This is a genomic window from Blastomonas sp. RAC04 (assembly GCF_001713435.1).
GTDB lineage: Bacteria > Pseudomonadota > Alphaproteobacteria > Sphingomonadales > Sphingomonadaceae > Blastomonas > Blastomonas fulva.
This window is the reverse complement of record NZ_CP016460.1, coordinates 952,097-1,009,257: the sequence shown is the minus strand read 5'-3', so window position 1 is coordinate 1,009,257 and position 57,161 is coordinate 952,097. Positions and strand designations below refer to the sequence as shown.

Genomic DNA, 57,161 nt, shown 5'->3' with positions numbered 1-57,161 from the left:
GGTCGCCTCGGCATAGGCAAAGAGCAGTTTCGCACCATGCTTGATGATGCCGCTGTGCTCCTGCGCCACGCCGGGCAGGAAGCCGGGGACATCGACGAAGGTGATGATCGGGATCTCGAAGCAGTCGCAGAAGCGCACGAACCGCGCGGCCTTCTTGGACGAGTTGATGTCGAGACAGCCTGCCAGCACCATCGGCTGGTTGGCGACGACACCCACGGTGCGGCCCTCGATGCGGCCGAAGCCGGTGATGATGTTGCCCGCATGCGTCGGCTGGATCTCGAAGAATTCGCCCTCGTCGAGCGTCTTCCGGATCAGCTCGTGCATGTCATAGGGCATGTTCGGGTTGGCCGGGATCAGCGTGTCGAGGCTGTTCTCGATCCGGTCGAACGGGTCGGCGGTCGGGCGCTCGGGCAGGTCCTCGCGGTTCGACAGCGGCAGGTAATCGATCAGGTCGCGCGCAGCCAGCAGCGCCTCAATATCATTATCGAACGCCACATCGGCGACGCCCGACTTGGCGGTATGCGTCACCGCGCCGCCAAGCTCTTCCTGCGTCACCACCTCGTTGGTCACGGTCTTGACCACATCGGGGCCGGTGACGAACATGTAGCTCGAATCCTTCACCATGAAGATGAAGTCGGTCATCGCGGGCGAGTAGACCGCGCCGCCTGCGCACGGGCCCATGATGAGCGAAAGCTGCGGCACGACGCCGCTGGCGAGTACATTGCGCTGGAACACTTCCGCATAGCCGCCCAAGCTTGCCACGCCTTCCTGGATGCGCGCGCCGCCGGAATCGTTGAGGCCGATCACCGGCGCGCCGACCTTCAGCGCCATATCCATGATCTTGCAGATCTTCTGCGCATGCCGTTCGGACAGCGAACCGCCGAACACGGTGAAATCCTGGCTGAACACGAAGACGAGGCGACCGTTGACCGTCCCCGATCCGGTGACCACGCCATCGCCGGGGATGATCTGGTCCTGCATGCCAAAATCGACGCAGTTGTGCTCGACATACATGTCGAGCTCCTCGAAACTGCCCGGATCGAGCAGCACGTCGATGCGTTCGCGCGCGGTCAGCTTGCCCTTGCTGTGCTGCGCCTCGATCCGCTTGGTGCCGCCGCCCAGATGCGCCTTCTCACGCCGCTCGGCGAGTTCTTCCAATATGGCCTGCATCGCATCCCTCTTGTCTGGAAATCGGTACGCTTCCTTTCCAGCCTTTGGGCATGGGCGCAAATGTTAAATTGCAAACTTGCAAAGCGCATGTTTGCAAACTAACCCTAGGGCATGTCCACCCGCAAGCGCCTCTATGCCGGATCGCGTGTCCGCGCCGCCCGCCGCCGCAGCGGATTGAACCAGGCGGCCATGGCCGAGGCGCTGGGGATTTCGGCGAGTTATCTCAGCCAGATCGAGAATGACGAGCGCCCGGTGACGACAGCGGTGCTGACTGCGCTGTCGCGTCGCTTCGCGTTCGAGACCGAGGGGGACGATGGCGCCGACGCTGCCCCCGCGGTGCAATTGCAGGCGGTGCTCGACGATCCGCTGTTTGCAGGCGCGGACATCGATCCGGCCCGGCTCGCGCGCTGGCAGGAGGTGCAGCCAGATTTCGCTGCGATGCTCAGCACGCTGTATCAGGGATACCGCCAGGCGCAGGAGCGCGCAGCGATGCTCGACGACAGCCTCGCCGGCACCGGCCAGCACACCGCGCGGCTGCCCTGGGAAGAGGTGCGCGACTGGTTTCACGAAGCCGGGAACTATATCGACCTGCTCGACCGCGAGGCCGAGCGGATCGCGGGCGAATTGGCCGATGCGCTGACCATGGATGGCCTGGTGGCGCGGCTTCAGGCGCGCCATGGCATCGCGGTCGTCGGCTGGCAGGGCAATGCTGCCGATAGTGCGCTCAGCCGGTTCGACCGGGCGACGAGGACATTGTCGCTCGACCGCAGCATGGCGCCGGAATCACGCTATTTCCAGCTCGCGCACCGGCTGGTGGCGGAGGAAATGCGCGATGCCATCGCTGCGCTCGCCGCCAGCGCGGACCTTCGCAGCGAACAGGCGCGGCGGTTGGTCGCGGTGGGGCTGGCGAACTACGCCGCCGGCGCGCTGGTCATGCCCTACGCCGCGTTCCGCAACGCCGCCATGGCGTGCCGTCATGATATCGAGCAGTTGAGCCAGCGCTTCGCCGTGAGCTTCGAGCAGGCCTGCCACCGCCTGTCGACGCTGCAGCGCCCCGGCGCGCGCGGGCTGCCAGTGTTCTTCTGCCGGGTCGATATGGCGGGCAACATCACCAAGCGGCACAGCGCCACCCGGCTGCAGTTCGCGCGCTTCGGCGGGGCGTGTCCCTTGTGGGTGGTGCATGAGGCCGCAGCGATCCCCGACCGTATTCTGGTCCAGCTCGCCGAGACCCCCGACGGGGTGCGCTATGTCTCGATGGCCAAGGGGCTGGTCAAACCCTCGGGCAGCTATGGCCGCAAGCCACGCCGCTATGCGGTGGCCCTGGGCTGCGAGGTCGAGCACGCGCGGCATTTCATCTATGCCGACGGGCTCGATACCACCGCGGTCGGTGCGGTCACCCCGATCGGGATCGGCTGCCGCACCTGCCCGCGCGACAATTGCGACCAGCGCGCGTTCCCGCCCACCGATCGCCCGTTGCTGATCGACCCCGACCGGCGCGGCATGGTGCCGTACCGGATCGGGTAACGATCAAGCACGCACCGGCGCTTACTTCATCAGCACCAGCTCTTCGGCCATGCTGGGGTGCAGCGCGACGGTGTCGTCGAACGCCTGTTTTGTCAGCCCCGCCTTCACCGCGATTGCGGCTGCCTGCAGGATTTCGGGCGAATCCGGGCCGATCATGTGCAGCCCGAGGATCTTGCCCGAAGGCTCCTCGGTGATCATCTTGTACAAGCCGCGCTCGGCGCGGTGCGCGAAGACGTTACGCATCGGGCGGAAATCGGACGAATACACGCGGATATTTCCATACCGGTTGCGCGCCTCTCCCTCGGTGAGCCCGACAGACGCGATCGGCGGCTGCGAGAACACGGCCGTCGGGATGCAATTGTAATCCACCGTGCTGGGCTTGCCGCCGAACACGGTATCGGCAAACGCCTGCCCCTCGCGGATCGCTACCGGGGTCAGCTGCACCCGGTTGGTGACGTCGCCCACCGCATAGATGCTGTCGCAGCTGGTCTTGCTGTACTCGTCGACCGGGATCGCACCCAGTTCGTCGGTCTCGATCCCGGCATGTTCCAGACCCAGACCCTCGACATTGGGAACGCGCCCGGTGGCGAACATCACGATGTCGGTGTGGATCGGGTCCTGGCCCTTGAGGAACACGTCGAGCGTGCCGTCGTCGCGCTTCTCGATCTTCTCGAACGGCGCGTTGAACTTGAACTCGATGCCCTTGGTCATCGAGATCTGCAGCAGCCGGTCGCGCAGCGATTCATCATAGCCGCGCAGGATGCTGTCGCCGCGGTTGACGATGGTCACCCGGGTGCCGAGGCCATTGAGGATGCCGGCGAACTCGTTGGCGATATAGCCGCCGCCCGCGATCACCGCGCGTTTGGGCAATTCGGCCAGGTGGAACATCTCGTTCGAGGTCAGGATGTGCTCGGCACCCGGGAAATCGGGCACGAACGGGCGTGCGCCGACCGCGATCAGGATGTACTTGGCGCTGATCTCCTTGCCGCTCGCCAGCTTGACCCGGTGGGGCGCGATGATCGTCGCGCGCTCCTCGATGATGGTGACGTTGTGGTTGTTGAGTGTCGACGTATACGCCGCGTTCAGCCGGTCGACATCGCCCAGCACGCGGTCGCGCAGCACGCTCCAGTCGAACTTCGCGCCCTCGATGGTCCAGCCGTAATTCTGCGCATCTTCCAAGTCTTCAGCAAAGTGCGATCCATAGACCAGCAGCTTCTTGGGGACGCAGCCGCGGATGACGCAGGTGCCGCCGACGCGGTATTCCTCTGCCACCGCGACCTTGGCGCCATAAGACGAGGCGATGCGCGACGCGCGCACCCCGCCCGATCCTGCTCCGATGACGAACAGGTCGAAATCATACTCACTCATGCACTGAAACTCCCGGGAAACGCTTGGACGGCCCTCACAGACCCGCAGCCTCGATCAGCGCGGCGGTGGAAGGGTCGAAATCGCCGGACTGGCGGTTGCCCATGGATTTGGCGATTTCCTTGCCCAATTCAACACCGAACTGGTCAAAAGGATTGATCCCCAGCAGCATCGCATTGGCAAAGGTGCGGTGCTCGTAGAACGCCAGCAGCGCGCCCAGGCTGGCAGGATCGACGCTGTCGAGCAGGATCGTCGCCGATGGCCGGTTGCCCGGATAGCTGCGCTGCGGGTCGTCGCTGGACTTGCCCTGCATCAGCGCGGCACCCTGCGCAAAGCAGTTGGTGAGCAGCGCACGGTGGTGGGCCTCGTCGAACTCGTGCACCGACAGCCGCGCCGCGATGAACTCGACCGGGATCAGGTGCGTGCCCTGGTGGAGCAGCTGGAACACCGCGTGTTGGGCATCGGTGCCCACCCCGCCCCAGGTGATCGGCGCGCTGGGCCGGGTGAGCGCGGAACCATCGCGCTTCACGCGCTTGCCGTTGCTCTCCATCTCGAGCTGCTGGAGGTAATCGGGCAGCAGCCGCAGCCGCTCGTCATAAGCGAACGCCGCGCGCGTCTGGCAGCCTCGGGTCTGGGTGTAATAGAGGTCGGCAAACGCCGCGAGCACCGGCATGTTGCGCTCCCACGGCGCGGTCGCGAAATGCTGGTCCATGGCCAGCGCGCCCGCCCGGAAGGCGGCAAAGCCTTCGTTGCCGAGCGCGAGCGCCACAGGAAAGCCGATGCTCGACCAAACCGAATAGCGTCCGCCAACAGTCTCCGAAAACGGCAGGATGCGCGTCTCGTCGATGCCCCATTCGGCCGCCTTGTCGGGGGCTGCGGTGAGCGCGACCAGTTGGCCATAAGGGTCTTCCACTCCGCCCTCGCGCAGCCATTCTATCGCGCTGGTGGCGTTCATCAGCGTTTCGGTGGTGGTGAAGGTCTTAGAAGCGATCGCGACCAGGGTCTTGGCGGGATCGAAGTTCGCCACCGCCTCGGACAGCGCCTCGCCATCGACATTGGCGACGACCGCAACGTCATAGCGATCGCTGTCGCGGCACAGCGCGTCGATCACCAGTTTGGGCCCCAGCGCCGATCCGCCGATGCCGATGTGCAGGATGTGCCGGATCTCGCCGAACACGCCTTCGTCCACGGCCTCGACCAATGCGGCCATGCGCGCATGGAACATCGCCGCCTGATCGACGGAATCTGCGGCACCCATGCCGCGCTCGGCAGGGTGTTCGGACGCGCGATCCTCGCTGGTGTTGATCTTGGCGCCCGAGAGAAACTGGTCGCGCATCCCGGCCAGATGCATCGCTTCGGCGAGCTGTCCGAACATTCCGATCAGCCCGGCGTCGAGATGCGTCTTGGCGAAATCGAACAGCATGTCGGTGCCACCGATAGCGATCCGGTGCGAGAGCATGTCCAGGCGTCCCGCATCGCCTGCAAACAGATCGGCCAGCGTGGCACGGGGGTGGTCTGCAATCGATTGCCAGATGGCATCGGCGCTGTGCGGCATGGGAGCTCTCTTTCCTGAGGTTCGTCGGTTCGGCGGGTTTAGCGGGGCAATCCGGGCTTGGCGAGAGGCTTCACCCGGGTCATCGCTCGTCGAGAGGGGCTTGACGGGACATGGGGGCGTCCGCAAAGGGAGAAAATGACCGAAACCGTCGCAAACGCCCCGAAAGCCAAGTCCGAAACGGCGGACTTCCTGCAGTTTCTGGTCAAGCTGGCGATTTTCTTCTTCATTCTGCGCAGCTTCATCATTTCGCCGTTCAATATTCCGTCGGAATCGATGCAGCCAAGGCTGGTTGTCGGCGACTATCTGTTGGTGTCGAAATGGTCCTATGGCTATTCGCGATACTCGCTGCCGTTCAACCTGCCGCTGATCCCCGGACGTATCCTCGCAGGCCAGCCCGAGCGCGGCGATGTCGTGGTGTTCAAGGCACCGCCGACCGCCAGTGCGGACTATATCAAGCGCGTCATCGGCCTGCCCGGCGACACCATCGAGATGCGCGACGGCACGGTATGGCTCAATGGCAAGCCGGTGCAAAAGCAGCGCGTTGCCGATTTCCGCATCCCAGTCTCGCCCAACACCCGCTGCTATGACCGCAGCTTCGAGGTGCCGCTGAGCGATGGCACCGCGGTGTGCAGCTATCCGCGCTTCCGCGAGACGCTGCCCAATGGCAAATCCTATTATGTGCTCGACCTGATCGATGCGCCGCGCGACACCACCGAGCCGATTATCGTGCCGCAGGGCCACATGTTCCTGATGGGCGACAACCGCGACAACAGCCTCGACAGCCGCTTCCCCGCGGTCGAAGGCCAGGGCATCGGCATCGTGCCGCAGGACCATCTTGTCGGCCGGGCTTTGGTCACCGTCTTTTCCACCGACGGATCTGCGAGCTGGTTCCTTCCGTGGACATGGATCACCGCAGCGCGCTGGGATCGCATCGGGGAAGGCTTTTGACCCACTCCGTCGATCTTTCGGCCCTGGCGCCGATCATCGACCATGAGCCGAGCAACCCCGCACTCTTCGTGCAGGCGCTCACCCATGGCAGCACCGGCCAGACCCCCGATTACCAGCGGCTCGAATTTCTGGGCGACCGCGTGCTGGGCATGGTGATCGCCGATCTGCTGTATTCGCGCTTCCCCAAGGCGGCAGAAGGCCAGATGTCCGCCTTTCTCAACCGCCTCGTCTCGCGCGAAAGCTGTGCAGAGATTGCGCGTGCGTGCACCCTGGGTCCGCTGATCCGGCTGGGCAAGCAGGCGCGCGACGATGGCGGCGCTGGCAGCACCAACATTCTGGGCGATGTCGTCGAAGCGCTGATCGGCGCGCTGTATCTCGATGGCGGGATGGGCAGCGCTCGCAGCTTTATCGAACGCCATTGGGCAGAGCGCATCGACGCAATCAGCGACGCCCCGCGCCACCCCAAGTCCGAGCTTCAGGAATGGGCCGCTGCGCGCAACCGCAAGACCCCGGTATACACCATGCTCGGCAAGTCCGGGCCCGACCATGACCTGCGCTTTACCGTGCGGGTCGAGATCAAGGGGCTGGGAATGGCGGAAGCCACCGGCACCAGCAAACAGGAAGCCGAAACGCTTGCCGCACGGCAGTTTCTGGCGGAGCACACGACATGACAGACACCACACCCACCCCCGCCCCCGCTTCGACCCGCTGCGGCCTCGTCGCCGTGATCGGTGCGCCGAACGCCGGCAAGTCGACGCTCGTCAACCAGCTGGTCGGCCAGAAGGTCGCGATCACCAGCCCCAAGGCGCAGACTACGCGCGTGCGGCTGCTCGGCATCGCGATCGCGGGCAACACCCAGCTGATGCTGGTCGATACCCCCGGCATCTTCGATCCCAACCGCCGCTTCGACCGCGCGATGGTCAGCGCCGCTTGGGAAGGATCGGACGGCGCGGACGTGATCGCACTGGTCGTCGATGCCAAGGCCAAGCTCAACGAGCGGCTCACGACCCTGGTCGAGCAGCTCGCCACCCGGCGCGAGCGCAAGATCCTAGTGCTCAACAAGGTCGACATCGCCGCGAAGGACAAGTTGCTGATCCAGGCGCAAAAGCTGCACGCCGCAGGCAATTTCGACGAAGTGTTCTTCGTCAGCGCGCAGACCGGCGATGGCGTCCCCGAACTCAAGGCCTTTCTCGCCGATGCGATGCCCGAAGGTGCGTGGCACTTCCCCGAAGACCAGGTCTCGGACGCCAGCGAGCGTATCCTCGCCACCGAAATCACCCGCGAGCAGTTGTTCAACCAGCTCCACGCCGAACTGCCTTATGCCAGCGCGGTGGTCCCGGAAAAATACGTGACCCGCAAGGATGGCTCAGTCGAAATCCACCAGCAGATCCTCGTCGCCCGCGACACCCAGCGCGCGATCGTGCTGGGCAAGGGCGGATCGCGGATCAAGGAAATCGGCGAAAAGGCCCGCACCGAACTCGCCAAGGTGCTCGGAGTCGATGTCCACCTGTATCTCCACGTCAAGGTGCAGGAAGGCTGGGACGAGGACCGCGAAATCTATGAGACGATCGGGCTGGGCTGGGTGAAGTAACGCTGCCAGTATTCGCGCAGGGTCGAGTAATGCGAAAGGCCTTCCAACAGATGCACGGCTTCGACCCTGGGCAGGCGGCGCGCGAGGTCTTTTGCCATTGCAACAGGTGACCAGGTGTCCGCGACGCCTTGATAGAGCGTGACAGGGTGCGTGACCTCACGGAGTTCGGCCTCCCAGCCCTGAACGTACAGCGCGATTTCACCGATGTAGGTTGCGCGTTGGGCCCCAAGCGACTGCTGCAGGATCGGCAACATTGCCGCCTTGAACGCAGCGTCCTTGCTGAGCGCTATATCAGCGCCTTGCGCCGATGCGAACAGGGCATCGTGCAATCTGCCCGGAAACAGCCTCGCGGCGACGAATTGCAGCCGCACAAGGCCGGCGAACAGCGTCGGGTTCGACCTTGCCAGCCTGAACACCGGTGCGCCGGCCATGCCGCCGAGGTAATCGCCCAGCCCGAGCGGGGCTGCGGCAGATACCAGGTCGATCCACCTGACCTGCGAACCCAGATATGGGGCCGTACGCAAGGCAACGCTCGCCCCCAGCGAAAAGCCGATAAGGCGCAGCGGCTGGTTTGGGAAGCGAGTCCGTATGTTCTTTGCGAGTCGCCCGAAATATCCCGCAGGGTCGGCTCCGGCCTTGATGCTGGAGCGGTCAACCACATGGACGGCGCCAAGCCCATCGGCCCAGTGATCGCCAAACAGCACCATCTCGCCCGAGCTTCCGGGAATACCGTGAAAATAGATCGGTTGTTCCGCCATGCCCGATGCTTAGCACGCACTTCCGCCGCTGTTAACGACGACCCGAAGGCCCGACTGATGCAGCAAGTCTCTCCCCTCCCGCAGGCGGGAGGGGAGAAGCTTGCATCAAGCCTCTGCTTTTGCGGGCTTCTTCGGAGCCGCCTTTTTGGCCGGTGCCTTCTTCGCCGCTGGCTTTTTCGCGGGCGCATCCTTCTTCGCCGCAACCTTCTTCGGCGCCGCCTTCTTCGCTGCGGGCTTCTTGCCCTTCTTCGCGGGCGCCTTGGCCGCGCGTTCGGCGATCAGCTGCAGCGCAACGTCGAGCGTCAGTTCGTCCTTGTTCACATCCTTGGGAATGGTCGCATTGACGCTGCCGTCGGTGACATACACGCCATAGCGGCCGTCCATGATCTTGACCTCGGTGTCGGTCGCAGGGTTCGTGCCCAGCACCTTGAGTGGCGCAGGCGCGGCGCGGCTCGAGCGGCCGGGATTGGCGAGTGCCTCGGCAAGCTTGACCACGGCGGCGTTCATGCCGGTCTCGAACACCTCCATCGTGCCGCCAAGCTTTGCGTACTTGCCGTTGTGCGACAGATACGGACCATAGCGGCCGATACTCGCGGTGATCGTCGCGCCAGTCTCGGGGTGCGCGCCGATCTCGCGCGGCAGCGACAGCAGTTTCAGCGCCCATTCGAGCCCGAAATCCTCGCCCGGAACATCCTTGGGGATCGACGAGCGCTTGGCTTCCTTGCCCTCGCCCAGCTGGACATAGGGGCCGAAGCGACCCGAGCGCTTGGTCACGGGCTCGCCGGTCACCGGATCGTTGCCCAGCTCCTCGGGTCCATTGTCGCCGCCATCGCCCTCGCCGCCGCCCTGGGCGAACCGGCGGGTGTATTTGCACTCGGGGTAATTCGAGCACGCCACGAACGCGCCGAACTTGCCGCCGCGCAGCGCGAGACGGCCCTCGCCGCATTTGGGACACAGCCGCGGATCGCCGCCATCGGCCTTTTTGGGGAACAGGTACGGCTCGAGGAAGATATCGAGCTCGGCGGTGATTTCCGACGGCTTCTGCTCCATCACCTCGGCGGTCTTGGGCTTGAAATCGCGCCAGAACGCTTCGAGCACGCTGCGCCATTCGGCACGCCCGCCACTGACATCGTCGAGTTCGTCCTCGAGCCCGGCCGTGAAGTCATAGGCGACGTAGCGCTCGAAGAATCGTTCAAGAAAACCCGTCAACAACCGGCCCGATTCCTCTGCGAAGAAACGGTTTTTCTCAACCTTCACATAGCTGCGATCTTTCAGCACCTGAATGATCGAGGCATAGGTCGAAGGACGCCCGATGCCGAGCTCCTCGAGCCGCTTGACCAACGACGCTTCGGAAAAGCGCGGCGGTGGCTGGGTGAAATGCTGGACCGCGTCCACCGACTTCTTCGCCGGGCTGTCGCCCTTGGACATGATCGGCAGCAAGCCGCCGTCCTCGCTGTCGGAGTCATCGAGCCCCTCTTCGTACAGGGCTAGGAAACCGGGGAATTTCACCACCTGGCCGTTGGCGCGCAGCGCGGTGCGCCCGGTGCCATCGACCAGTTCGACCACGGTGCGCTCGAGCAGCGCGGTCGCCATCTGGCTGGCCAAAGCGCGCTTGAAGATCAGGTCGTACAACCGGGCGTGGTCGCCCGAGCCTGCCCTGTCGCGCGAAAAATCGGTGGGGCGGATCGCCTCATGCGCTTCCTGCGCGTTCTTGGCCTTGGTCTGGTACTGGCGCGGGGTTTCGGGGAGGTAATGGCCCGAATAGCGATCCGAAATCGCCTTGCGCGCTTCCTGGATCGCGCCGGGGTCCATCTGCACGCCGTCGGTCCGCATATAGGTGATCGCGCCGTCCTCGTAGAGCGATTGTGCGATCCGCATCGTATGGCTGGCCGAGAAGCCGAGCTTGCGCGCGGCCTCCTGCTGCAGCGTCGAGGTGGTGAACGGCGGCGGCGGGTTGCGCTTCAGCGGCTTGGTCTCGACCGTCTCCACGGTGAAATGCCCGGCCTCGACCTTGGCCTTGGCGGCCTCGGCCGAGCCTGCGTTGCCCAGCGAGAGCTTGTCGAGCTTCTCGCCCTCAAGCCGCACCAGACGCGCGCTGAAGGGCTGGCCGCCCTGCTCCATCTGCGCGGTGACCGACCAGTATTCCTGCGCGGTAAACGCCTCGATCTCGCGCTCGCGCTCTACGATCAGCCTGAGAGCGACCGACTGCACGCGGCCTGCCGACTTGGCGCCGGGCAGCTTGCGCCACAGCACCGGCGAGAGCGTGAAGCCGACCAGATAATCGAGCGCCCGGCGCGCGCGATAGGCATCGATCAGATCGGTATCGAGCTGGCGCGGTGCGGCCATCGCCTCGGTCACAGCTTTCTTGGTGATCGCGTTGAAGGTAACGCGCTCGACCTCCTTGGGCAGAACCTTGCGCTTGGTCAGCACTTCGAGCACGTGCCAGCTGATCGCCTCGCCCTCGCGATCCGGATCGGTCGCGAGGATCAGACGGTCGGCCTTCTTGGCCTCGTCGGTGATCGCCTTGAGCTGCCGCGTCTTGTCGGCATAGGCTTCCCAGACCATGTCGAAATCATTGTCCGGATCGACCGAGCCATCCTTGGGCGCAAGGTCGCGGATATGGCCATACGAGGCGAGCACCCGGTAATCGGAGCCGAGGTATTTTTCGATGGTCTTGGCCTTGGCCGGCGACTCGACGATAACCAGTTGCATTGATTGGACTTTCTGAAAGCTCTCGCGTGTGCGTATAAGCTGGGGCCGGTTATCCGCATTCGTCAAGGGCGTCCATAGGCCATAATCGAGGTCAGATCAGTGACACCTTTCCCGCCGCATGCCGCTCGATCAGTCCGCCAAGTTCCAGATCGAGCAGGATCATCTGGACCGCCCCGCTCTCCAGCCCCGACTGACGTACGAGTTCGTCCATACCGACAGGCGACGGGCTGAGCAGGCTGATGACGTCTGCCCGCGTCTGTTCGTCCGGTTCGGCAACGGGCGCTGCGGCGGCATAAAGGTTCGTGGGCGTGGCGACCTTCTGCGTCCGGGAACCGGCAAAGGGCTCGACCAGATCCAGAATGTCGGCGACGCTCTGCACCAATGTCGCGCCGCCGCGGATCAGCTCGTTGCAGCCGCGCGAGCGCGAATCGAGCGGCGAGCCGGGGATCGCCATGACGTCGCGCCCGGCTTCGGCGGCCAGCCGCGCGGTGATCAGCGAGCCTGACCTGGGCGCAGCCTCGACCACCAAAGTTCCCAGCGCCATCCCGGCGATGATCCGGTTGCGATAGGGAAAGTGCCGCGCCAGCGGTTCGGTGCCCGGCGGCTGCTCGGCGATCACCAGCGCGCGTGCGCCCATCTCGGCCTGCAGCGCGTGGTTCTCGGGCGGGTAGCTGATGTCGATGCCCGATGCGATCACGCCTGCGGTGCTGGCAGGGCCTGTCCCAGCGATCCGCAACGCGCCCTGATGCGCGGCGGTGTCGATCCCGCGTGCAAGCCCGGAGACGACGAGATAACCCGCTTCGGCGAGCTCTCCTGCGATCTGCCGGGCAAAGCGGCACGCGGCGGCAGAGGCATTGCGCGCGCCGACCATGGCAATCGACGGCCGCTGCAGCAGCGCCAAGTCGCCGCGGACGGTCAGCACCGGCGGCGCATTGTCGATATGCCCAAGCAGCGCGGGATAGCGATCATCGTCGGCAAACAGGTAGCGCGCGCCGGCGGCCTCGACACGGGCGACCTCGGCGGTCACCTGCGCCACGGTTGCGATCCGGATCGCCCTGCCCCCGGCGCGTTGCACCAGGTCGGGCAGCGCCTCGATCGCCGCCTGAGCGTTGCCGAAGCGTGCCATGAGCTGGGCGAAACTGATCGGGCCGACGCGATCGCTGCGCAGCAGGCGAATGCGCGCAAGATGCTCGGCATCAAGCACGGGACAGGCCCGCCAAGCCAGAGGTCAGCCGGCGGAGGACTTGCCGATCTTCGGCTCGGTGCCGGCAATCAGCCGCTGGATGTTGCTGCGGTGCTTCCAGAGCACAAAGCCCAGCATGACCACGAACACCCATAGAGCCTGCTCCCGTCCAAACCACCATGCCGCCACCGGCATCGCCGCCGCCGCCATGATCCCGCCGAGCGACGAGAACCGCGTGGCAAACGCTACCGCCAGCCACACCACGGCAAAAACGACGCCCAGCGGCCAGTAAAGCGCAATCGCGATACCAAGCAAGGTCGCAACCCCCTTGCCGCCATTGAACTTGAGCCAGATCGGATACAAATGCCCGAAAAAGGCGCCCAGCCCGGCAAACGGTCCACTGCCCGGAGCGATGGCCTCGGCGATCGCGATCGCCACAGCACCCTTGCCCAGATCGAACAGCAGGGTCGCTGCAGCCAGCCCCTTGCGCCCGGTCCGCAGCACGTTGGTCGCACCGATATTGCCCGACCCGATTGAGCGCAGATCACCCGCGCCCGCCATCCGGGTGAGGATGATGCCGAACGGGATCGAGCCCAGCAGATAGCCCATCAGCATCAGTGCACCGAGCGTCGCCACCGCGATTCCAGCCAGATCGTTCATCATTGCCAACCCTTGTTCCTGCACGGCAAATCGTCTGCCGCGTGCATAGGCAAAGCGGCGGTTTTGGCAAGCATGGTTGATTGCGCCGACCGCGATGCTAAGCGGGGATTATGACGTCCTCATTGCCTGCCGAGCCCGCCATCGCTGCCGATGCGCCGCTGCTGTTCTTCGATTCCGGCGTAGGCGGTCTGACGGTGCTGGATGCGGCGCGCGCGCTGCTTCCCGATGCACCGATCGTCTATGCCGCCGATTTCGCAGGCCTGCCCTATGGCGAAAAGAGCGAGGCAGAGATTGCCGCGCGTGTGCCTGCGCTGCTCGGGCGGCTGGTGGAGCGCTATCGCCCGCGGCTGATCACCATCGCCTGCAATACCGCCTCGACCATTGCCCTGCCCCAGGTACGCGCCGCGCTCGACCTGCCGATCGTCGGCACCGTGCCCGCGATCAAGCCCGCGTCCGAACAGTCGCGCAGCCGCGTCATCGGCGTGCTGGGGACCGAGGCGACGGTGCGCCAGCCCTATGTCACCAACCTGACACGCGAGTTCGCCAGCGACGCCACCATCCTGCGCTTCGGCGCGCCCGAACTGGTGCGCGCGGCCGAAATGAAGCTGCGCGGCGAAGTGCCCGACCCTGCGATCTTCGACCGCGCCGTCGCCGGACTGGTCAGCCAGGAACGCGCAGTGGCGATCGATACCGTAGTGCTGGCCTGCACGCACTTTCCGCTGGTGCAGGACGAGCTCGCGCGTGCCTTTGGCAGGCCGGTCACCTTCGTGCACGGCGCCGAAGGAATCGCCCGGCGAATCGCGTATCTCACCCGCGGCCAGAGCTTTTTCGGCAACGGGCTGCGCTTCGTGGCGACCGGCCCCGCGGGCGACATCGTACCCTACAAGCCAGTGCTCGAGGCGCGCGGATTTACAAGCTTCGACACGCTTTGAGCGCCTGCTGATCGACTGGTTCGATCATGGCGATGTGCAATTTCGGTTGGTCGCAGGGCTCGTCCTGGCCTACCCGGGCATCGTATCGAAGCGGCTTCAGGATCACGGCAATGCTGCAGGGTGGGACAATTTGTCCACCCCGCAACCGGCCCAAACCCCGCAGTTGCGAGCCGTTATCGCTGGAAATGCGGGATTTAATTGCTATTACATCGCCAGCCAACGCGTCAGCAATGGGTCGCTTCACACCAGCGCAACGGCATGGGTTATCACTCGTCAGGACTAAGGTGGCCGCGTGAACTACGACCAGATTTTCGAAGCTGCGATTGACCGGCTGCACGCCGAAGGCCGTTACCGGGTGTTCATCGACATCCTGCGCAACAAGGGCGCCTATCCCAACGCGCGCTGCTTTCACGGCCACAACGGCCCCAAGCCGATCACCGTGTGGTGCTCCAACGATTATCTCACCATGGGCCAGCACCCCAAGGTGATCGAGGCGATGGAAGAGGCTTTGCACAATGTCGGCGCGGGCTCGGGCGGCACTCGCAACATCGGCGGCAACACGCATTATCACGTCGAGCTGGAACACGAGCTGTCCGACCTGCACGACAAGCAGGGTGCCTTGCTGTTCACCTCGGGCTATGTCTCGAACGATGCGACGCTCTCGACGCTGGCGCGCATTCTGCCCGGTTGCATCATCTTTTCAGACGAACTCAATCACGCATCGATGATCGCGGGGATCCGGAACTCGGGCTGCGAAAAGCGCGTGTTCCGTCACAACGACGTCGAGCATCTCGAAGAACTGCTCGCCGCCGAAGACCCGGACGTGCCCAAGCTGATCGCGTTCGAAAGCGTCTATTCGATGGATGGCGATGTCGCCCCGATCCACGCGATCTGCGACCTGGCAGACAAGTATAACGCGCTGACCTATCTTGACGAAGTGCACGCCGTTGGCATGTACGGCAAGCGCGGCGGCGGCATTTCGGAACGCGACGAGGCGGCGCATCGGCTGACGATCATCGAGGGCACATTGGGCAAGGCGTTCGGCGTGATGGGCGGTTATATCGCCGCCGACCAGCGGATCATCGATGTCATTCGCAGCTATGCTCCCGGCTTCATCTTCACCACATCGCTGTCGCCCGTGCTGGTTGCAGGCGCGCTTGCCAGCGTGAAGCATCTCAAGCAGTCGAGCGAGGAGCGCGACGGCCAGCAGGCAGCGGCAGCGATGCTCAAGCAGTTGTTCACCGAAGCCGGTCTGCCGGTGATGGACACCACCACGCACATCGTTCCGCTGATGGTGGGCGATCCGGTCAAGGCCAAGCGGATTAGCGATATGCTGCTCGCCGAATACGGCGTATATGTTCAGCCGATCAATTTTCCCACCGTGCCGCGCGGCACCGAAAGGCTGCGTTTCACTCCGGGCCCGTCCCATGATGAAGCCATGATGCGTGATCTGACATCGGCTTTGGTGGAAATCTGGGAAAGGCTCGAGCTTCGCAAGGCAGCCTGATGTCATGGCCCCAACCCGTTATAGCCTGGGCGCTATCGTTCTCCACTGGCTGATCGCCGCGGCGCTCGCCTTTCAGATCATCTTTGCAGAATCGCTTGAGGGGCCGCGCGGGCCCGACCTGTTTGCCCGGTTCCAGCTGCACAAATCGGTCGGGATCACCATCCTGTTGCTGAGCGTCCTGCGGGTCGGATGGCGGCTGATCGTGCCGCGACCTGCTGCGGTGCCAGGACCGAAATGGGCGATGACTCTGTCCTCGCTGGTGCATCTGGGCTTCTATATCGTCATGATCGGCGCGCCGCTCACCGGGTGGATACTGGTGTCAACCTCTGACATCAAGGTGGACACGCTGCTGTTCGGATCGATCCCCTGGCCCAATCTGCCGGTTCCGCAATGGATGGGCGAGCCTTCCGAGGAGATCCACGAGATCCTGCCCAATGTCGGCATCGCGCTGCTCGTACTGCATGTCGCAGGCGCGCTGAGGCACCAGTATCTGCTCGGAACGCCGATCCTGGCGCGGATGCTGCCAGGAGGACGCGGCAAGGCGATCGGCGCCGTGGCGCTCGCCGCCGCGATCATGCTCGGCGGAATCGTGCTGGGCAAGATCGTCGACCCCAAGGGCGCCAGCGCAGCGCCGGCTGCCAAGGTGCAAGCCGAGGCCGAACCGGTTGCGGCCCCCGCAGCCGCCCCCGAGCCGGTTGCAGCCGCTGAGCCGCTCGCGGCCGAAGAGGCACAGGCCAAGCCATCCGACGAAGAAGCCAGTGCGCCACGCACCTGGGCCCAGGCGCCCGGCGGCAGGCTGGGCTTTACCGCACAATGGAATGGCGAGCCGGTCACCGGCAGCTTCGGCAAATGGTCATCGAATATTCTGTTTGCGCCCGATGCGCTGGAAGCGTCCAAGGTCGATGTCAGCATCGACCTGGCGTCGGTTGATACCGGCGACAGCCAACGCGATGGTACGCTCACCGATACCGATTTCTTCGACACATCGCGCTTTGCCAGGGCCAGCTATCGCGCCACCCGCTTCACGGCTCTGGGAGGCGACCGCTACCGCGCCGATGGCACGCTAACCTTGCGCGGCGTCAGCAAGCCGGTGCCGCTGGCGTTCACGCTGACCATTGCGGGTGACAAGGCGCGTGCACGCGGCACCGCGCGGATCGACCGCACCAGCTTCGGCGTCGGCCAGGGCGAGTATGCCAGCACCACCGAGATCGCCGGCCCGGTTGCGATCAGCTTCGACTTTGCGGCGACCGCCAAAGATTGAAGCTGCCCTGCGGGCACCCATATGCTCAAGTGATGAGCAGCGCCCCCCACTGGATCGAACCCCATCCCCATGGCATCTTCGTCCGCCCCGCCAATGCCTGGATCGATCCCTCGCGCCCGGTGTCCCGCGCGCTGATCACGCATGGCCATGCCGATCACGCGCGTGGCGGGCATGATGCAGTGTGGGCGACGCCCGAAACGCTGGCGATCATCAATCTGCGCTATGGCCGTTATCCGGGCGAAAACGCGATTGGATATGGCGATGCGCTTGATCTCAATGGCGTCAAGGTGTCATTCCACCCGGCAGGCCATGTGCTGGGCTCGGCGCAGATCCGGATGGAGTATCAGGGCGAAACTGTCGTCGTTACCGGTGATTTCAAGCGGCGACCCGATCCCAGCTGCGCACCGTTCGAACTGGTGCCGTGCGACATTTTCATCACCGAGGCGACCTTCGGCCTGCCGGTGTTCCGCCACCCCCCAACGTCCGAGGAAATCGGCAAGCTGCTCGCGATGCGTGATGCGCACCCTGAAGGCTGTGTGCTGGTCGGCGCCTATGCGCTGGGCAAGGCGCAGCGGGTGATCACAGAACTGCGCGCGCTGGGCTATGACGAGCCGATCTATCTGCACGGCGCGCTCGAGAAGATGTGCGCGCTCTATGCCGATCATGGCGTCGCGATGGGACCGCTTCTGCCGGTTGCGGGCACCGACAAGGCCGATCTGCGCGGGACCATCGTGCTTGCCCCGCCCTCGGCGCTCGCCGACCGCTGGAGCCGCCGCCTGCCCGATCCGGTAACCTCGATGGCCTCGGGCTGGATGCGAGTGCGCGCCCGCGCGCAGCAGCGCGGCGTCGAACTGCCGCTGATCATCTCGGACCATGCAGACTGGGACGAGCTGACCACCACGATCCGCGAGGTCGCGCCCAAGCAGGTGTGGGTCACCCATGGGCGCGAGGAAGCGCTGCTGCGCTGGTGCGAGCTGCATCAGATCAAGGCGCGCGCGCTGGCACTGATAGGCCGCGAAGATGAGGACGAGGGCTGATGCGCGCGTTCGCTGCGCTCGTCACCCAGCTGGGCTATACCCGCTCGCGCAACGCCAAGGTCGCGCTGATAGCGGACTATCTGCGCGCTGCACCCGATCCCGATCGCGGCTGGGCGCTGGCCGCGCTGACCGGCGAGGCGGATTTTGCAGCAGTGAAATCCTCGTCCGTCCGTACCATGGCGATGGAACGGGTCGACCCCGAGCTGTTCCGCCTGAGCCGCGATTTCGTCGGCGATACCGCCGAAACGGTCGCGCTGATCTGGCCCGAGACGGCACCTCCCGCCAACGAACTGAGGCTTGCCGATGCGGTGGACAGCTTTGCCAATGTCAGCCGGGCCCGCGCGCCAGCGCTGCTCGCCGAATATATGGACAGGCTGGACAGCGATGGCCGCTATGCGCTGATCAAGCTCGCGACAGGCGCAATGCGCGTCGGCATCTCCGCCCGGCTCGCCAAGACCGCTTTTGCCCAAGCCTTCGGGCTAGATGTCGATGCGGTCGAAGAGGTGTGGCACGCGCTGTCGCCGCCCTATGCCAGCCTTTTCGCCTGGGGTGAAGGCGGCGCGCGGCCCGATCCCGAGGGCACCCCCTATTTCCGCCCGTTCATGCTCGCGCACCCGCTCGAGGACGGCACGGTCGACCTTGCCGATTATGCTGCCGAGTGGAAATGGGATGGCATCCGCATCCAGATCGTCCGTGTCGGTGATGACGTGAGGCTGTTCAGCCGGGGCGGCGACGACATTACCGCAGCGTTCCCCGACATCGCCGCGCACATGCCGGTCGAGGGTGTGTTCGATGGCGAACTGCTGGTGCGGGGCGATGCGCAGATGGGCGAGGCTGCAAGCTTCAACGCGCTGCAGCAACGGCTGGGGCGCAAGACGGTCTCGGCCAAGATGCTCGCCGAGGCGCCCGCGTTCGTGCGGCTGTATGATCTGCTGATCGACGGCTGCGAAGACCTGCGGCTGCAACCCTGGCACCTGCGGCGCGCGCGGCTCGAGCAGCGCATGGGCGCGCTTCCCGCCGACCGGTTCGACCTGTCGCAGATCATCATGGCGCAGGATTTCGACGAGCTCGGCCGCATCCGCGATGGCGCGCGAGATGCCGCGATCGAGGGGGTGATGCTCAAGCGCCGCGACAGCCTGTATGTCCCCGGGCGCCGCGTTGGACTGTGGTACAAATGGAAGCGCGATCCGCTGAGCGCCGATTGCGTGATGATGTATGCGCAACGCGGCAGCGGCAAGCGCTCGTCCTTCTATTCGGACTATACCTTCGGCTGCTGGACCGAGGACGGCGAGCTGGTCCCGGTGGGCAAGGCCTATTCGGGTTTCTCCGACACCGAGCTCAAATGGCTCGACAAGTTCGTCCGCCAGAATACCGTCAATCGCTTCGGCCCGGTGCGCGAGGTCGAAAAGTCGCTGGTGCTCGAAGTGGCCTTCGATTCGATCCACGAATCCAAGCGCCACAAATCGGGTATCGCGATGCGCTTTCCGCGTATCTCGAGGCTGCGGCGTGACAAGCCCGCTGCCGAGGCGGATACGGTGACGACGCTGCGAGCGCTGATAACCTAGGGCTAGGCTCAGCCGCCGATCACCGCATATTGCGCATAGCCGCGATAGAGGTTGCGGTGCTCGACCAGCAGGCCGCGCTGATGGGCGACCTGCCGCGTCACCGCTTCAAGTTCGGCCCTGGGACTGACCTGGAACCGGTCCAGCCAGGCATGCAGACCGCGTGAGAACCACTCGGGCAAACCCCGCTGGCTGCCGAAATCGACGACATGCATCCTGCCGCCGGACACCAGAGCGTCGGCTCCAGCCGAGATCGCCTGCTCCCAATCCGGGATCATCGACAGCGTGTAGGAGCAGAACACGCGGTCCACCCCGGCGATGCCGAACAGCCGCCTGGGCGAAAATGCGGTGGCGTCGCCCTTGGTCAGGCTGATCCGCTCCGAAAGCCCAGCGCGCCGGACCGATTCGCGCGCATTTTCCAGCATTGCTTCGGAGATATCGAACCCGAGAAACCGCGCATGCGGATAGCGCCGCGCAGCAAGGATCAGGTTGCGCGCGGTCCCGCACCCCATTTCCAGCACCAGCCCGCCCGGGGGCGGTGCCAGATCGGCGATCAGCCGGTCACGCCCCAGCAGATAATATTTGCGGGTCAGGTCGTAGATATGCCGCTGGGTGCGATAGATGGCATCCATGCTTTCGCCATGGTCGGATGTCGGCATGCTCACCTCATTTGAGGACATACAAATGCACCCCGCCATAGATCGAGGAGCGGTCGCGCGCGGTAAATCCTAGCGAATCCGCGGCGCGATAATCCCAGCGGCCGAGCAGCTCATCGGGTACGCGCCCGGGCAGCAGGCTGGGTTCGGCAGCGGTGCGGAACAGCACGCGGGCACCGGGACGCGCGGTACGCGTGATCTCTTTCCACAACAGGGTCAGCTGCTGGTCGTTCATCCAGTCCTGCGCGTCGAGCAGAACATAACGGTCGAGACTGGCATTGGCGCTCGCCTGCAGCCGTTCGACGAAATTGGCATGCTCGACCTCCACCCGGCCAGCGCGCGCGCGAACCAGGTCGTAATTGGCCGCCTGCAGATAAGGCGGCAGCGGTGTGTCGGCACCCTTGCCATAGCCTCGGCCAAAGGCTTGCCAGGCAAAGTAGTTGTCGCGGATTTCAAAGTCACACGCTAGCTTTTCCAAGCGCTTGCGTAGCACATCTGCCATCTTTTCGTCACCCGCCAGCGCTTCGAACTGCGCCGGCGGAATTCCGAGGCCGAACAAGGCAGGCGGCTGATCGGTGAGCCAGCGGACAAACTTCTTGTCGAACACCGGGGCGAGATGCTGCTCGAAAATCGCGCGCTGCTCTTCCAGTGTCGAAGTGGTGAGCATCATCCTGAGATCGATCTTGTACAGCCGCGCCAGCAGATGCGCGGTGCCGATGAAGCCGCCGAGCAGCCCGCGTTTGTACAATCCGCTGCTGAACCCGCCGATGCGCCTGCGCCCTGCCAGATCACGGCCTTCCCAATAGCTGCGGCTGGTCTCGTCGAGATGCGGGCGGATATGCTCTTTGTAGGCGCGCAGGTTCTGCTTGCTGTCGGCCTGTCCGAAGAAGCGGTGGAAATGCGCATGATCGGGCAGATGCAGCGCCGCAGCGACCTTGAGCTTGTTGAGCGCGATATGCGCGGTGTTGAGATCGACCGCGATGATCTGCGCGGGGTCTGCCACCAGATAGGACAGCACGTTGCAACCGCCCGAGGCGATGGTGATGATCCGGCTGTCGGGCTGGATCTCCAGCGCCTCCATGTCGACCACCGGGTCCTCCCAGATCTGCGCATAGACCAGCCCCTTGAAGGCAAAGGCAAAGGCGCGTTCAAACAGCCCCTGCTTGCTGACCGTGGTCGATTGGGTAACCGCTTCCATGATCTTGGTATTGCGCATCGTGCCGGCCATATCGCCTTGCCCCCTTGCTCAGTGGTTGAACCTCTGAATGGGCGCGCTAGGCGGTCCGCGTGACCCGTGCATGACGGTTTGGCGACAGCGCATGTCATAATCCGCAGGCGCCAGACACAAAATGGCCCGCCGGTCTGGGGGGACCGGCGGGCCTGTGATGTGCCTGGGGCTAAGGGGTTAACCCGGCATCACCACGGTGTCGATCACATGCACCACACCGTTGCTCTGCATGACATCGGTCTGGGTCACGATCGACTTGCCGCCCTTCGCGTCGGTCAGGACGACATTCTTGCCCTGCAGCGAGGCCGTGAGGGTTCCTCCCTGCACGGTCTTGATCATGGCCTTGCCACCGCCCTGCTTGATGAGCGCGACGACATCTGCCGCGGTCACCTTGCCGGCGACGACATGATAGGTGAGGATCGTGGTCAGCAGACCCTTGTTCTCGGGCTTCACCAGCGTTTCCACGGTGCCGGCGGGCAGCTTGGCGAACGCATCATCAGTCGGGGCGAAGACGGTGAACGGGCCGGGCGAGGCCAGCGTGTCGACCAGGCCTGCCGCCTTGACGGCAGCGACCAGCGTGGTGAGGTTCGGGGCTGCGCTGGCGTTCTCGACGATCGTCTTGGCCGGGTACATGGCCGCGCCACCAACCATCGCGTGATCGGCGCCCTTGTGGTGATTGGCGAGCGCGGGGCCGGCAAACGCGAGGGTCGCAGCAGCGGTTGCGGCAAGAAGGCTGGGGGCAAGAGTTTTCAGCATAGGGGAAGTCTCCGTGGGTTATCCGTATCCGCCGGGGAAGCGGGATACGGGGGCAGCTACGCAGCGAAGCCAAGGCCGGATGCGCACGGATTAACAATTGTGAAATGGGCGCCGTTATCGGCTCTTGCGGACAGCAGCCCTATCGCTATTCCAGCGAACGCGGGAATCCCGCTATACGACTGTGGCGCATAAGCGAACTCCCCGCCTCCGCAGGGGCGACGAACTAAAGTCTAGGATCTCGAATCAAATCCGCTGCAACCGGCCTTGGGCGACTGTGGGCGCGCTGGGCTTGTCGGGATCGGGAAGCACCTTGGGCTCCATCGTGAGAATCAGCTCGCTCACCGGGTCGATGAACTTGCGATGCCCTTCGGGGATAGCGATGCGGGTGACACCGCCGCGCAGCAGACGGCCGAGACGGCGCGGCTGGCCGTCGGCTGGGACGATCCACAATTCGGGCTCGGTCTCGGTGACCGGCATGCCTTCCACCCGCACCAGCATTTCGGACGTGCTGCTGTCGTAGCGCGCAGTCAGCAGCAAGCCGTCGATCGGCCCGGTGAGCTGGGCAACGGCAACATCGGCCTTGTCCTGCGGCGCCGGACCCGGGGATTGCGGGCTGGGCCACACCAATGCCAGCGCAAGCATGGCTGCCACCGCCGATGCGGCGAAGGTCGCGATCTTCCACCCGCCCTGCGCACGGGGTGCGGGCATCAGGGTCGTCACCTGATCTGCGGCTGCTTCGGCATCGATCGCCTGATCGATCCGCGCCATCAGCCCGCTGGGTGGAGCGACATCGGCAAAGCCGTCATACAGCGGCGCCATACGTGCGCGCCAGCTATCCACCTCGGCAGCAAAGCCGGGGTCGGACAGCACCAGCCGAAGCGCGGAGGCGCGATCTGCGCCCTCCAGCAGGCCCAGAGCCAATTCAGCCGCCAAGGCGGACCGTTCGGGCATGGCATCACTGCTCACGCGACAGGCACTCCTTCAACTGCATCAGACCGCGGCGGATCCAGCTTTTCACCGTACCCACCGGCTTGTCCATGGCCTCGGCGATCTCGGGATAGCTGAGGCCCTGATAGAAGCCCGCCCTGATCGCAGTGGCGCGCACCGGTTCCAGCTCTTCAAGACAGGAGAAGATTTGCGCGCGCTCGCCCGCCTGGGCAAGATCCGCCGCGGGGTCTGCGGTTTCGTCGACAAGGGTTTCGCCCAGATCGGCAGGCAACGGGTCTTCATAACGCTGGCTTCTACGCCAATCGATCGCCGCGTTGCGTGCAATGGCGCACAGCCAGGCGATAGCACTCGCCTTGGCCGGATCGAACGATCCGGCACGCTGCCACACCTTGAGATACACGTTCTGCAATACGTCCTCCGCCGCGCCCCTATCGGTGCAGATACGTAAGCAAACGCCGTGCAGTTTCGCGGACGTCATCGCATAGACCGTGCGCAGCGCTTCGCGGTCCTGCTGGGCCACGCGGATCAGGGCAGACTGCAGGTCGGCCCTGCGGCTTTCGCTGGCTGGAGTCACCGGTCGCTCACGAGGCAAGCGCCCTGGAAAACAGCGCCGGATCGACATTTCCGCCCGACAGGATGATCAAGGTGCGGTCATCGACCTCGACCTTGCCTTCGAGCACTGCTGCCAGCGCCACCGCTCCGCCCGGCTCCAGCACCAGCCGCAGCCGCTCATGCGCGTGCCGCATCGCGCGGAACACCTGCGCATCCGAAACGCTGACCGCGTCGGCCTTGCGCTCCTTGAGGATTTCGAACGTCAGCGGCGAGACGCGCGGGGTCAGCAGCGCATCGCAGACCGTATCGGGCGCGTCGGTCGCAACAGGCACGATCTTCTTGCCCCGCAGCGAATCGCCCATGTCGTCCCAGCCATCGGGTTCGACCACGGTGATCCGGGCACCGGGCATAGCGAGCGCGATGCCCGCAGCGAGCCCGCCGCCGCCGCAGCAGGTGACCACGCGGTGCGGATGGATCCCGGCCTGGGCGATGATCTGCACCATCGCTTCGAGCCCGGTGCTGCCCTGCCCCTCGATGATCCACGGATCGTCGAAGCTGGGCACCACCACCGCACCGGATTCCGCCGCGATGCGGTTGGCAATGGCGACGCGGTCCTCGTTGCGGCGATCATAGAGAAGGATTTCCGCGCCATAACCGCGGGTTGATTCGATTTTGCGCTTGGGCGCATCGGCGGGCATCACGATGGTCGCCTTGATCCCCAGCCTTTTGGCCGCCCAGGCGACGCCCTGTGCATGGTTGCCGCTCGAAAAGGCGACGACACCGCGCGCGCGCTCTTCCTCGGTCAGGTCGGACAATCGGTGCCATGCTCCGCGGATCTTGAACGCGCCGATCGGCTGCAGGCACTCTGCCTTGCACCACAGGGTCATGCCGTCATGCTTCAACGGCATCAGAGGCGTCGGCGGAAGAATCGCCGAGATTTTCTTCGCGGCGCGCTCGATGCCCTCACGGCTGGGTTTGCGGTCTGCGCGAAGGGGATCACTTGGTTCTGTCATGCAGAGCCTCTATATGCACCCGCTGACAGCAATTCCAGCAATAAGGAAGAGACGGCTTTGGGCAAGATTCTGGTGATCGGTGCAGGCGGCGTGGGTTCGGTCGCGGTGCACAAGATGGCAATGAACGCGAACATATTCACCGAGATCACGCTGGCAAGCCGCCGCGTGGCCAAGTGCGACGCGATCGCCGAATCGGTTCTGGCGCGTACCGGAGTGAAGATTGCCACCGCCCAGGTCGATGCAGACGATGTCGATGCGACCTCGGCGCTGATCGAGCGGGTGAAGCCCGATCTGGTGTGCAACCTGGCGCTGCCCTATCAGGATCTCAACATCATGGACGCGTGCCTGCGCACCGGCGTGCATTACATGGATACCGCCAATTACGAACCGCGCGACGAGGCCAAGTTCGAATATGGCTGGCAATGGGCCTATCACGACCGCTTTAGGCAAGCAGGCCTGATGGCGCTGCTCGGCTCGGGCTTCGATCCCGGCGTCACCAGCGTTTTTGCAACCTATATCAAGAAGCACCTGCTCGACCGGATCGACACGCTCGATATCCTCGATTGCAACGGCGGCGACCACGGCCAGCATTTCGCCACCAACTTCAATCCTGAGATCAACATCCGCGAAGTGACCGCCCCCTCGCGGCACTGGCAGGATGGCGAGTGGGTCGAAGGCCCCGCGCTCAGCCACAAGCAGGTGTTCGATTTCGAGGCCGTGGGCGAGAAGAACATGTACCTCATGTACCATGAGGAGCTCGAATCGCTCGCCAAGCATTATCCCGAGATCAAGCGCATCCGCTTCTGGATGACCTTCGGAGATGCCTACCTCAAGCATCTGGAAGTCCTGCAGAATGTTGGCATGACCCGGATCGATCCGGTGATGTATGAAGGCCGCGAGATCATCCCGCTGCAGTTCCTCAAGGCCGTACTGCCCGAGCCTGCCTCGCTGGGCGAGACCACCAAGGGCAAGACCAACATCGGCGACATCGCCACCGGCGTGAAGGATGGCCAGGACAAGACGGTCTATGTCTACAATATCTGCGATCACGAGGACGCATATGCCGAGACCGGCAACCAGGCGGTGAGCTACACCACCGGCGTTCCGGCAATGATCGGCGCGGCAATGATCCTCACCGGCAAATGGACGGGTGCGGGGGTGTTCAACATGGAGCAGTTCGATCCCGATCCGTTCATGGACATGCTCAACCAGCATGGCCTGCCCTGGCAGGTGAAGGAACTCGACGCGCCGCTGGCGTTTTGAATTAACTCGGTCCCCTGCGAAGGCAGGGGCCCATCTCCTTCTGGTGCATCTAGGCTCAAGCTTAGGTGATGGGTTCCCGCCTTCGCGGGAAACCGACTTAAAAGAGGTCAAGCTACCCGATGGAAACCAAGGCTGGCGATCCCGGCGCGTTCCGGCATTTCGATCTCAACCGCGTCCCCTCGCCCGCATTCGTGGTCGATGAGGCAGCGGTACGGCGCAATCTGGCGATCCTTGCCGATGTCCGCGACCGGGCGGGGATCAAGATGCTCGCTGCGCTCAAGGCGTTCTCGTTCTGGCAACTGGGCGATGTGGTCGGCGAGTATCTCGACGGCACCTGCTCGTCGGGCCTTTGGGAAGCGCGGCTGGCGACCGAACATTATTCAGGCGAGGTCGCAACCTATTGCGCGGGCTACAAGGCCGAGGATCTGCGCGAGATTCTGACGCTGTCCGATCACGTCATCTTCAACAGCCCCGGCCAGATCGCGCGATTCGCGCCGCTGGTGGCCGAGGCACGCGCCAAGGGTGAGCAGTTCGACATCGGGCTGCGGATCAACCCTGCGCTGCCATTGGGCGAGACCCCGAAGTACGATCCGTCGCAGCCGCACAGCCGCCTGGGTCACCCGATCGACCAGCTTCGCGCCGAGCATCTCGAGGGCGTGTCGGGCATCCACTTCCATTCGTTGTGCGAGCAGGACCTGCTGCCACTGCAGGAAATCTGGACCAAGCTCGAACCCTTGCTCGAACCTTATTTCAACCGATTGAAATGGCTGAATTTTGGTGGCGGCCATCATATTACTCGGGCGGACTATCAGCGCGATGACCTGGTCGATTTCCTGATCGCGGTGAAGGCGCGCACCGGCTGCGAGATCTATCTCGAGCCCGGCGAGGCCGTGGCGCTCGACGCGGGCATTCTGGTCGGCGAACTGCTCGATGTGTTCGCCAACGGCATGAAGGTGGGAATCACCGACATCTCGGCCACCTGCCATATGCCCGATGTCATCGAGGCACCCTATCGCCCCGCCATGCTCGGGGAGCGGCCCGACGCACAGGTGATACGGCTCGGCGGGCCCTCATGTTTGGCAGGCGATATCATCGGCGACTATGGCCTGCCCGGGCCGATGGAGCCGGGGCAACGCTTCGCGTTTCTCGACCAGGCGCACTACTCGATGGTAAAAACCAATACTTTCAATGGCGTACCACTGCCTTCTATCTGGCTGTGGAACAGCACGGACGACAGCCTCAAGGAAATTCGCTCGTTCGGATACGAGGCGTTTCGCGACCGTCTGGGGTGATAAACTCCGCGCAATTTTCCACTTTACATGCAAACAGTCGCGCCCTATTTACGCGGTCCGCTGCCCCAGGGGGACTTCCAATAACCGCAAGGCAGCCTTGTTGTTTGTTCTGTTTTTTTGGGGGTCCCTTGAGTTGCACAACTTCCTTGATGCGCTGGAGCTGATTCAGGCTCTGACACCGGCACAGCCGGTTACGCTGGACCGACCGCAGGCGGCAACGCGCGCGGCCAGGTTCTTCGTTGATCGTTTCCCCGGCAAATCGCTTTATGCGGTCAAGGCGAATCCTTCGCCCGACCTGTTGCGCGTGCTGTGGAATGCGGGAATCACACATTTCGACGTCGCCTCGATCGCCGAGGTCCGCCTGGTGGCCGAAACGCTTCCGGAAGCGACCCTGTGCTTCATGCACCCGGTCAAGACCCCCGAAGCGATCGCCGAGGCCTATCATACGCACGGCGTGCGCGTGTTCTCGCTCGATTGCCGCGAAGAGCTCGACAAGATCGTGGCCGCTACCGGCGCGCCCGAGGATCTGACGCTGTGCGTCCGGCTGCGGGTTTCGTCCGAGCATTCCGAGCTCAGCCTTGCGTCCAAGTTCGGCACCGAGCTCACCGAAGCGCGTGATCTGCTGATGGCAACCCGTCAGGCCGCAGACAGCCTTGGCATCTGCTTCCACGTCGGCAGCCAGGCGATGAGCCCGCACGCCTATGTTCAGGCGCTTGACCGCGTCCGCGCGGCAATCGTCGATGCATCGGTCACCGTCGACGTCATCGATGTCGGTGGCGGCTTCCCGTCGGCCTATCCCGGCATGCAGCCCCCGCCTCTCGAGGATTATTTCGCGATCATCGAACGCACCTTCGAAAGCCTGCCGATCAGTTATTCGGCCGAACTGTGGTGCGAACCGGGCCGCGCGCTGTGCGCCGAGTACAACTCGATCATCGTGCGCGTCGACCGGCGCCGCGGCGAGGAACTGTACATCAACGACGGAGCTTATGGCGCTCTGTTCGATGCCGCGCATATCGGCTGGCGCTTCCCCGTCCGCTATCTGGGCGACACGCGCAGCAGCACGATGGCCGACTTCGCGTTCTTTGGCCCGACCTGTGACGATATCGATTACATGGCTGGCCCCTTCCCGCTGCCTGCGGACATCAAGGCTGGCGATTATATCGAGATCGGCATGATCGGCGCTTATGGCGCGGCGATGCGCACCGCCTTCAACGGCTTCGGCACCAGCGACCATTATACCGTCGGCGACGAGCCGATGCAGTCGATGTACACCGGCGAGGCCCGCCCGCACTGGCGCGCCGACAATGTGGTCAGCATCACCCGCTGAATCGCAATTAAGTTGCGATTGACAATCTATTAAGGCTGACGCAGTTTCCTTCCCTGTATCGCAGGGGAGGGAACTGCCGATGTCCGCCAACATACTCACGCCAGCCGCAGTGCTGGTGCTATGGTCGCTTGTCATGCTGTTCTGGATGGCCGGAACGCGGCTACCGGCAGCCAAGAAAATGGGTGTCGACATTTCGCAGGCCACTGGTGGCCGGGGCAGCGATCTCGACCCCGCGCTGCCCCCGCAGGTGGCCTGGAAATCCCACAATTACGCACACCTCATGGAACAGCCGACGATCTTCTATGCAACCATTGCGATCATCGCGATCGCCGGTGCCGGCACCGATGGCCTGAACGTCGCTCTCGCCTGGGGCTATGCGCTGATCCGGATCGTGCACAGTATCTGGCAGGCCACGGTGAACAAGGTCCAGACCCGCTTCCTGCTGTTCCTCGCCTCGACACTGTGCCTCATCGTGCTGGCCGTTCGCGCCCTGCTCGCCACGCTCTGAAGGAAACGTACCCATGACCAGCGCCATTCTCCAACCCGTCGTCATCCTTCTCGCCTGGACCATGGTCATGTGGCTGTGGATGTACGTCACCCGCATACCGGCGATGCAGCGCGCCAAGATCGATGTCGCCAATCTCAAGGGTGGCACCGGAAAGGACCTCGATGCCGTGCTGCCTCCAGAGGTCCAGTGGAAAGCGCATAATTACAATCACCTGCTGGCTGAACCTACGGTCTTTTATGCGGTGTGTATCGTACTGGCCATTATCGGTCATGGAGAAGGCATGAACCTTGCCGTCGCGTGGCTGTATGTTGCGCTGCGAGTGGCGCACAGCCTGCTGCAGGCGACCGTCAACCGCGTCGCGATCCGCTTCCTGCTGTTCGCCTCATCCAGCCTGTGCCTGATCGTGCTGGTCTTTCATGCGGCCATTCCGATCTTCGACCTGCATCTGCACGGCTGAAATCAGCCGGCGCGGACGAATTCGCTGGCCAATTCGACATGGGTTGACCAGCGGAACTGCCCGACCGGCCACACCGTCTTGAGCTCGAACCCGGCATCGCACAGGGTCCGCGCATCGCGGGCGAAGGTCGCCGGGTTGCAGCTCACATAGCATAACCGCTTGAGGCTGGACGCGGCGATGGCGGCGATCTGCGCCTCGGCCCCGGCGCGCGGCGGATCGAGCACCAGCCCGTCGAAGCGGCTAAGCATGTCGGCCTGCAGCGGATTGCGGAACAGATCGCGATGCTCGGCAAACACCGGCAGCTGGCGCGCATTGGCCGCCTGGGTCAGCGCCAGCACCGGATCGCGCGCGGCCTCTGCGGCATAAAGCTTGCGCCCCGGCTCGCTCAGGTGGAAGGCAAAGCTGCCAAGGCCTGCAAACAGGTCCGCGACCATCCGTGCACCCGCCAGCGCCTCGCGCGCGGCTGCCGCCAGGGCGGCTTCGCCATCGGTGGTGGCCTGCAGGAAGCTCGCATGCGGGAAGCGCACCGCGACATCGCCAAAGCTCACCGTCACCGGCACCGGTTCATATTGGGTCTCGGGGCCATAGCCCTGATCGATCGACAGCCGGGCAAGGCCCTGCGTCTCGGCAAAGGCAGACAGCATCTCATGCTCGGCGACGCTGCTCGGTGCCAACCCCGTGATCAGCACGTCGATGCCCTGGTCGATCTCGGCAAGTTCGACCTGGCCTGACAGCTTGGGCTTGGGCCATTTCGCGACCAGCCCCCGCACCGCCGTCATGACGTCAAACAGTCTTGGCGTCACGATGTCGCAGCTGCGTATATTGACCAGATCGTGGCTGCCCTGCCCGGCAAAACCCAGGGTTACCGCCGATTTCATGCGGGTATAGCGCAGGCTTGCGCGCCTGCGGCTACGCGAGGGCGAGAGGTGGACAGGGCGCACTTCGCCTATGGTTATGCCTTTGGCGATCAACGGACCGGTGACGCGCTCGCGCACGAAATCAGCCAGCGCCACATCATCGAGGTGCTGCAGGCTGCACCCGCCGCATGTGCCGAAATGCGGGCATTGCGGCGTCGCGTGATGCGGGCCGGGGATGACGGCGCCATCGGGTGCGATCGTGTCCCCCGGGGCAGCGCCCGCAACATGACGACCCGAAGCAGTGACACCATCTCCCCGCGCGGCGACCCGCACGATCAGCTCATCGTTCAAGACAGAACTCCACCGCCAGCGGCAGCGCTTCGGCGAGTTGCCAGGCCGTAAAGGCCGGTCCTGCGTTGCGCGCCGCGCGGTCGTGCAACCAGACCGCCTCGGCCAGCGCATGCATTGTCTCACCATGATTGGCAAGCCGTGCGGCAATGCATCCGGCAAGGACATCGCCGGTGCCCGCCACCGACAGCCAGGCGCAGCGGCGGTCGGCGATGATGGTGCCGCCATCGGGCGCTGCGATCACGCTGTCCGCGCCCTTGTAGAGCACACAGGCGCCAAGCGCCGCAGCCAGGCTTACGGCGCGAGCGGCCTTGTTGAGGGCCCCATCCTCCTCGCCTGCCAGCGCGATAAACTCGCCATCGTGCGGGGTGAGCGAGAGCGGCGCCTCGCGGTCCCGCACCGCGTCCCGCCGGCTGCCCAGCAGATGCAGCGCATCGGCATCGAGAACCAGCGGGTGCGGACAGGCCAGAGCGGCATCGAGCAGCGCCTCTGCTGCACAATCGCGTCCCAGGCCAGGGCCCGCCAGCACCGCGCCAATGCGCGGGTCGCAGAGTGCTTCGGCCACGGCAGCCGCGTCATCCGCACGTTGCCAGACGATATCGGCGGGGAGCGTCGCAGGCGGCTCCCCTGCCCCCAGAATCTTGACATAGCCTGCCCCGGTGCCCTGTGCGGCGCGGGCCGCGAGCAACGCTGCGCCGAGCATCGCGCCTGCCAGCACCACAACCAGGCCGCGCCGGTATTTGTGGGAACGGGCATCCGGCGGCGCGATCAGCGGCCTGGTGATCCGGGTTGCGGCGTTGTCCGGTGATGCCACACCGATTTCGATGAGGCTGAGCGTGGCGCAGTCGCTGGCGACCGGCTCCAGCACATGCGCATACTTCAACGCACCCAGCGACAGGACATGGTCGAATGGCAAGGGATCGTTGAGCCATATCGCGCGATCGGCATCGGCGCCGCTGGGCAGATCGACCGCAAAGCTGCGGCGCGCCCTCAGGACCAGCGCCTTGAGCTGATCCCAAACCGGAGCATCGAGGGGCCGCGTCAGCCCGCTGCCGAACAGGCAATCCACGATCTGCGGCGCCGGTACGGCATCGGCCAGCGCGATGACGCCGCCCGCGAACCGCGCCCGCGCCTTGCGCGCGGCCTCGGTACGAGGCTCGGCCAGCGCTGCGACTGTTATCGGCACACCCTTTTCGCGCAAAAACTGTGCGATAACATAGCCATCGCCGCCATTATTGCCGGGACCGCACAGGACGAGCGTCGGGACACAACCGCCGATCCGCCAGATCATTTCGCCGGCGGCGGTTCCCGCACGCAGCATCAGCGCATCGACCGACACGCCGGTATCGAACACCGCCTGTTCAGCCGCGACCATCTGCGCGACCGTCAGAACGGCTGTGCCGGTATCAGCCACCGCCCGCGCCAGGCTTGATCGTCGCGGGAATGCGATAACGGTCCTCGCCCACCGTCAGCTGGATCCGGCCATCGGCGAGCGGCGTGACCACCGCTTCCTCGGCTCCATCGGCCGCGACCAGTCCGCGGCCATCGCTGACGATCTCGAACCGGCGGAAACCACCATCCGGGTGACGCATTACCAGTTCGCGCCGATCGCCGTTCTGCACGCGCTCGGCGTCGCATTGCTCGGTGAACTCGGTCTCGTTGCCCAGCGCGCAGGCGATGCGGCTGTCCTCACTACCGCTCGGCAATTCGGCGTCGGACGCCGTCTCGCCCGAGCACGCCGCTGCTGCGCCCGAGAGCAACAGCAGGACGAGCGCGTCAGATGTCCGCATAAACATGCTTTTCCGCCTTGGCGCCGGGATGGGTGAGCGCGCCCTTGCTCGCAGGGCCGACATTCTGCGCATAGCGCCAAAGGGCACCTGCCTGATAGTCATTCTCGCGCGGTTGCCATGCGGCGCGGCGCTCGGCTAGCACCGCGTCATCGACGAGCAGGTCAATCGTTCCGGCTTCGGCATCGATCGCGATGAGATCGCCGTCCTCGACCAGTGCGATCGGACCGCAATCGGCAGCCTCCGGCCCAACATGGCCGATGCAGAAGCCGCGCGTCGCGCCCGAGAAGCGCCCATCAGTGATCAAAGCGACGCTCTCGCCCATGCCCTGGCCGTAAAGCGCGGCGGTGGTCGACAGCATCTCGCGCATGCCCGGACCGCCCTTGGGACCTTCGTAGCGGATCACGATGACCGAGCCTTCCGCGATCTGGCGCGCCTCGACTGCGGCGAAGCAATCCTCCTCGCAATCGAACACCTGTGCCGGGCCGGTGAACTGCAGCCGCGCCATCCCCGCCACCTTGACGATCGCGCCATCGGGCGCCAGCGAACCCTTGAGGCCGACGACACCGCCGGTAGGGCTGAGCGGCGTCTTGACGTCATAGATCACCTTCTGGTCGGGGTTCCAGGTGACCTCGTCGATGTTCTCTCCCAGCGTCTTGCCGCTCACCGTCATGCAGTTGCCGTGGAGCAGTCCATTGGCGAGCATCGTCTTCATCAGCATGTAGACGCCGCCGGCCTCGTACATGTCCTTGGCAACATAGCGCCCACCGGGTTTGAGATCGGCGATATAGGGTGTCGACTTGAACATCTCGGCGACGTCGAACAGATCGAAATCGATCCCGGCCTCGCTCGCCATGGCAGGCAGATGCAGCCCGGCGTTGGTCGATCCGCCAGTAGCCGCGACAACGCGTGCAGCATTTTCAAAGGCTTCGCGCGTACAGATATCACGTGGCCTCAGGTTCAGTGCCAGCAGCTCCATCACCTGCTTGCCCGCGGCAATCGCAATATCGGCGCGGCTTTCATAAGGTGCGGGCATCATGTTGCTGTTCGGCAGCGAGAGGCCGATCGCCTCCCCCACGCACGCCATGGTATTCGCGGTGAACTGACCGCCGCACGCGCCATGCCCGGGGCAGGCGACCTTTTCCAGCGCGGTCAGGTCCTTGAGCGGGCAGTTGCCTGCGGCATGCTGGCCCACGGCCTCGAACACGTCCACCACGGTCACATCCTTGCCGCCGAAATGGCCGGGCAAGATCGACCCGCCATAGACGAAGATCGACGGTACGTTGAGCCGCAGCATCGCCATCATCATGCCGGGCAGCGACTTGTCGCACCCTGCAAAGCCGACCAGCGCATCATAGCAATGCCCGCGCACCGACAGTTCGACCGAATCGGCGATCACTTCGCGGCTGACCAGCGAGCTCTTCATGCCCTGATGGCCCATGGCGATGCCATCGGTGACGGTGATGGTGTTGAACCGGCGCGGCATTCCGCCGCCTGCGTTCACGCCATCGCGGCACAGATCGGCCTGCGCATTAAGCGTGGTGTTGCACGGCGCGCTGTCGTTGCCCGCGCTGGCGATGCCGACAAAAGGCCGCCCGATCTCCTCCTCGGTCAGCCCCATCGCGTAATAATAGCTGCGATGCGGCGCGCGCTCGGGTCCGACCGAGACGTGGCGGCTGGGCAGTTTCGACTTATCGAACGAATGTGTCATGATGAGGCCTTTCTTTGGTGGCGCTCTTTCCAAAAAGCACGGCTTTACGCAAGTCTGTTGCTGCAGGTCAGCAAAACAGGCGCGAGCGCTTCTGCCATCCGCCGGACGCCCGTATCCGAGCCGACATGGTCCTGGCGCATCTCGACGCCCAGATAGGGACGGCCTTGATCCTCGGCATGCAGGTTCATCGTCGCGTTGAGCGCGGTGCCGGCATAGGGCAGTTGGTCACCGACATGCAGCCCCGACTGTTCGAGCAGGGGAATGGCAATGCGCGCAGCGCGGTCGTCGCGGTTGTAGAGAATGCCGATGTCCCAGGGGCGAACCTCTTCGGGCCTGCTGGCGAGGCTTGGTGTAAAACTGTGCAGCGACAGGATGAAGGGTCGCTCAATACTCTCGAGCGAGGCGGCGACCGCGGCATGATAGGGGCGATAGAAGGCCGCCAGCCGGGCCTCGACATCGGCCCCGGCGTTCCCCGGTATCGCGATACCGTCGCTGACTGCGGGGATCAGGCCGGGCGCGTCTTCCTCGCGGTTGAAATCGATCACCAGACGCGACACGCCCGCCAGCACCGCGCCGCAGCCCAGAACCTGGCAGAGCTTTCGCGATACGCCGGCCACGCCGATGTCGATCGCGACATGGCGCTGCAGCACGTCGTCGGCCACACCCAGATCAATCCCGGCGGGGACATGGTTGCTGGCATGATCGGCCACTATCAGGATGTTGGCACCCGGCGCACTAGGGACGGGCGCAATCAGGTCATAGGGCTGGAAGCTGCTCATCGCAGAGTACCTCGCATGGCCCACCAGTCGGGATACGCGCGGCGGATCGCCTGATGCGCGGCATCGATATCGGCACCTCTGCGAAACAGCGCAAAGCAGGTCGCTCCGCTGCCCGACATCCGGGACAGCAGGACCCCGGGCTGCGCGTCCAGCGTATCGAGCACGGCACCGATCTCAGGCACCAGCGCGCGCGCCGGCGCTTCCAGGTCGTTGCGTCCGGAATCGATGATCGCAGCAAGGCTGGAACTGTCGAGCGTGCCCCGATCGTGCTGGTCCCAGCCTTTGAACACCGGCGCAGTGCCCACCGGAATGCCGGGATTGATCAGCAGGATCGGCGTGCCCGCAAGCCCGGGCAGATCAAGCGGCGCAAGCGCCTCGCCGCGCCCCTCCACCCGCAACGTGCGGCTGATCACGCAAGCGGGAATATCCGACCCCAGCGTCTCTCCGATCGCGCATAGCGCCGCATCATCAAGGCCGCACCGCCACAGGCGGTTGAGCAGGCGCAGCGCCGCGGCTGCGTCCGCCGACCCGCCACCGATGCCCGAGGCGACCGGCAGGTTCTTGGTGAGGTAAAGGTTGGCGCCGAATTGCGCGCCCCCATCCGTGTTCGCGAGCGCAGGCGTGGGCGAAGCGGAGAGCTTGAGGCTGTTTGCGGCGCGGAGCACCAGATTTTCCGGCCCATCGTCCAGCCCGGCCGCAAACGGTCCATCAATGCTGAGCGCAAGCACGCCATCATCGCGCCGTTCAGCGCGCAGGACATCGCCGCTGTCGACAAAGACAAACAGGCTCTCGATGTCGTGATAGCCATCGCCCCGCCGACGCCGCACGTGCAGGGCGAGGTTGACCTTGGCAAAGGCGGTTTCGATCAGCACCACGGCTCCCGCGGGTCGAACCCTTCCCCACATGGGAAGGGTTCAAGGACATCACATGTTCGGATAGTTCGGGCCGCCGCCGCCTTCGGGGACCACCCAGTTGATGTTCTGGCTCATTTCCTTGATGTCGCAGGTCTTGCAGTGGACGCAGTTCTGCGCGTTGATCTGGAAGCGCGGGTTGCCTTCTTCCTCGCCGACGATCTCGTACACCCCAGCCGGGCAGTAACGCTGTGCCGGCTCGTCGTACAACGGCAGGTTGTACGTCACCGGCAACGCCGGATCCTTCAGCTGGAGGTGGACCGGCTGGTCCTCCTCGTGATTGGTGTTCGACAGGAACACCGAGGACAGCCGGTCGAAGGTGATCACGCCGTCGGGTTTTGGATAATCAGGCTTCCGGTACATGTCCGCCCGGCCCATGTGCTTGTAGTCGGGGTCGTGCTTCATGGTGATCGGAAGGCCGATGCGCAGCTGGCGCATCCACATGTCGATCCCCGCTAACACCGTGCCCATGGTGCCGCCGAACTTGTCGACCAGCGGCTCGACATTCTGGACCTTCTTGAGCTCTTCGGCGATCCAGCTGGCGTTGAGCGTTTCCTGATAATCCGCCAGTTCATCCGAACTGCGATCCGCCTGGATCGCGCGGAAGGCGCTTTCGGCGGCGAGCATGCCCGATTTCATTGCGGTATGGCTGCCCTTGATACGCGGCACGTTGACGAAGCCCGCGCTGCATCCGATCAGCGCGCCGCCCGGGAAGGCAAGCTTGGGCACCGACTGCCAGCCGCCCTCGTTGATCGCACGCGCGCCGTACGAAACGCGCTTCCCACCTTCCAGGATTGCGCGGATTTCGGGGTGCAGCTTCCAGCGCTGGAACTCCTGGAACGGCGACAGATGCGGGTTCTGGTACGACAGCGCCACCACGAAGCCCAGCGCGACCTGGCCATTGGCCTGGTGATACAGGAAGCCCCCGCCCCAGGCATCGTCGAGCGGCCAGCCCTGGGTGTGGATCACACGGCCCGGGACGTGCTTCTTGGGGTCGATGTCCCACAGCTCCTTGAGGCCGATACCGTAGGTCTGCGGCTCGCAATTGGCTTCCAGATCGAACTGGCGCTTGAGGATCTTGGTAAGATGGCCGCGCGCGCCTTCGGCAAAGAAGGTGTAGCGTGCGTGCAGCTCGAGACCGGGCGTGTAATCGGCCTTGTGCTCGCCGTCCCGACCGATCCCCATATCGCCGGTGGCGACACCCTTGATCGAGCCATCCTCGTTGTACAGGATCTCCGCGGCGGCAAAGCCCGGGAAAATCTGGACTTCGAGCTCTTCGGCCTTTTCAGCAAGCCAGCGGCACAGATTGCCCAGGCTGCCGGTATAGGTGCCCTTGTTGTGCATGAATCCGGGAGTCGCCAGATGCGGAATCGCGAACTTGCCGGACTTGCTGAGCACCCAGTGATGGTTCTCGGTCACCGGGGTTTCCGCCATCGGGCAGCCCTGCTCACGCCAGTCGGGGAGCAGCTCGTCGAGCGCGCGCGGGTCGATCACCGCGCCCGAAAGAATGTGCGCGCCGACTTCCGAGCCCTTCTCGATGACGCAGACTTCGATTTCCGCGTTGTTTTCCGCAGCCAGCTGTTTGAGCCGGATCGCCGCAGCAAGGCCAGCAGGGCCTGCGCCGACAATCACGACGTCAAAAGGCATGGATTCGCGTTCACTCATCGTTCGTTCCCCGTTGCTCAGGACCGGTCCTATGCCATAAGGACAAATGCAATGGACCTTCCGTTCCTCTCCAATAGTGCCGCGTGGCGCAAGTCAACCCGCTTTGGCGTCGGGCGATCGTGCTTTGTGCGATGAGCGATGAGCTGAAGCTGGCCCAAAGCCTGGTCGATTGGTGGCAGCTGGCCGGGGTCGAATGGGACTATACCGAGAGCCCCAACGACTGGCTGGCGGACGATCCGGCACCACAGACGCGCAGCGTTGCGCCGCTGATATCCCAATCTCCGGTGTCGTCCCCTCCCCGCCCGGCAGCGGTCGCAGCGCAGCCCAAGCCCGCGCCAGCGATCACGGTTGCGCTGCCCGATGATCTCACAGCGTTCCAGCAGGCATGGAGCGAGGGAGCGCTTGGTCCCGATGGAGGCGATGGCGGCTGTCTTGCGCCGCATGGGGTGGTGGGCGCCAAGGTCATGGTGATCACCGCGGCGCCAGAGCGTGACGACGAAACCACGGTCCTTTCGGGCAAAGCGGGCAAACTGATCGGCAATATCGCCGCGGCGGCGGGCTTTGCGCCCGAGACCCTGTACCGCGCATCCTATTTTCCGCGGGTCGTGCTCGACGGCAGGGCAGCGGCCGAGCATGTCGATGCTTGGCGCCGGATCGCGCTGCATCATATCGCGCTTGTGCAGCCCGAATTGCTGGTGGTTGCAGGCGGAGACACCGCCAGAGCGCTGCTGGGACACGATCCATCGCAAAAGCCACCAGTTTTACATTTTCTTAACCATGGTGGCGGAACTGTCAAAACGGTTGTCATGCGCAAGCCCAGCCTGATGTTTCATCGCATCGCGCAGGAGAAGGCCATGGCGTGGCAAAGCTGGCAATTGCTGCTTGTGGAGTAGAATTTTGCGCAAGAAAGCATGGATGATCGCCGCGGGCGCGCTTGTGATGGCCAACCAGCCTGTGTGGGCCGAAACCTCGTCCTACAGCTATTTTTCCGATCGCGTCGCCAAGACGCAGGTGCCCGAACAGCTGTCGTCTTCGGACCGCCAGTTCTATGCCGAGGTCTTCGGCGCGATCCGCGGCCAGAACTGGTCGCGGGCAGCCGAGCTGCTCGACAGCCGCGACAAGGGGCTGCTGCACGACATCGCGCGCGCCGAACTGTTTCTGGCGGCCAACTCCCCCCGGGTCGAGATGGGTCCGCTGCTGAGCCTGCTCAACGCAGCGCCCGAACTCCCGCACGCCGAACGTCTGGCCGGTCTTGCCACCAAGCGCGGCGCGACGATCCTGCCCGATCGACCGATGACGGTGAAGATGGCCAGCTTTGCCGGCGTGACCCGTCGCGGCAAGCCCCGCAGCATCTCCGATGGCACGGTGCCATCCGCGCTTGCCGCCCTCATCCAGGAGCGGATCGTTGCAGACGACCCCGCCGGCGCCGCCGCCGCGCTTTCGGAATACCCCGATCCGCTCAGCCCGCATGCGCGCACCGAGCTGCAGCAGCGGGTGGCGTGGTCCTATTACATCGAGAACCGCGACGACGAAGCGCTCGACCTGGCCCGGGCTGCCGCCAATGGCGCTGGCGACTGGGTGGGTGAAGCGCACTGGACGGCCGGCCTTGCCGGATGGCGACTGGGCAACTGCACCGCCGCGCTGCAGGGCTTCGAAGGCGCCGCTGCCAATGCCTGGAACGAGGAGCTCCGCGCTGCGGGCTATTACTGGGCATCGCGCGCCGCGACGCGCTGCCGTCGCCCCGATCTGGTCCAGGCCAATCTGCGTGCAGCGAGCCAGTATGGCGAAACGCTTTATGGCGTGCTGGCAACCGAACAGCTGGGCATGGCGGGCACCACCGTGCGCGCTCCCGATTTCAACGACAGCGACTGGAAGCAGCTGAAGGACCGCGCCAATGTGCGGCGCGCCATCGCGCTGGGCCAGATCGGCGAATCGACGCTGGCCGATCAGGTGCTGCGCCACGAAGCCCAGATCGCAGGCGACAGCACGCACGATGCGCTGCTGCGGCTGGCACGTGACCTTTCGATGCCGCAGACCCAGATGTGGCTGGCGCACAACGGGCCGCAGGGCAGCCGCCCCGACAGCTTTGCCCGTTTCCCCTCGCCGCGCTGGGTGCCGCTGGATGGATGGCGGGTCGACCCTGCTTTGGTCTATGCGCACACCTTGCAGGAATCGAACTTCCGCAGCGATGCGCGCAGCCCTGCAGATGCACGCGGGCTGATGCAGGTCCGCCCCGGCACTGCGCAGGACATGGCGCGCGCTCGCGGCCAGTCGCTTGACGCCAGCCAGCTCTATCAGCCGGCGATCAACCTGGAATATGGCCAGCGCTACCTCGAATTCCTGCGCGACCGTCCCGAAACTCAGGGCCTGCTGCCCAAGATCATCGCGGCCTATAATGCTGGTCCGCTGCCGGTCAGCCGCTGGAATTCCAAGGTCAAGGACAATGGCGATCCGCTGCTGTTCATCGAATCGATCCCCTATTGGGAAACCCGCGCCTATGTCGGCATCATCCTGCGCAACTACTGGATGTACGAGAAGCAGGCGGGGGTGACATCCAAGAGCGCGCAGGGGCTCGCGCAGGGCATGTGGCCGCGTTTCCCGCACGCAGGCGGAATGGAGCTTGTGCGCGTCGGCACGACCTACAATAACTAAGCGATGGCCATCGACGAATCCCGGGTCTTCAAGCCCATCAACATCGCGCTGCTGACGATATCGGACACGCGCACCGCTGCCGACGACACGTCGGGGGATATCCTTGCCGGTCTGATCAAGGCCAAGGGCCATCGACTGATCACCCGCGCGATCGAGCGCGACGATGTCGGCGCACTGGTCAGCCGGCTCAACAACTGGATTGACGATCCGGAGATCGACGCGATCATCTCCACCGGGGGCACGGGCCTGACCGGGCGCGACATCACCCCAGAGGCGCTCGACCGGGTGAAGGAAAAGGACATTCCGGGCTTTGGCGAGCTGTTCCGCTGGCTGAGCTACAAGACCATCGGCACCAGCACGGTGCAATCAAGGGCGTGCGCGGTGCTGTCGCGCGGTACCTATATCTTCGCCCTGCCCGGATCGAACGGGGCGGTGAAGGATGGCTGGAACGGTATTCTCGACGAGCAGCTCGACAGCCGCAACCGCCCCTGCAATTTCATCGAACTGATGCCGAGGCTGCGCGAGAAATAAGCGCAGCTCAGGGCGCCTTGATGGCGAGCAGCGCCGATCGCGGCTTGTCATTCGCGCCGATCCCCAGGCGCTTGGCCACCCATTTCATGCTCGGCCCCTGGATCACGCTCGACAACAGCACCACGAAGAACACGATGTTGAAGATCGTGAACGCGCCCGGCACGCCCGCCACCATCGGGAAGGTCGCGAGCACGATCGGCACCGCGCCGCGCAGCCCCGCCCAGGACACGAAGAGCTTGGCGCGCCAGTCGAGCGAACGGAACGGGGCAAGGCAGATGAACACGCTGACCGGACGCGCGACCAGCATCAATACGAAGGTGATGCCAAGCCCGGGCACGATCACGTCGACCAGATTGGTGGGCGCCACCAGCAGTCCCAGCGTCAGGAACATCACCACCTGCCCCAGCCACGCGAGGCCATCCTGGAAGGTCGAGATGATCCGCCGCGCGGCATAGCTGCGGTTGCCCGCGACCAGCCCGGCGATATAGGCCGCAAGGAACCCGTTGCCTCCGATCACTTCGGCCAGCCCATAGGCGATCAGCGCAGCGGCGATCGAGATCACGAACGCCAAGCCGCTGCTGCGATAATGCTTGCGCTTCAAAAGCTCGGGCAGCAGCCAGCCGATGCCAAGCCCGATCACCACGCCCATCGCCATCTGCCCGGCAAAATCGGGCAGCAGCCCCAGCGGCGACGCGCCCGGCTGGGCGATGAACAGCAGGGCCGCGCCGACCATGAAGATCGCCATCGGATCGTTGGTTCCCGATTCGAGCTCGATCAACGCAGGCACATCGCCTTCCAGATCGAGCCCGGTCGAGCGCAGGATGGCGAACACTGCCGCGGCATCGGTCGATGCGACCACAGACCCCAGCAGGAACCCCTGGAACCAGGTGAACTTGAGCAGCAGCACCGCAGCGCTTGCAGTGATCAGCGCGCTGATCAGCACCCCGAAGGTCGCCAGCACCAATGCAGGCCGCACCATCCGCTTTACCGCCTGCCAGCTGGTGTCCATTCCACCGGAAAACAGGATGAAGATGAGGCAGGCCACGCCAACCCCTTGCGTCAGCACATAATCGTTGAACGCGATGCCACCGGGTCCGTCGACCCCGGCGAGCATCCCGAGCCCCAGAAATCCGATCAAGGCGGGAAGACCGAAGCGGCTGGTCAGCGTGCCCGCCATCACCGTGGTCAGCAACAGGGTGCCGATGACCAGCAGCGCGATGGGGAGGGGAACAGTCAGCATCGAACCTTCAGAGCATCCCCACCGGGCTATGGCAAGGCAAACGCCCCGGCGATTGCCTTCAGACGCGATGAACAGTTGGCCGATCCTCGGCGCTTGCAATTGTTCCTGTTTTGTTTCATATCATGCCCATGGCGAACCTACCGTCACCCAAAGGCCGCGGTGCCCCGCTCAATCTGGAATCCAGGCGATTCCGATTGCCTGAGCGGCAGGTCGACGGCGACTGGCTCGATGCGCTAGTATCGGTCGACGACACCCCTCCCCCGCTGCGGACCACGGTCACCATCGAGCATCCGCGCTCGATCCTGTCACGCAACACCTCGCCCGATCTGCCGTTCGACCAGTCGGTGAATGCCTATCGCGGCTGCGAGCATGGCTGCATCTATTGCTATGCGCGGCCCACGCACGCCTGGCTCGACCTGTCGCCGGGGCTCGATTTCGAAAGCCGCCTGTTCGCCAAGCCCGATGCGGCAAAGCTGCTGCGCGCGACGCTGCGCAAGCCGGGCTATGTCCCCAAGGTCATCGCGCTGGGCACCAACACCGATCCCTATCAGCCGATCGAGGCCGAGTACCGCATCACCCGCTCGATCCTCGAAGTGTGCCTCGAGGCGCGCAATCCAGTGGCGATCACCACAAAGTCGGACCGGGTGCTGGCCGACATCGATCTGCTGGCAGAGATGGCGCGGCACGATCTGGTGGCGATCGCGCTGTCGGTGACGACGCTAGACGGGGCAATTGCGCGCACGCTGGAGCCACGCGCCGCAAGCCCGCGCAAACGGCTGGCGGCGATCCGCGCGCTGGCAGATCGCGACATCCCAGTGCACATGAACGTCTCGCCGGTGGTCCCCGCCATCACCGACCACGAGATAGAGGCGGTGGTCGCCGCCGGGGCCGGGGCGGGCGCGCTGTCGGCCTCGTTCATCCCGGTCCGCCTGCCGCACGAGGTCGCGCCTCTCTTTCGCGCCTGGCTCGACGCCCATTTCCCCGACCGCGCTAGCAAGGTGATGAGCATCATCCAGGACATGCGCGGCGGGCGCGACAATGACCCCGATTTCGGGACACGGATGCGCGGGCAAGGCCCCTGGGCCGAGCTGATCCGCGCCCGCTTTCGCATCGCGCTCAAGCGCGCGGGACTGAACTGTCATGCATGGAAGCTGTCGGTCGAGGGGTTCCGCGCGCCTGCCGACGGGATGCAGGGGGAATTGTTTTAACGGGGGCAATTGCCCGCATTTGAGCAGCGTGAAAGGACATGGATCGAACAAGACGCAACCTGCTGATCGGCGGCCTGGCTGTTGGTATGCTCGCGCTTGGCGGGCTGCTGCGTGAAGCCTTCGGCACGCGTCGGCACAACAGAAGGATCATGACGGAAATGACTGATATTCCCGAACGCCCCGCTGGCAACCCGAAGCCGATGCTTGAAGAGGACATCGCGCCGGTGCTTGCGCGGCTTGATGCCTGGTTCGCGGCCAACCTGCCGCTGCCCCAACATGGGTTCAATCCACCAGCGACCGAAGCTCAGATCGACGAGATCGAGCAATTGATGGGTCTGAAGCTGCCTCAGTCGTACCGCGATCTCTACCGCTGGCACGACGGAGAAAATGACGCAATTTCGGGCCACATCTATGGCCTCCCCTTATTGCCGCTGCACCAGGTTATGGCAGAGCACCAGTCGTGGCAGGATGCGCTCGAGGGAATCGACGGCGACGCTTACGCTATTCCCGGCGGATCCTGGCCCGAAGGCGCAGTGGACCCGGCCTATATCAATCTTCGGTGGCTACCGTTGACCGGCGACGGCGGAGGTAACAGCATAGGCCTCGATTTTGATCCCTGGCCGGCAGGCAGGGTTGGCCAGGTCATCATCTTCGGGCGTGATGAAGAGGTGAAGGTCGTGCTCGCGCAATCGCTCGGGCAGTTCCTCGAATGGATCGCAGGCCTGCTGGAGAGCGGAAATTTCGAACTCGTGCCAATCGAGGGCAAGGAACCGTTGCACAGCTTCCAGTTGAAGGAGCCCTCGATAGAGCACTTCCACGATGCGGCCCGTGCTCTCCTTGGTGCTCCGGATCCTTATGTGTGACATGAAGGTTGGCGCAAGGAACGACACCTAAGCGTGTGCCGAAAGGAGGGCTTTGCAGCTGACTTATACCAATTTCGAGCGCCGCTCGGCTTAAGCCGAGCCGGAACGGGCAGCCATGTCCGCCCCAGCCCGATCTTTAATGCAGCTTCAGCTTCGGCCGGACGATCTGGTTCACATGGCCGATGACGATCAGCGAGACGCCGCGCCACCAGCCATGGATCGCGATCAGGTGCATGCGATAGAGCGATTGGTAGGCCCAGCGCGCCAGCCGGCCCTCCACCGCCATGCGCCCGCCGACAAGGTTGCCCATCAGGCTGCCGACGGTCGAGAATCGACTCAATGACACCAGCGAGCCATGGTCCTTGTAGACGAAGTCCTTTAGCGGCTTGCCCGTCTGCACCCGGCAGAGATTGTCGAAGATGTGGCTCGCCATCTGGTGCGCGGATTGCGCGCGCGGCGGGATGGGGCGCTCCTCGCCCGGCAATGTGCACGAGGCGCAGTCGCCCAGTGCGAAGATATGGTCGTCCAACGTCGTCTGCAGCGTCGGCTTGACCACGAACTGGCCAAGGCGGTTGAGCTCGAGATCGCTCATCTCGTTGACGCCATCGGCGCCCTTCACCCCGGCGGCCCAGACGATCAGATCGGCGGGGATGACCTCGCCCTGTTTGGTCTCCACCGAATGCTCGGCAACGCTGACGACCTGCGTGTTCTCGCGGACGCTGACGCCCAACTGCTCGAGTTCGTGCTTGGCCACCCCGGCCAGCTCGGCATCGATCTGCGGCAGGATGCGCGGCCCCGCCTCGACCAGTGTCACCTCGAGCTTGCTCTCGTCGAACACCTCCAGCCCGTAATTCCTGAGCGCCTTGGCGGCGTTGTAGAGCTCGGCGGAAAGCTCCACCCCTGTCGCTCCGCCGCCGATAATGCAGATACGCACGCGCGCGTCGGCATTGCCGGTGTTGTGTTCGTGGTTGGCGCGCAGACACGCATTGAGCAGCCGCTGACGGAAGCTGTCGGCCTGCGCGCGATGCTCGAGGAACTGCGCGTGTTCGCGCACGCCCGGCGTACCGAAATCATTGGAGACGCCGCCAAAGGCCAGCACCAGATAATCGTAGCGGATCTTGTGGCGGCCGATCACCTCGCGGCCCTGATCGTCGATCAGCGGCGCGGTGGTGATGTGCTTGGTGTCGCGATCGATGCTCTCCAGCGTGCCGTTGAAGAACCGATAGCCCCAGCGTACGGCGTGCCCACCATAGCCGACTTCGTCGAGATTGGCATCGAGCGAGCCGGCGGCGACTTCGTGCAGCAGCGGCTTCCAGATATGGGTCTGATTGCGGTCGACCAGAATGATGTCGTGCTTGTCGCGTCCGTACTTGCTGCCCAGCCTGCGCACCAGCTCAAGCCCGCCTGCCCCGCCGCCGACAACCACGATCTGCGTCTTCTGATCGGTCACGTTACCCCCTTGAAAAGTGTCAAGCAGAGTTAACACATTTTGCCCAAAGGCAAAGTGCTTTGGGCGCTCCGCTGCAAATCAGGATGTGCTGGCTGTCCCGAACGGCCGGTTCAACTGGACGATCTTCGCGTTGAGAATCGAAGCGAAACTGACCCAGACAAGGTACGGAACGATCAGCCAGCTTGCGAGAACCGAATAGGGCCGCAGCCAGATGCACATTGCGAACACGGACGACCAGAGGAACACCACCTCGATCTGCGCCCAGTCTGGCCTGTGCAGCTTGAAGAACAGCGGCGACCAGAGGAAGTGGAACACGAAGTTGGCAGCATACAGCGCGATGATGATGCCGCGATCCGCGTCGGTCGCAGCGCCGTTCCACGCCAGTACCAGCGCCCAGGCGGCGAGCCCCAGGATGATCGTCCAGGCCGGGCCGAACAACCAGTCGGGTGGCTGCCAGCTCGGCTTCTTCAGGTTCTTGTACCAGCTACCGATCTCGGTCAGCAGGCCGCCCGCTCCGCCCAGAATGACGGCCCAGGCGATGGCGGCGATGACGATGGGGCTGAACATGCTTCGACAATGGGGTGGCAACCCGCCATGCGCAATGGCCGATGTCGCTCCGGCCCGGATAAAGGCTTGCCGCCCCGCAGCCAAGCTGCTGAAATGGCAGGCATAGCAGACCAAAATCAAAGGGTGCCCCTGACATGTCCACTTTTCGCAAAGCCATCGCCGCGTCCCTGTCGTTTGCGCTCGCGGGAACCGCGTTCGCCTCTCCTGCCCTGGCGCAGGGCCGCAGCGACGCGGTCGCGCCATCTCTTACGCTCAAGGCGGCCAAGTCCCAGCACCGCGCGGTGACCTTTGCCGCCGCGCCTGCGCAGATGGCAGGAACGCTGGTTCTGCCGCTGACCGGCGAGGCCGATCTGGCCACGCGTGCCAGCGCGCTGAGCGATGCCGAACGCGATGCCATCGCCCGCGCGCTCAAGGCCGCCGAGTTCGACTACAAGGGCCAAGGCTCGCTGTCGCTGCGCGGGATCGGCGGATGGGACCGGATCCATGTCGTCAGCACCGGAACCGACATGAGCCCTGCGGCGATCCAGAAGCTCGGCGTGATGGCCGGACGCGCGCTGATGAAGGACAAGGGGCCGCTCACCGTGATGGCAGGTGGACTGCCTGCCGAGGCCGTGGCCGAGCTCGCCACCGGCATGGGCATCGGCGAATACCGCTCCGACCTGTATCAGGCCAAGGCACGCGATGCCGCAGCGATGGCGGGTACCGTCATCGTGGGCGACACGGCGGGCGCGGCGCGGGCGCTGTATGAGGGCCGCGGCAAGGCGCTGGTGGAGGCCATGGCCTTTGCCCGCGACCTCTCCAACGAGCCTGCCAACGTCATCTATCCCGAAAGCTTCGTCGAACGCACCCGCGCAGCCTTTGCCGGGGTGCCGGGCGTCAGCATCGAGGCGCTCGATGTGCCCGCGATGGAGCGGCTGGGGATGGGCTCGATCCTCGGATCGGGCCGGGGTTCGGCGCGACCGCCGCGCATGCTGATCGTGCGCTACACCGGACGCGGCGCGTCATCTGCCGGGCCGGTGGTGCTCGCCGGCAAGGGCATCACCTTCGACAGCGGTGGCATCTCGATCAAGAACAGCGGCGGCATGGGCGACATGAAGTTCGACATGTCGGGCGCGGCCAGCGTGGTCGGCGCGGTTCTGGCGCTGTCGAAATCGCGCGCGCCGGTCGATGTCGTCGCCATCGCCGCGCTGTCCGAGAACATGCCCGATGGCAATGCGGTGCGCCCCGCCGATGTGCTGCAGGCGATGAACGGCAAGACGATAGAGATCATCTCGACCGATGCCGAGGGACGGCTCGTGCTGGCAGATGCAGTGGCCTATGCCGATGCCAAGCTGAACCCGGCTGCGATCGTCGACATGGCGACGCTGACCGGATCGATCGTCACCGCGCTTGGCGATGATTATGCCGGAATGTTCAGCCGCCATGATCCGCTGGCGACGCAGCTGCTGCAGGCGGGCGAGGCGAGCGGCGATGATCTGTGGCGGATGCCGCTTCACGCCAGCTATGCCGAAGACACCAAATCGACCATCGCCGACATCAAGAACTCCGGGGCCAGCGGCGCCGGCGCGGGGGCGGGCGCGCATTTCATCGGCGCGTTTGTCAAACCCGAAACCCCCTGGGCGCATATCGACATCGCGGGCATGGCCTGGGGCGGCGCGAGCGACGTCAAGGCCGCCGGATCGACCGGCTATGGCGTACGCCTGCTCGAAGCGTTCGTGCGCAACTTCCAGCCGGTGCCCAAGATCGCTGCGGCGGACTGATACCGCCGAGACGGCTGTCCCCGTCATGCCTGCGCGTGCGGGCGTGACGGAGACGGCCAGCGACGAACCGGATTGCCGGACTACACCCGCTCGATCAGCATCGCGATGCCCTGCCCCACGCCGATGCACATGGTGGCAATGGCATAGCGACCGCCGGTGCGGTCGAGCTCTTCGGTCGCGGTCAGCGCCAGCCGCGCGCCCGACATGCCCAGCGGATGGCCGAGCGCGATCGCTCCGCCATTGGGATTCACATGGCCCGCATCGTCGGGCAGGCCAAGCTGGCGCAGCACGGCCAGCCCCTGCGCGGCAAAGGCCTCGTTGAGCTCGATCACATCGACATCGGCCAGCCTGACCCCGGTGCGCGCGAGCAGCTTCTGTACCGCGGGCGCCGGGCCGATTCCCATGATCCGTGGCGCCACGCCGGCGACGGCGGTGCCGATGATGCGCGCACGCGGAGTAAGGCCATGGCGCGATGCCGCAGCTTCGGACGCAACGATCAGCGCCGCAGCGCCATCATTGACCCCGCTCGCATTGCCCGCAGTCACCGTGCCTGCGGGCCGGACAATCGGCTTCAGGGCCGCCAGCGCCTCGATAGACGTCATGCGCGGATGCTCGTCGGTGTCGATGATCAGCGGATCGCCCTTGCGCTGGGGGATGGTCACCGCAACGATCTCGGCCGCAAGCCGACCCGACGCCTGAGCGGCGGCAGCACGCTGCTGGCTGCGCAGCGCGAACGCATCCTGATCGGCGCGGTTGATGGCGAAATCGTCGGCCACATTCTCTGCGGTCTCGGGCATCGAATCGACGCCGTGCACCGCCTTCATCAGCGGGTTGACGAACCTCCAGCCGATGGTCGTGTCATACACCGCATTGTCGCGCGCAAAGGCGCTGCCCGCCTTGGGCATCACGAAGGGCGCGCGGGTCATGCTTTCGACGCCGCCTGCGATCATCATGTCGGCATCGCCTGCGCGGATCGCGCGTGCAGCAGAGCCAACCGCATCCAGCCCCGAACCGCACAGACGGTTGATGGTACCCCCGCCAACGTTGTCGGGGAGGCCTGCCAGCAAAGCCGCCATCCTCGCGACGTTGCGATTGTCCTCGCCTGCCTGGTTGGCGCATCCCATCAGCACATCGTCGATGCCTTCGGGATCGAGCCTGGCATTGCGGCTGAGCAGCGCGCGCAGCACCACGGCGGCCAGATCGTCGGGCCGCACGGTCGCAAGCCCGCCGCCGTAGCGCCCGATGGGGGTGCGAACGGCATCGCAGATGAACGCTTGGGTCATTTCGGTACCTTTTGCAAAGAAAGGGGCGAGCGGATCAGCCCCTGAAACTGTCCTTGGCGGCGCGCCGTTCGGCGAGTTCGGCAGCACTGGCCGCGCGCATGAACGGGTTTGTGGCGCGCTCCAGCGCGATGGTGGTTGGCACGGTGGCCTCGCCGCGCAAGCGCATCGCATCGACCTTGGCCATGCGCGCGACGATGTCCGCATTGCCGGGCTCTGCCGCAAGCGCATAACGCCCGTTGGACTGGGTGTATTCGTGCGCGCAGTACACCATGGTATCGCCGGGCAGCGCCGCAAGCCGGGTCATGTTGTCGAACATCTGTTCGGGCGTGCCTTCGAACAATCGCCCGCAACCCATGGCAAACAGCGTGTCGCCGACGAAGATGCAGTGCTCTTCGGGCAGATGATAAGCGATATGCCCGCTGGTGTGCGCAGGGACATCGATGACATCCGCTTGCACCTTACCCATGCGAACCTCGTCACCACCCGAGACCAGCACGTCCAGCGTCGAGATGCGATCGCTCTCCGCTGCAGGGCCGGTGATGGTGCAGCCGGTCGCCGCCTTGATCGCGGCATTGCCGCCGACATGATCGGGGTGCCAGTGCGTGTTCCAGATCTGTGTGATCGCCCAGCCACGATCTGCAGCCGCCGCCAGCACGGGCTCGGCCTCGGCGGGATCGATGACGACAGTCTCGCCGCTCTCGGGATCGTGCGCCAGCCAGATGTAATTGTCGGAAAGGGCGGGAATGCGGATGATTTCTATCATGGCCGCGTTGTGCCCAATCCGGTCTTGATTGCCAAGGGCGCATCGGGACTGGCTTGAAATTGGCACCGGCCAAAAGGGGTGGTGGCAGGGCTGGATTCGAACCAGCGTACGCTCTCGCGGGCAGATTTACAGTCTGCTGCCATTAACCACTCGGCCACCTGTCCACACGTCGAAACCCTGTGTGCTGGCCCCTTGGAGGGAGCCGTTCTTGCCGAGAGGCGGTCCCTTGAACAATTCGCGCTTGCCTGTCAATGCCGACAGGACGAAAAGCGTCAGCATCATCATCCCCGGCGATCCGATCGCCCAAGAAAGACCGAAAATTATGGCAAAGCGCGGCGCGCGCAACCGGCATCGCAAGGCCGGTCTTGAAGGTGGCAAGTTTCCCCGATTCTGGGGCACCCATGCGGTGGAAGCAGCCTTCAACAACCCCGAACGGCAGATCCGATGGATTCGCGGCACCCGCGAAGCGCTGTCCGACATGGAATTGCCGCAGGGTGTTCCGGTCGAATTCGCCGACGTCGCCGATCTTGCGCGGCTGGTCGCGCGAGATGCGCCGCACCAGGGTGTGGTGATCGAGGTCGAACCGCTCGACGACATGGTGCTTGCCGATGTGCTGTCGGGCGATCCGCTTCGCCCGATCGTCGTGCTCGATCAGGTCACAGATCCGCACAATGTCGGCGCGATCTTCCGCTCCGCCGCGGCATTCGACGCGGCGGCCATCGTGACACAGGACCGGCACGCTCCGCCCGAATCGGGCACCGTGGCCAAGGCGGCATCGGGCGCGCTCGAGATCGTCCCCTGGGTGCGCGTGGTGAACCTGTCGCGCGCGCTCGAGGAAATGGCCGATGCCGGCTATTGGCGCATCGGGCTCGATGGCGAGGCAGGCGATACTCTGGCGCAGACGCTGGGCACCGGCCCGATCGCGCTGGTGCTGGGCGCAGAAGGCGAAGGGTTGCGGCACAATGTCGCGGGCCATTGCGACGTGCTTGCCCGCCTGCCGATCAGCAGCGCGATGGAAAGCCTGAACGTCTCCAATGCGGCGGCGATCTCGCTCTACGCGATTCGGATGGACCGGGGAGAAGGCTGATGCGGCCTGGGGGGCAGATGGCAGCGCGGATATGGTTGGCTGCCGCAGCGGCCTTGATGCTGACCGGCTGCCTTTTGTCGCCCGGCAAGTTCACCGCCGACATGACGGTGATGCGCAGCGGCGGATTCACCTTTGCCTATCAGGGCGAGATCCATCTGATGGGGCTTGCCCAACTGGTGGCGATGGGCGCCGCGATGGACAGCAAGGGCACCGATTTCATCCCCAATCCCTGTTATGGCGACCCGGCGCAGATCGATGGCGCGGTGCTCAAGACCGCCTATCTGCAGGACGAGGAGGCCTGGACCGAAGAGGCCATCGAGCGCGAATGCACCGCGGCGGAGATCGAGCGGCAGAAGAGCGAATGGGAAGACCAGCGCGCGGCCAAGAAGGCCGAGGACGCGCGCATGATCGACATGTTCAAGGAGCTGATGGGCGGGATCGATCCCGGCTCGCCCGATGCGATCGACGAGTTCATCGTGCGCATCAAGAAGCAGAAGGGTTGGCGCGAAATCGTCCACAAGGGCGATGGGCTGTTCGTGGTTGACTATGCCGCCTCGGGCCGCATCGACCAGGACTATGTCTTTCCGGTGATCGAGAAGACCAGAGGCCTGCCGCCTTTCATTATAGCCGCGGCGCGCGCCAATGGTGCGGTCCGGATCGATGCGCCCGGCTTTTCCGGATCGGGCGATGGCGGCTTTCTGGGCGGCGGCATGAGCGGGCTGATCCCGATGCTGCAGGCGATCGGATCGATGGAAAACAAGGAGGAGGCCAAGCTGTTTGCCGGTCTGCCCAAGGCCGATGGCACCTTCACGATCCGGACGGATGGCGAGATCCTGACCAACAACACCGATGACGGGCCGGTCGCATCGGGCGCGATGAAGACTCTGCAATGGAGCATCAACACCCGCACCAAAAAGGCACCCGAAGCGCTGATCATGCTGGACCCGGCCTGACCGGCACCGCATAATCACGCTTATGTTCAAACCGGGTCGCACCGAAGGGGACACGGAAATGAAGATGATGCGCCTGATCGCGGCCCTGGCCATTCCGCTGCTGCTGGCCGGTTGCCTGCTCTCACCCGGCAAGTTCACCTCGACGCTCGATCTGCAGCGCGATGGCAGCTTCACCTTCACTTATGCAGGCGAGATCGTGGTGACCGACACGTCGTCTCCCCCGGCCGAGTTTGCCGCCAGCCCGTGCTATGACGAGACCACCTCCGACGAGCGCGAGTGCACGCCGGCCGAGCTATCGCAGCAGCGCAAGGACTTCGACGCAGCCCAGGCCGCGAACAAGGATGGCGAAGGAATGGGCCAGATGGGCGGAATGGGCGATTTCGGCAGTGATGAAAGCATCACCGAACTGGTCGACCAGCTCAAGAAGCAAGAAGGCTGGAAATCGGTTCGCTATCGCGGCAACCGCATCATCGATGTCGAATATGCCATTACCGGGACCGTCGGCCAGGGCTTTGCCTTTCCGCTGATTGATGGTGGCGGCGCGGTGATGCCGTTCGTGACGATCACCCGGCGCAAGGATGGCAACGTCAAGGTGGTGGCGCCCGCCTATTCGGGTGGCGGGGCCGGAGGCGACATGGCCGGACTTGGCGCGATGGCCGGGGCAGCCGCAAGCCCGGCCAAGGCCGCACAGCCCAAGCCCGAGGGTACCTTCACCATCACCGCCGATGGCGGCGTGCTCACCAACAACACCGAAGAAGGCCCGACCACGGTCGCAGGCAAATCGGTGCTGACCTGGAAGGTCAACAGCCGTCTCGAGAAAGGACCGGAGGCCCTGATCCGTCTTGCGGCTCAATGAGGGATCGCCTAGCGGTCCCCGCATGCAGGGATTGAAGATCGCAGCGGGATCGCTGGCCTGGCTGGGCGCGATGGCTCTGGGTGGCTGTATCGAACGGCCGAGCGAAGAGATGCTGACGCCGCCTCCCAGGGTGGCCCGCGCGCTTGCAGTGCTGGGCGAGCAATCCGTCCAGTCGTCCCGGCGGGTGGCAGCGCAGGCACAGCGCGAGTCCGGTCGTCTGGTGCAGCGGTCAGCGCGCGTTACCGCCCCGGTTCTCGCCCAGGCGATCCGTCATGCCGAGGCGCAATCCTCGCGCGCGGGTGCGCGCAGCATCCCTGCGCCGATGGCGGAAACCCTGGCACCCTATTTCGACCGGAAACTGATCGGCTCGGTCCGCTGGACAATCGGGACGGGCCGGGTCGATCTGGGCACCTTCCTGACCGAGCAGTACATGGACGAGGGCGCGGTCGCGCTCAACCGCCAGGTGGTGTTCTCCAGCGAGCGGCTGACGCAGAATGTTTGGATCTGGGCGCACGAACTGGCGCATGTCGAACAGTATCAGCGCAAGGGCATCAATGGCTTTGCTGCGGCCTATATCCGCGACTGGCAGGCGATCGAGCGCGAGGCTACCGCGCGCGCCAACGAGGTGACCGCGGCCATCCGCAAGGCGGGCTGATCGGCCCAACGCCCCGCGTCACCGTTAGCCGTTCCTCAACCGATGGCTGACGCAAAAAAGGCGGCACAGGGTTGCGCCGCCTTTTCAGCTGTCGGTATTCAACGGGGGGGTAATTGGCTTTGCGACCCCTGCCCGCTCAAAGTCTGCGTTCGTTGCGGGTGCTGTCAGCCAGCACCCGTCAGATCAGTTGACTGCATCCTTGAGGCCCTTGCCGGCCTTGAACTTGGGCTGGGTAGATGCCTTGATTTCCATCTTCTCGCCGGTGCGCGGGTTGCGTCCGGTCGATGCCTTGCGCTTGCTCACGGAAAACGTGCCGAAGCCGACCAGGCGGACTTCGCTGCCCTTGGCAAGCGCACCACTGATCGAATCAAACACTGCTTCCACCGCCTTGCTGGCGTCGGTCTTGCTGAGGCCGCTCTGATCAGCGACTGCAGAAATGAGATCATTCTTGTTCATGCCGTGGGAACCCCCTGATTATTGTTGAATATAGCTGAATCGCGGCTTTGAGGGTGCCGAGTTAGAACCAGTTAAATCCAAGTGTCAAAGGGAAAAGCGCGCATTTCCGGGCACTTTGTCGCAATGTTACGGTAATGTTTCCGCTGGAAGCGCAGGAGGCCGGGATGCTGCAATGCACCATCCCGGCCTCCGGTGTAAGGCTCAGTGCGTGACCGCACCGCCCGCGATATCGCTGCCGCCGACTCGCGGTTGCGCAGCCAGTTCGTCGGCCTCGGTCCATTCGATCGGAACCAGCGGATCGACCAGGGCGACACGCAGCACCTCGTCGACATGGCTCACGGGAATGATGGTCAGCCCCTGCTTGGCGTTTTCCGGAATCTCGGCGAGGTCCTTCTCGTTCTCCGCCGGGATGAGCACGGTCGTGATGCCCCCGCGCAGCGCCGCGAGCAGCTTTTCCTTGAGCCCGCCGATCGGCAGTACTCGGCCGCGGAGCGTAACCTCCCCAGTCATCGCCACCTCGCGGCGGACAGCATTGCCGGTGAGCGTCGAGATGATCGAGGTGACCATGCCGATACCCGCAGACGGGCCATCCTTGGGGACCGCACCTTCGGGAAGGTGGATATGGATATCCTTGCGCGCGAAGAGGCTGGGCTTGATACCATAAGCAGGAGCCCGCGCCTTGACGAACGAGAACGCCGCCTGCACCGATTCCTGCATGACCTCGCCAAGCTTGCCGGTGGTCTTGATCATGCCCTTGCCAGGCACGGTCACCGCCTCGATGGTCAGCAGTTCGCCGCCCACTTCGGTCCAGGCAAGCCCCGTCACCGCACCGATGTCGTTCTCGGTCTCGCCGATGCCGTGGCGATATTTGCGCACCCCGGCGAAGTCGGAGAGGTTGTCGCCGGTGATGACAACGCCCTTGTCCTTGCCTTCAAGGATCCGGCGCAGCGACTTGCGCGCCAGCCGGGCGATTTCGCGCTCGAGCGTGCGCACGCCCGCCTCGCGGGTGTAATAGCGGATCAGGTCGCGCAAGCCCTCTTCGGTCAGCTCGAACTCACCCGCCTTCAGCCCATGCGCTTCGATCTGCTTGGCGATCAGGTGCCGCTTGGCGATCTCGACTTTCTCGTCCTCGGTATAGCCCTCGAGCCGGATGATCTCCATGCGGTCGAGCAAAGGCTGCGGCAGGTTCAGGCTGTTTGCGGTGGTCACGAACATGATGTCCGAAAGATCGATGTCGATCTCCAGATAATGGTCCTGGAACTTGCCGTTCTGTTCGGGGTCGAGGACCTCAAGCAGCGCCGATGCCGGGTCGCCGCGGAAATCCTGGCCAAGCTTGTCGATCTCGTCGAGCAGGAACAGCGGATTGCTGGTCCCTGCCTTCTTCAGATTGTTGACGATCTTGCCCGGAAGCGAGCCAATATAGGTCCGGCGGTGGCCGCGGATTTCCGCTTCGTCGCGCACGCCGCCGAGCGACTGGCGCACGAACTCGCGGCCCGTCGCCTTTGCTATCGACCGGCCGAGCGAGGTCTTGCCGACGCCCGGAGGGCCGACAAGGCACAGGATCGGGCCCTTGAGCTTGTTGGTTCGTGCCTGAACGGCGAGATATTCGATGATCCGGTCCTTGACTTTCTCCAGCCCGAAATGGTCATCGTCGAGCACCTTCTGCGCTTCGGTGATGTCCTTCTTGAGCTTCGACTTCTTGCCCCAAGGCAGACCCAGCAACACGTCGAGATAGTTGCGCACCACGGTCGCTTCGGCTGACATCGGCGCCATGCCGCGCAGCTTCTTGAGCTCGGACGTCGCCTTGGCCTTGGCTTCGGGGGACAGCTTCAGCTTCTCGATCTTGGCGGCGAGTTCGGCAACACCGTTGCCATCGTCACCATCACCATTGCCCAGCTCGGACTGGATCGCCTTGAGCTGCTCATTGAGATAATATTCGCGCTGGGTCTTCTCCATCTGGCGCTTGACGCGGCCACGGATCTTCTTCTCGACCTGCAGCACGCCGAGCTCGCCTTCCATGAAGCCGAACACCATCTCCAGACGCTTGACCGGGTCATCCTCGGTCAGCAGGCTCTGCTTGTCGGCAACCTTGACCGCGATGTTCGCAGCCACCGCATCGGCGAGCTTGGACGCATCATCGATCTCCGCCAGCTGCACCGCGGTTTCGGCGGGCATCTTCTTGTTGAGCTTGGCATAGTTTTCGAACTGATCGACCACCGAACGCATCAGCGCGTTGACATCGGTGCCGCTGACGGCGCGCGCGGGTAACGCCTCGACCTCGGCCAGGACATGGTCGCCTGTAACCTCGAGCCGGTTGAGACGCGCACGTTCGCCGCCCTCGACCAACACGCGGACGGTGCCATCGGGAAGCTTGAGCAACTGGAGCACGGTGGCGATCACGCCGATGTCGTAAAGATCGTCACGATCGGGATCGTCCCGCGCCGGGTCGAGCTGCGCGACGAGGAAGATTTCCTTGTCCTGCTCCATCGCCCGCTCGAGTGCGGCGACGGACTTGTCGCGGCCCACGAACAGCGGAACGATCATCTGCGGGAACACCACGATGTCGCGCAGGGGAAGCAGGGGATAGGTCTGGAACATGGTCAATTCGGTTCAATCCATCTTGGGCTGGGTGCGCCGGTCAATCGGCAGCAGTCAGCCCGTTATATGGTCACAGGTTGCGGCCGCGACAAGCGACCCTGCACCTGCCCGGGTTAACGGCGTCAGAACGGCAGCTTGAAGCCCGCGGGCAGCGGCAGCCCCTGCGCCATCTTGCTCATCTCTTCCTCGCTCGCGCGATCGGCCTTGGTGCGCGCGTCGTTGAACGCGGCCGCGACAAGGTCCTCGAGCATCTGCTTGTCGGCAGGCACGATCAGGCTGTCGTCGATCGACACGCCCAGGATGCGCCCCTTGGCGGTGGCACGAACCTTGACCAGCCCGCCGCCGGCGGCGCCTTCGACCTCGACAGATTCAAGCTTGGCCTGAGCCTCGTTCATCTGACGCTGGACGGTCTGCGC

The 57,161-nt window shown here is 64.5% G+C and carries 52 protein-coding genes and 1 tRNA gene (2 of these 53 running past the window's edge); 24 read left to right on the top strand and 29 right to left on the bottom strand.

Translation table 11 applies throughout. The features are described from left to right. A protein-coding gene (locus BSY18_RS05900; RefSeq protein WP_069049974.1) for an acyl-CoA carboxylase subunit beta crosses the window boundary here: on the bottom strand, positions 1-1,170 show its 5' portion. Its footprint begins 357 nt before the window's first position; 1,170 of the gene's 1,527 nt are visible here — the first part of the coding sequence; it begins with the start codon at positions 1,168-1,170; the stop codon falls past the left edge of the window. Positions 1,171-1,281: 111 nt separating this feature from the next. Between BSY18_RS05900 and BSY18_RS05895 the strand changes: the two genes are divergently transcribed. Further along, the gene (locus BSY18_RS05895; protein ID WP_069049973.1) at positions 1,282-2,694 is read left to right on the top strand and encodes a helix-turn-helix domain-containing protein; all 1,413 of its coding nucleotides are present in this window, start codon (positions 1,282-1,284) and stop codon (positions 2,692-2,694) included. A gap of 21 nt (positions 2,695-2,715) precedes the next feature. Here BSY18_RS05895 and gor read toward each other — a convergent pair whose 3' ends face one another. Both gor and pgi read right to left on the bottom strand, forming a co-directional pair. Continuing rightward, entirely contained in the window at positions 2,716-4,062 is a 1,347-nt protein-coding gene (gor, locus tag BSY18_RS05890; RefSeq protein ID WP_069049972.1) for a glutathione-disulfide reductase, read from the bottom strand. 34 nt (positions 4,063-4,096) lie between these two features. Further along, entirely contained in the window at positions 4,097-5,614 is a 1,518-nt protein-coding gene (gene pgi / locus BSY18_RS05885; protein WP_069049971.1) for a glucose-6-phosphate isomerase, read from the bottom strand. Positions 5,615-5,749: 135 nt separating this feature from the next. On the opposite strand from pgi, the gene lepB reads away from it, so the two are divergent. The 3 genes from lepB to era are packed head-to-tail and all read left to right on the top strand — an operon-like array spanning position 5,750 to position 8,153. Next, complete coding sequence (gene lepB / locus BSY18_RS05880) at positions 5,750-6,562, top strand: signal peptidase I (RefSeq protein WP_069049970.1); 813 nt, start codon at positions 5,750-5,752, stop codon at positions 6,560-6,562. Beyond that, the gene (rnc, locus tag BSY18_RS05875; RefSeq protein ID WP_069049969.1) at positions 6,517-7,233 is read left to right on the top strand and encodes a ribonuclease III; all 717 of its coding nucleotides are present in this window, start codon (positions 6,517-6,519) and stop codon (positions 7,231-7,233) included. The genes lepB and rnc overlap by 46 nt, the downstream gene beginning before the upstream one ends. Continuing rightward, on the top strand, positions 7,230-8,153 hold the full coding sequence (gene era, locus BSY18_RS05870) for a GTPase Era (RefSeq protein ID WP_069049968.1): 924 nt from the start codon (positions 7,230-7,232) through the stop codon (positions 8,151-8,153). The genes rnc and era overlap by 4 nt, the downstream gene beginning before the upstream one ends. Here the strand turns inward: era and BSY18_RS05865 are convergent. From BSY18_RS05865 to plsY, 4 genes are all read right to left on the bottom strand, one after another. After that, complete coding sequence (locus BSY18_RS05865; protein ID WP_069049967.1) at positions 8,120-8,911, bottom strand: serine aminopeptidase domain-containing protein; 792 nt, start codon at positions 8,909-8,911, stop codon at positions 8,120-8,122. The two genes, era and BSY18_RS05865, sit on opposite strands and share 34 nt — an antisense overlap. A 105-nt stretch (positions 8,912-9,016) precedes the next feature. Continuing rightward, positions 9,017-11,623: a type I DNA topoisomerase gene (gene topA / locus BSY18_RS05860; protein ID WP_069049966.1), complete on the bottom strand. Its 2,607-nt coding sequence runs from the start codon at positions 11,621-11,623 to the stop codon at positions 9,017-9,019. Positions 11,624-11,714: 91 nt separating this feature from the next. Continuing rightward, positions 11,715-12,827 (bottom strand): DNA-processing protein DprA, encoded by a 1,113-nt coding sequence (dprA, locus tag BSY18_RS05855; protein WP_069049965.1) that lies wholly within the window; start codon positions 12,825-12,827, stop codon positions 11,715-11,717. A 24-nt stretch (positions 12,828-12,851) separates the two neighbouring features. Next, positions 12,852-13,466, bottom strand: coding sequence for a glycerol-3-phosphate 1-O-acyltransferase PlsY (plsY, locus tag BSY18_RS05850; RefSeq protein WP_069051734.1), 615 nt, complete (start codon positions 13,464-13,466; stop codon positions 12,852-12,854). Between the two features lie 110 nt (positions 13,467-13,576). Between plsY and murI the strand changes: the two genes are divergently transcribed. From murI to BSY18_RS05825, 5 genes are all read left to right on the top strand, one after another. Continuing rightward, the gene (gene murI / locus BSY18_RS05845) at positions 13,577-14,398 is read left to right on the top strand and encodes a glutamate racemase (RefSeq protein ID WP_069049964.1); all 822 of its coding nucleotides are present in this window, start codon (positions 13,577-13,579) and stop codon (positions 14,396-14,398) included. A gap of 292 nt (positions 14,399-14,690) precedes the next feature. Further along, positions 14,691-15,905, top strand: a complete 1,215-nt coding sequence (hemA, locus tag BSY18_RS05840; RefSeq protein WP_054134987.1) for a 5-aminolevulinate synthase — start codon at positions 14,691-14,693, stop codon at positions 15,903-15,905. Positions 15,906-15,909: 4 nt separating this feature from the next. Further along, the gene (locus BSY18_RS05835; protein WP_069049963.1) at positions 15,910-17,166 is read left to right on the top strand and encodes a YceI family protein; all 1,257 of its coding nucleotides are present in this window, start codon (positions 15,910-15,912) and stop codon (positions 17,164-17,166) included. A 32-nt stretch (positions 17,167-17,198) separates the two neighbouring features. Continuing rightward, the gene (locus tag BSY18_RS05830) at positions 17,199-18,203 is read left to right on the top strand and encodes a ligase-associated DNA damage response exonuclease (protein WP_069049962.1); all 1,005 of its coding nucleotides are present in this window, start codon (positions 17,199-17,201) and stop codon (positions 18,201-18,203) included. Continuing rightward, complete coding sequence (locus BSY18_RS05825) at positions 18,203-19,768, top strand: cisplatin damage response ATP-dependent DNA ligase (RefSeq protein ID WP_069049961.1); 1,566 nt, start codon at positions 18,203-18,205, stop codon at positions 19,766-19,768. Before BSY18_RS05830 ends, BSY18_RS05825 begins: the two co-directional genes overlap by 1 nt. Before the next feature lie 8 nt (positions 19,769-19,776). Here BSY18_RS05825 and BSY18_RS05820 read toward each other — a convergent pair whose 3' ends face one another. The 6 genes from BSY18_RS05820 to BSY18_RS05795 form a co-directional block, all read right to left on the bottom strand. Beyond that, positions 19,777-20,424 carry a class I SAM-dependent methyltransferase gene (locus BSY18_RS05820; protein WP_236823458.1) on the bottom strand — a complete coding sequence of 216 codons (648 nt, stop codon included), beginning with the start codon at positions 20,422-20,424 and terminating at the stop codon, positions 19,777-19,779. Positions 20,425-20,431: 7 nt separating this feature from the next. Next, positions 20,432-21,637, bottom strand: a complete 1,206-nt coding sequence (locus BSY18_RS05815) for a DUF3419 family protein (RefSeq protein ID WP_069051733.1) — start codon at positions 21,635-21,637, stop codon at positions 20,432-20,434. A gap of 189 nt (positions 21,638-21,826) precedes the next feature. Further along, entirely contained in the window at positions 21,827-22,405 is a 579-nt protein-coding gene (locus BSY18_RS05810) for a fasciclin domain-containing protein (RefSeq protein ID WP_069049959.1), read from the bottom strand. A 243-nt stretch (positions 22,406-22,648) separates the two neighbouring features. Next, entirely contained in the window at positions 22,649-23,371 is a 723-nt protein-coding gene (locus tag BSY18_RS05805) for an anti-sigma factor (protein WP_150126216.1), read from the bottom strand. Beyond that, positions 23,361-23,927, bottom strand: a complete 567-nt coding sequence (locus BSY18_RS05800) for a sigma-70 family RNA polymerase sigma factor (protein WP_069049957.1) — start codon at positions 23,925-23,927, stop codon at positions 23,361-23,363. Before BSY18_RS05800 ends, BSY18_RS05805 begins: the two co-directional genes overlap by 11 nt. Before the next feature lie 7 nt (positions 23,928-23,934). After that, positions 23,935-24,918 carry a threonine ammonia-lyase gene (locus BSY18_RS05795; RefSeq protein ID WP_171900182.1) on the bottom strand — a complete coding sequence of 328 codons (984 nt, stop codon included), beginning with the start codon at positions 24,916-24,918 and terminating at the stop codon, positions 23,935-23,937. Positions 24,919-24,975: 57 nt separating this feature from the next. On the opposite strand from BSY18_RS05795, the gene BSY18_RS05790 reads away from it, so the two are divergent. From BSY18_RS05790 to BSY18_RS05770, 5 genes are all read left to right on the top strand, one after another. Continuing rightward, complete coding sequence (locus BSY18_RS05790; protein WP_069049956.1) at positions 24,976-26,181, top strand: saccharopine dehydrogenase family protein; 1,206 nt, start codon at positions 24,976-24,978, stop codon at positions 26,179-26,181. A gap of 119 nt (positions 26,182-26,300) precedes the next feature. Next, the gene (locus tag BSY18_RS05785; protein ID WP_069049955.1) at positions 26,301-27,473 is read left to right on the top strand and encodes a carboxynorspermidine decarboxylase; all 1,173 of its coding nucleotides are present in this window, start codon (positions 26,301-26,303) and stop codon (positions 27,471-27,473) included. A gap of 133 nt (positions 27,474-27,606) precedes the next feature. Beyond that, positions 27,607-28,800 (top strand): type III PLP-dependent enzyme, encoded by a 1,194-nt coding sequence (locus tag BSY18_RS05780; RefSeq protein ID WP_069049954.1) that lies wholly within the window; start codon positions 27,607-27,609, stop codon positions 28,798-28,800. A 79-nt stretch (positions 28,801-28,879) separates the two neighbouring features. Further along, positions 28,880-29,308, top strand: coding sequence for an MAPEG family protein (locus BSY18_RS05775; protein WP_069049953.1), 429 nt, complete (start codon positions 28,880-28,882; stop codon positions 29,306-29,308). Positions 29,309-29,321: 13 nt separating this feature from the next. Further along, positions 29,322-29,765: an MAPEG family protein gene (locus BSY18_RS05770; RefSeq protein ID WP_054132925.1), complete on the top strand. Its 444-nt coding sequence runs from the start codon at positions 29,322-29,324 to the stop codon at positions 29,763-29,765. 2 nt (positions 29,766-29,767) lie between these two features. Here the strand turns inward: BSY18_RS05770 and BSY18_RS05765 are convergent, their stop codons facing one another. The 7 genes from BSY18_RS05765 to BSY18_RS05735 are packed head-to-tail and all read right to left on the bottom strand — an operon-like array spanning position 29,768 to position 37,823. Further along, positions 29,768-30,973, bottom strand: a complete 1,206-nt coding sequence (locus BSY18_RS05765; RefSeq protein WP_069049952.1) for a class I SAM-dependent RNA methyltransferase — start codon at positions 30,971-30,973, stop codon at positions 29,768-29,770. After that, positions 30,963-32,384: an NAD(P)H-hydrate dehydratase gene (locus BSY18_RS05760; protein WP_236823457.1), complete on the bottom strand. Its 1,422-nt coding sequence runs from the start codon at positions 32,382-32,384 to the stop codon at positions 30,963-30,965. The genes BSY18_RS05765 and BSY18_RS05760 overlap by 11 nt, the downstream gene beginning before the upstream one ends. After that, positions 32,377-32,766, bottom strand: a complete 390-nt coding sequence (locus BSY18_RS05755) for a hypothetical protein (RefSeq protein WP_069049951.1) — start codon at positions 32,764-32,766, stop codon at positions 32,377-32,379. The genes BSY18_RS05760 and BSY18_RS05755 overlap by 8 nt, the downstream gene beginning before the upstream one ends. After that, positions 32,747-34,468, bottom strand: a complete 1,722-nt coding sequence (gene ilvD, locus BSY18_RS05750; protein ID WP_069049950.1) for a dihydroxy-acid dehydratase — start codon at positions 34,466-34,468, stop codon at positions 32,747-32,749. Before ilvD ends, BSY18_RS05755 begins: the two co-directional genes overlap by 20 nt. Before the next feature lie 44 nt (positions 34,469-34,512). After that, complete coding sequence (locus BSY18_RS05745; protein ID WP_069049949.1) at positions 34,513-35,247, bottom strand: N-formylglutamate amidohydrolase; 735 nt, start codon at positions 35,245-35,247, stop codon at positions 34,513-34,515. Further along, a complete protein-coding gene (locus BSY18_RS05740; RefSeq protein ID WP_083231326.1) occupies positions 35,244-36,152 on the bottom strand; it encodes a 4-(cytidine 5'-diphospho)-2-C-methyl-D-erythritol kinase in 909 nt (302 codons plus the stop codon). Before BSY18_RS05740 ends, BSY18_RS05745 begins: the two co-directional genes overlap by 4 nt. Positions 36,153-36,170: 18 nt before the next feature. Continuing rightward, positions 36,171-37,823: an electron transfer flavoprotein-ubiquinone oxidoreductase gene (locus tag BSY18_RS05735; protein WP_069049948.1), complete on the bottom strand. Its 1,653-nt coding sequence runs from the start codon at positions 37,821-37,823 to the stop codon at positions 36,171-36,173. 131 nt (positions 37,824-37,954) lie between these two features. Between BSY18_RS05735 and BSY18_RS05730 the strand changes: the two genes are divergently transcribed. From BSY18_RS05730 to moaB, 3 genes are read left to right on the top strand one after another with little or no spacing between them, the layout of a single operon-like run. After that, positions 37,955-38,716 carry a uracil-DNA glycosylase family protein gene (locus BSY18_RS05730; RefSeq protein WP_069049947.1) on the top strand — a complete coding sequence of 254 codons (762 nt, stop codon included), beginning with the start codon at positions 37,955-37,957 and terminating at the stop codon, positions 38,714-38,716. A 4-nt stretch (positions 38,717-38,720) separates the two neighbouring features. Continuing rightward, positions 38,721-40,475: a lytic transglycosylase domain-containing protein gene (locus tag BSY18_RS05725; protein WP_171900181.1), complete on the top strand. Its 1,755-nt coding sequence runs from the start codon at positions 38,721-38,723 to the stop codon at positions 40,473-40,475. Positions 40,476-40,478: 3 nt separating this feature from the next. Next, entirely contained in the window at positions 40,479-41,006 is a 528-nt protein-coding gene (moaB, locus tag BSY18_RS05720; protein ID WP_054132933.1) for a molybdenum cofactor biosynthesis protein B, read from the top strand. Between the two features lie 7 nt (positions 41,007-41,013). Here moaB and BSY18_RS05715 read toward each other — a convergent pair whose 3' ends face one another. Further along, on the bottom strand, positions 41,014-42,246 hold the full coding sequence (locus BSY18_RS05715) for a potassium/proton antiporter (RefSeq protein WP_054132934.1): 1,233 nt from the start codon (positions 42,244-42,246) through the stop codon (positions 41,014-41,016). Between the two features lie 128 nt (positions 42,247-42,374). On the opposite strand from BSY18_RS05715, the gene BSY18_RS05710 reads away from it, so the two are divergent. Beyond that, a complete protein-coding gene (locus BSY18_RS05710; RefSeq protein ID WP_069049945.1) occupies positions 42,375-43,454 on the top strand; it encodes a PA0069 family radical SAM protein in 1,080 nt (359 codons plus the stop codon). A gap of 38 nt (positions 43,455-43,492) precedes the next feature. Beyond that, positions 43,493-44,317, top strand: coding sequence for an SMI1/KNR4 family protein (locus tag BSY18_RS05705; RefSeq protein ID WP_083231325.1), 825 nt, complete (start codon positions 43,493-43,495; stop codon positions 44,315-44,317). A gap of 136 nt (positions 44,318-44,453) precedes the next feature. Here BSY18_RS05705 and BSY18_RS05700 read toward each other — a convergent pair whose 3' ends face one another. Both BSY18_RS05700 and BSY18_RS05695 read right to left on the bottom strand, forming a co-directional pair. Further along, positions 44,454-45,767: an NAD(P)/FAD-dependent oxidoreductase gene (locus tag BSY18_RS05700; protein ID WP_069049944.1), complete on the bottom strand. Its 1,314-nt coding sequence runs from the start codon at positions 45,765-45,767 to the stop codon at positions 44,454-44,456. 78 nt (positions 45,768-45,845) lie between these two features. Then, entirely contained in the window at positions 45,846-46,334 is a 489-nt protein-coding gene (locus BSY18_RS05695; RefSeq protein ID WP_069049943.1) for a TspO/MBR family protein, read from the bottom strand. 134 nt (positions 46,335-46,468) lie between these two features. On the opposite strand from BSY18_RS05695, the gene BSY18_RS05690 reads away from it, so the two are divergent. Beyond that, entirely contained in the window at positions 46,469-48,094 is a 1,626-nt protein-coding gene (locus BSY18_RS05690) for a leucyl aminopeptidase family protein (RefSeq protein ID WP_069049942.1), read from the top strand. A gap of 80 nt (positions 48,095-48,174) precedes the next feature. On the opposite strand, the gene pcaF is transcribed toward BSY18_RS05690, so the two are convergent. The 3 genes from pcaF to BSY18_RS05675 form a co-directional block, all read right to left on the bottom strand. Next, entirely contained in the window at positions 48,175-49,377 is a 1,203-nt protein-coding gene (gene pcaF / locus BSY18_RS05685) for a 3-oxoadipyl-CoA thiolase (protein ID WP_069049941.1), read from the bottom strand. Between the two features lie 34 nt (positions 49,378-49,411). Then, complete coding sequence (gloB, locus tag BSY18_RS05680; RefSeq protein WP_069049940.1) at positions 49,412-50,140, bottom strand: hydroxyacylglutathione hydrolase; 729 nt, start codon at positions 50,138-50,140, stop codon at positions 49,412-49,414. 79 nt (positions 50,141-50,219) lie between these two features. Continuing rightward, positions 50,220-50,304 (bottom strand) — tRNA-Tyr (locus BSY18_RS05675). Between the two features lie 158 nt (positions 50,305-50,462). On the opposite strand from BSY18_RS05675, the gene rlmB reads away from it, so the two are divergent. Genes rlmB through BSY18_RS05655 form a run of 4 tightly spaced genes read left to right on the top strand, consistent with a single transcriptional unit; the run spans position 50,463 to position 53,691 of the window. Further along, on the top strand, positions 50,463-51,227 hold the full coding sequence (gene rlmB / locus BSY18_RS05670) for a 23S rRNA (guanosine(2251)-2'-O)-methyltransferase RlmB (RefSeq protein ID WP_069051728.1): 765 nt from the start codon (positions 50,463-50,465) through the stop codon (positions 51,225-51,227). A 17-nt stretch (positions 51,228-51,244) separates the two neighbouring features. After that, complete coding sequence (locus BSY18_RS05665) at positions 51,245-52,180, top strand: hypothetical protein (protein ID WP_069049939.1); 936 nt, start codon at positions 51,245-51,247, stop codon at positions 52,178-52,180. Between the two features lie 58 nt (positions 52,181-52,238). Further along, positions 52,239-53,036: a hypothetical protein gene (locus BSY18_RS05660; RefSeq protein WP_150126215.1), complete on the top strand. Its 798-nt coding sequence runs from the start codon at positions 52,239-52,241 to the stop codon at positions 53,034-53,036. 22 nt (positions 53,037-53,058) lie between these two features. After that, positions 53,059-53,691: an eCIS core domain-containing protein gene (locus tag BSY18_RS05655; RefSeq protein WP_069049937.1), complete on the top strand. Its 633-nt coding sequence runs from the start codon at positions 53,059-53,061 to the stop codon at positions 53,689-53,691. 183 nt (positions 53,692-53,874) lie between these two features. Here BSY18_RS05655 and BSY18_RS05650 read toward each other — a convergent pair whose 3' ends face one another. The 3 genes from BSY18_RS05650 to BSY18_RS05640 form a co-directional block, all read right to left on the bottom strand. Then, positions 53,875-54,147 carry an HU family DNA-binding protein gene (locus tag BSY18_RS05650; RefSeq protein WP_054132945.1) on the bottom strand — a complete coding sequence of 91 codons (273 nt, stop codon included), beginning with the start codon at positions 54,145-54,147 and terminating at the stop codon, positions 53,875-53,877. Positions 54,148-54,348: 201 nt separating this feature from the next. Then, positions 54,349-56,745, bottom strand: coding sequence for an endopeptidase La (gene lon, locus BSY18_RS05645; protein WP_069049936.1), 2,397 nt, complete (start codon positions 56,743-56,745; stop codon positions 54,349-54,351). A 122-nt stretch (positions 56,746-56,867) separates the two neighbouring features. Further along, on the bottom strand, positions 56,868-57,161 hold the 3' portion of the coding sequence (locus tag BSY18_RS05640) for a YbaB/EbfC family nucleoid-associated protein (RefSeq protein ID WP_069049935.1). Its footprint extends 42 nt past the window's final position; 294 of the gene's 336 nt are visible here — the last part of the coding sequence; its start codon lies beyond the right edge, outside the window — the gene reads right to left on this strand; it ends in the stop codon at positions 56,868-56,870.

Excerpts from the sequence above, each read along its gene's own strand:
- BSY18_RS05895 (WP_069049973.1), top strand. The coding sequence starts at position 1,282 with ATGTCCACCCGCAAGCGCCTCTATGCCGGATCGCGTGTCCGCGCCGCC.
- gor (WP_069049972.1), bottom strand. The coding sequence starts at position 4,062 with ATGAGTGAGTATGATTTCGACCTGTTCGTCATCGGAGCAGGATCGGGC.
- pgi (WP_069049971.1), bottom strand. The coding sequence starts at position 5,614 with ATGCCGCACAGCGCCGATGCCATCTGGCAATCGATTGCAGACCACCCC.
- lepB (WP_069049970.1), top strand. The coding sequence starts at position 5,750 with ATGACCGAAACCGTCGCAAACGCCCCGAAAGCCAAGTCCGAAACGGCG.
- rnc (WP_069049969.1), top strand. The coding sequence starts at position 6,517 with ATGGATCACCGCAGCGCGCTGGGATCGCATCGGGGAAGGCTTTTGACC.
- era (WP_069049968.1), top strand. The coding sequence starts at position 7,230 with ATGACAGACACCACACCCACCCCCGCCCCCGCTTCGACCCGCTGCGGC.
- BSY18_RS05865 (WP_069049967.1), bottom strand. The coding sequence starts at position 8,911 with ATGGCGGAACAACCGATCTATTTTCACGGTATTCCCGGAAGCTCGGGC.
- topA (WP_069049966.1), bottom strand. The coding sequence starts at position 11,623 with ATGCAACTGGTTATCGTCGAGTCGCCGGCCAAGGCCAAGACCATCGAA.
- plsY (WP_069051734.1), bottom strand. The coding sequence starts at position 13,466 with ATGAACGATCTGGCTGGAATCGCGGTGGCGACGCTCGGTGCACTGATG.
- murI (WP_069049964.1), top strand. The coding sequence starts at position 13,577 with ATGACGTCCTCATTGCCTGCCGAGCCCGCCATCGCTGCCGATGCGCCG.
- BSY18_RS05835 (WP_069049963.1), top strand. The coding sequence starts at position 15,910 with ATGGCCCCAACCCGTTATAGCCTGGGCGCTATCGTTCTCCACTGGCTG.
- BSY18_RS05830 (WP_069049962.1), top strand. The coding sequence starts at position 17,199 with ATGAGCAGCGCCCCCCACTGGATCGAACCCCATCCCCATGGCATCTTC.
- BSY18_RS05825 (WP_069049961.1), top strand. The coding sequence starts at position 18,203 with ATGCGCGCGTTCGCTGCGCTCGTCACCCAGCTGGGCTATACCCGCTCG.
- BSY18_RS05820 (WP_236823458.1), bottom strand. The coding sequence starts at position 20,424 with ATGCCGACATCCGACCATGGCGAAAGCATGGATGCCATCTATCGCACC.
- BSY18_RS05815 (WP_069051733.1), bottom strand. The coding sequence starts at position 21,637 with ATGCGCAATACCAAGATCATGGAAGCGGTTACCCAATCGACCACGGTC.
- BSY18_RS05810 (WP_069049959.1), bottom strand. The coding sequence starts at position 22,405 with ATGCTGAAAACTCTTGCCCCCAGCCTTCTTGCCGCAACCGCTGCTGCG.
- BSY18_RS05795 (WP_171900182.1), bottom strand. The coding sequence starts at position 24,918 with ATGACAGAACCAAGTGATCCCCTTCGCGCAGACCGCAAACCCAGCCGT.
- BSY18_RS05785 (WP_069049955.1), top strand. The coding sequence starts at position 26,301 with ATGGAAACCAAGGCTGGCGATCCCGGCGCGTTCCGGCATTTCGATCTC.
- BSY18_RS05775 (WP_069049953.1), top strand. The coding sequence starts at position 28,880 with ATGTCCGCCAACATACTCACGCCAGCCGCAGTGCTGGTGCTATGGTCG.
- BSY18_RS05770 (WP_054132925.1), top strand. The coding sequence starts at position 29,322 with ATGACCAGCGCCATTCTCCAACCCGTCGTCATCCTTCTCGCCTGGACC.
- BSY18_RS05755 (WP_069049951.1), bottom strand. The coding sequence starts at position 32,766 with ATGTTTATGCGGACATCTGACGCGCTCGTCCTGCTGTTGCTCTCGGGC.
- ilvD (WP_069049950.1), bottom strand. The coding sequence starts at position 34,468 with ATGACACATTCGTTCGATAAGTCGAAACTGCCCAGCCGCCACGTCTCG.
- BSY18_RS05745 (WP_069049949.1), bottom strand. The coding sequence starts at position 35,247 with ATGAGCAGCTTCCAGCCCTATGACCTGATTGCGCCCGTCCCTAGTGCG.
- BSY18_RS05740 (WP_083231326.1), bottom strand. The coding sequence starts at position 36,152 with ATGTGGGGAAGGGTTCGACCCGCGGGAGCCGTGGTGCTGATCGAAACC.
- BSY18_RS05735 (WP_069049948.1), bottom strand. The coding sequence starts at position 37,823 with ATGAGTGAACGCGAATCCATGCCTTTTGACGTCGTGATTGTCGGCGCA.
- BSY18_RS05730 (WP_069049947.1), top strand. The coding sequence starts at position 37,955 with ATGAGCGATGAGCTGAAGCTGGCCCAAAGCCTGGTCGATTGGTGGCAG.
- moaB (WP_054132933.1), top strand. The coding sequence starts at position 40,479 with ATGGCCATCGACGAATCCCGGGTCTTCAAGCCCATCAACATCGCGCTG.
- BSY18_RS05715 (WP_054132934.1), bottom strand. The coding sequence starts at position 42,246 with ATGCTGACTGTTCCCCTCCCCATCGCGCTGCTGGTCATCGGCACCCTG.
- BSY18_RS05710 (WP_069049945.1), top strand. The coding sequence starts at position 42,375 with ATGGCGAACCTACCGTCACCCAAAGGCCGCGGTGCCCCGCTCAATCTG.
- BSY18_RS05705 (WP_083231325.1), top strand. The coding sequence starts at position 43,493 with ATGGATCGAACAAGACGCAACCTGCTGATCGGCGGCCTGGCTGTTGGT.
- BSY18_RS05695 (WP_069049943.1), bottom strand. The coding sequence starts at position 46,334 with ATGTTCAGCCCCATCGTCATCGCCGCCATCGCCTGGGCCGTCATTCTG.
- BSY18_RS05690 (WP_069049942.1), top strand. The coding sequence starts at position 46,469 with ATGTCCACTTTTCGCAAAGCCATCGCCGCGTCCCTGTCGTTTGCGCTC.
- pcaF (WP_069049941.1), bottom strand. The coding sequence starts at position 49,377 with ATGACCCAAGCGTTCATCTGCGATGCCGTTCGCACCCCCATCGGGCGC.
- gloB (WP_069049940.1), bottom strand. The coding sequence starts at position 50,140 with ATGATAGAAATCATCCGCATTCCCGCCCTTTCCGACAATTACATCTGG.
- rlmB (WP_069051728.1), top strand. The coding sequence starts at position 50,463 with ATGGCAAAGCGCGGCGCGCGCAACCGGCATCGCAAGGCCGGTCTTGAA.
- BSY18_RS05665 (WP_069049939.1), top strand. The coding sequence starts at position 51,245 with ATGGCAGCGCGGATATGGTTGGCTGCCGCAGCGGCCTTGATGCTGACC.
- BSY18_RS05660 (WP_150126215.1), top strand. The coding sequence starts at position 52,239 with ATGAAGATGATGCGCCTGATCGCGGCCCTGGCCATTCCGCTGCTGCTG.
- BSY18_RS05655 (WP_069049937.1), top strand. The coding sequence starts at position 53,059 with ATGCAGGGATTGAAGATCGCAGCGGGATCGCTGGCCTGGCTGGGCGCG.
- BSY18_RS05650 (WP_054132945.1), bottom strand. The coding sequence starts at position 54,147 with ATGAACAAGAATGATCTCATTTCTGCAGTCGCTGATCAGAGCGGCCTC.
- lon (WP_069049936.1), bottom strand. The coding sequence starts at position 56,745 with ATGTTCCAGACCTATCCCCTGCTTCCCCTGCGCGACATCGTGGTGTTC.